The organism is Kluyvera sp. Awk 3 (genome assembly GCF_028069715.1).
GTDB lineage: Bacteria > Pseudomonadota > Gammaproteobacteria > Enterobacterales > Enterobacteriaceae > Kluyvera > Kluyvera georgiana_A.
In genome coordinates this window covers 1-57671 of record NZ_JANEWH010000006.1, presented here as the reverse complement: position 1 = coordinate 57671, position 57671 = coordinate 1, and the positions used below count along the sequence as shown (strand labels likewise).

The window sequence follows — 57671 nt, the reverse complement described above, 5'->3', positions numbered from 1 at the left end:
CACTCAACGTGCCGGGTTTTTATTACAACACCGAAACCTGGAAAAAAGCCGGGCTGGCCTTCCCGAAAAACTGGGATGACCTTTTTGCCGCAGGGAAAGTGTTTAAAGAAAAGCTCGGCGATGAGTATTACCCGCTTATCTTTGGCGATCAGGATACGTTCCTGATGGTGAACTGCTATATGTCACAGAAATACAATACGCCTATGTTTACCCCCGACGGCAATCACTTTGCCTGGAATCAAGAGCAGTGGCGTGAAGCCTTCCGCTTTATTCAGCGGCTGGTAAGCGACCACGTTATCCCCGGCCCAAAATACCTGGCCTCATTCGGCAAATTTGACTTTATCGACACCAAATACTGGCAGGACGGCAAATGGGCAGGCACCTACACCTGGAACGTGGTGATCCAGTACTACGCGCCAAAGCTGACGCCACCGGCGAAGCTGGTGCTGGGCGATTATGTGATGTACCCCGGCGCCACCAACGCCAGCGCCTACTTCAAAGTGTCGCTGACCTATGCCATCAGCAAAGACACAAAGCATCCAAAAGAGGCGGCGAAACTGATGAATTTCCTGCTTAACGATCCGCAGGCGATTGCCGCCATCAAGCTGGAAAACGGCATTCCGCTGAGCAAAATAGCGGTGAAAACGCTGACCGACGACGGCACCCTGACCGATGAAAATCCCTCCGTCGCCGGGTTTAAAACGGCGCAGAAGCTTACCTCGGAATCAACGGCAACCTCGTGGATGGAAGATCAAAAAATGCAGTCCTTCTTCCAGGAGGCGCGGCAGAATATGGACTACGGCAGGATGACGCCGGATCAGGCGGCGGATGACTTTGTCGCCAAGGCTGAGCGATTGATGAAGCGGTCTGCAGCGCGGAGTTAGCGACGTTGGTGTCACCTCAAAGGGAAACGGGGGGGCGTTTGGAGTACGTGCGTTTTGCGCCCCCCTTTTAAGGGGGAAGGCGAATACTCCTCCCCCCATTTTTAAACGCGCTTACGACCGCATCAGTAGCAGCGTTTTAATCTCAAACGGCGTAAACGTCAGCGTCACGCAGCCCTCCGCCACGGCAATCTCCTCTTCTACCACCTCCATCAGGTTGGCAATATAGCAGCGCGAAATACCGTCCGGCAGTTGGACCGTCGTCGTCGCCTGTACACCGTCAAACTCGTAGACGCGCAGCGCCAGCGCGTCCGCGTTCTCCGCGCGCTTCACCGTCTCCAGGCAGATATGCGGCGAGTCACAGGCGATAAACGACGCGCCGCTCGCCTCTGGCTGCCCCTTCTCGCCAGTGCATACTCGCAGCGGATTGTTGAACAGATACGCTTCCCGGTTAACCAGTCCCACCACTTCATCACCGCAGTGCGGGAACAGCGCGTAGGAAAAACGGTGCTCGCCGGCGTCAGCGTTCTCCCCCGGGTAACGCTGCGAGCGCAGCAGGTTCAGATCCAGCACGCCGTCTTTGGCATAATGCCCATACTTGCTGTCGTTGAGCAGCGCCACGCCGTAGTCCGGTTGCGAATAGTCAATCCATTTATGCGCGCAGATTTCAAACTGCGCCGCATCGTAGACGTTGTTAACGCGGGCGCTACGCTGGATTTTGCCAAACTGAATATCGCAGCTGACGCGTTCGCTCAACACCTTAACGGCGAAAGCGGTACGCAACATTTTATCGCTTTCATGCCAGTCGACACGGGTCTCAAAGGTCAGCCGCTTGCTGCCGGGCAACAGGCTGATTTTCTGCGTTAAGGTGGAGTGGCCGTAGCGATAGTGCTGTTCAACCACCGCCGCCGCGCCTTCCTGATAGGCCGTCGTGTCCACCAGTGCAAAGCAGTCCGGTTCACGTTGGCGATAGGTGATATCGATATCCCAGCAGTTGCCGCAGATATCGTCATACACTGCCAGCCGATTGCCGACCGTGTCAGGCTGCAGCAACGAACGCCCGGCCTGTTTATCCACCAGCGCCACAATATGCCCCTGCGTGTTAAAGTCGACTCGCAGCAGGTCGTTCTCCAGACGCTGCGGCTGCGCAATAATATCCGGCAACACCGCAGCTACGGCTTCATCAATGACCCGATAGCCAAATGCCGGAACGGCCACCCGCATCGGCGTATCCGCCAGCATCAGCCACTCCTCGCGATCGAAACCGCTCAGATTATGAATGACAAACGCGCCGCGCTGCGTCAGGTTGGCGCGAATCAGCTGTTCGACCTCTGCCAGCAGCGTTTGATAGCGGTCAACGGATTCGTCATACACCCGCGTAATGGATGAGCCAGGGAGAATATCGTGGAACTGATACAGCAGCATTTCGCGCCAGATCGCGTCAAGCCGTGCAGCAGGATAGTCCCCTTCACCGTGAAACCATCGGCGACTGGCTACCAGCTCAAGCTCACGTAGCGCGTTCTCCAGCTTACGATTGAACCACTTATTTCGCGCCTGCGTCGTCAACGTCCCCTGATGTTTTTCCAGATACAACTCGCCGTGATAGTGAGGATAACGCTCACGGCCCTGCGCGATATGGTGGAAAAAGTCGATGGCATAACCCTGTGTGACCGGCGCAATACCGCTGAGATTTTTCATTCGCCGCAGCCGCTCCAGATGCTCTTCGCCGGGGCCGCCGCCGCCGTCGCCAATACCAAATAACATCAGCGCCTTATCGCATACCCCCGCTTCATGGTAGGACGTTTCAATACGCCGGATGCTGCGTGGCGCCGCTGGGCCATTGTAGGTCTCTTCCGGGAGCATATGCGCCAGCACGCCGCTGCCGTCAATGCCGTGCCAGATAAAGGTATGGTGGGGAAAGGCGTTATGCTCGTTCCACGACAGCTTCTGCGTCATAAAGTAGTCAATACCAGACTTCTGCATAATCTGTGGCAGGTTGGCGTTGTAACCGAAGACGTCCGGCAGCCACAGCATCTGCGTAGCGCGGCCAAATTCGCGCAGAAAGAATTGCCGTCCGTAAAGGAATTGCCGCACCAGTGATTCGCCGGAGGGGACGTTGGTATCGGCCTCAACCCACATATCCCCTTGAATTTCAAAGCGCCCTTCCCGCACCTGACGCTGCACCCGCGCATAGAGCTGTGGGTAATCCTCTTTAACCCACTGGAACAGCTGCGGCTGGCTGGCGCCAAAGTGATAGTCCGGGTAGCGCGCTAACAGATCCAGCGCTGTGGCGAAGGTCCGCCCACCTTTGCGCCTGGTTTCGCGAATCGGCCACAGCCAGGCGAGGTCGATATGCGCATGACCGATGCCGACGACGCTGAGCGTCGGGTCGCCGCCTTGCTTCAGCAGTTCGACCGCCAGCGCCTGCCGACAGGCCGCCACCGCATCGGCGGTGTAGCAAGTCAGCCCGTTGAGCGCTTCGCTCAGGCACACCAGCACTCGCTTAAAACGGGCGGAGGATCGTTCCAGGCACTTCAGCAGATCGGCCAGCACCCAGGCGTCGTAATACAGATCGCGCAGCGGCACGTTGCAGGTTGCGATATGCGCCTGCGCCAGCACGCCGCTACGTAGCGATCCAAAAAGATCGTTGCAGGCCAGTTCCAGCCACAGATCGATCTCGCGCGCGCCATCCAGTTGCAGCACCACTTTCCCCGCCTGTCCAAGGCTGGGTTCAAAGGTGGAATCCACGTTGGTCAACCCCCTGCGCGGCGTGCCGTCGGCTTCGACAACCAGCGCCTCGCCGCCGCAGTCGAACAATATCACCACCTCGTCTTCCGATATCCTTTCCGGTACCACACCTCGTACGTTCACCCACGCGCAGTCCCACAGTTTGCCCCAGCGCTCACCGAGGCGAAACACGTGCGGCTCTCCCTGATGGCGCTGGGTAAAAGGCACCGGTTCTGGCGTGATAAAGCCCTCGACCGTTAATGTGCTTCGCGGCGTGTAGATATTCTCGTTTATTTTTTGCAGCTGATAGTCAATATCACGCAGCAATTTTTCATCAAAGCTGAGCATGCGATAGTCCTTTATATAAGAAGGGAGAGAATCGAATGCAGTAGATAAGTTTGAAATAGTAAAATCTGTGAGCCACGACAGAAATAACGTGATTATTGTCAAAGGTCGTTAACGGTCACATTTCATTTTCGATATAACGACCAATATCACAACTTTCTCTTGCCTCACGCTGAGCGCCATCACAATAAATATTTTAATTTCGTGACCATAAATCCATAAGTAAAACACCCACCGGCTCAGAACATAACTATTTCGTCGCCAACCATTTAATTTTCAACTGACCATTTATGCTAAACGAAAATCTGCAAAATTTATTTTTTCAACAAATACATGAAATCCAATTTAATTACTTTATCAATTTAAATGGAACCCAACAGAATGAAAACAGGACTCTTATATATATGTCTTATATTCGCCGGGCTGGGCACCGTTTTCCCTGTCCATTGCGCAGATAACGTTGTACTGCGCATGTCATGGTGGGGCGGTAAAGCCCGGCAGCAGCAAACCAACGCCGCGCTGGAGGCGTTTGAGAAACGCTACCCGTCAATCACGGTAAAAGCGGAAAATACCGGCTGGGACGGGCACCTGGCGCGAATGTCAGCGCAAATGTCGGGGGGCACTGAACCGGACGTCATGCAGACCAACTGGCCGTGGCTGTCGCTCTTTTCCCGCGACGGGAACGGTTATTACGACCTCAACGCGCTGAAAGAGGTTATCGATCTCAGCCAGTTTTCGGCGCAGGATTTACAGTCCACCACCATTAACGGCAAACTCAACGGCCTGCCCATCTCGCTTAATGCCCCCGTGTTCTATTACAACACCGAAACCTGGCGCAAGGTGGGCCTTCCCTATCCGAAAACCTGGGACGACCTTTTCGCCGCCGGAAAAATCTTCCAGCAGCGGCTCGGTGACCGCTACTACCCGCTGGTGTTGGTCGACCAGGACGTCATGCTAATGATCAACAGCTACATGACACAGAAGTACAATACGCCGATGTTCACCGACGATGGCTACCATTTTGCCTGGAATCAAGAGCAGTGGCGTGAAGCCTTCCGCTTTATTCAGCGGCTGGTCGACGAGCACGTGATTCCGGGGCCGAAATATGTCGCCTCATTTGGCAAAGGCACCTTTCATGAAATGAAACCGTGGATTGCAGGAGAGTGGGCCGGCGCCTACACCTGGAATATTGTGATTCGCGCCTACGTCAGTAACCTGACGCCACCCGCGAAGCTGGCGCTCGGCCCGCATCTGATGCTGCCGGGGGCAAAGGAGGCGGGTATCTACTTTAAAGTGTCGCAAATGTTCACCATCAGCCGTCACACCAGGCACCCGAAAGAGGCGGCGATGCTGCTCAACTACCTGCTTAATGACCCACAGGCCGTTACCACGTTAGCGCTGGAGCGCGGCATTCCACTGAGCAAAATCGCCGTGAAAACGCTGACGGATAACGGCACCATCAATACGCAGGACCCGATTGTCGCCGGGCTAAATCAGGCTGTCGCGCTTGGTAGCCACCAGCGCGCCACGCCAATGATGGAGGATTTTCAGATCCTCGCGCTGTTTGTCGCCGCCCGCGAAAACATGGATTACGGCAGGCAGACACCGGAGCAAGCGGCAGATGAATTTGTCCACCGGGCCGAACGCATTCTCAGGAAATCGGCGCGCTGATCAAGGTCACAAAAATATCGGAGTCAGGTGACCGCTATCACGATTAACAAAGGGGAAAAGATGATGTTGATCACCTTAAATTTTTACCTATCGTGACCAACACCTCATTTTTACCGCCTGTTATCGCGAATCGCCGCTGTGTACCCCGCCGATGCGCGACATTTCAGTCCTCACTTTTTATGCTGAGTGTATTCGGACTCGGTCAGGCTGCGCGCAAAGCGGGCCAGACGTTGAGGGCTTAATAACAGCGGCAGAAACAGCGGGCTCCCGGCAGGCGGTGACGTCAGCCAGCGTTCCAGCGTATCGACATAGCGCAGAAGCTGGCTCTGATGTTGAATCAGCACATCAGCAGGCAGCGAATCATCGCCGTAACGATCGCGCCATAGCAGATCGACCATTGCGCTGGTCACCCGTGAGAACATCTGGCTATAGACTTCCGCGTTGCGCCAGGCGGCGAACAAAAGTTCCAGCGAATCGTCAGGGCAGGTAATACGCGGCATGATTTCGCGCAGCGTTTGTACCGCGTTGGCCGCAAGGAAACAGGCGGCCTCTTTTTCCAGACGGATGAGCTGCCGTTGCTCCTGACCTTGCGCGGGATCGTCCGCCGGTATCAGCGGTTGCCAGGCCTGGAGCCAGTTGGCACTGCGGGTGTCCATATGCAGTACCTGCTGCGCCTGAGAGACACTGTCCGGCACCTGGCTCTGATAATGCAGACGTCGGCCCAGCAGGTTAGGCGTTTTACACAGCCAGTCGTAGCTGGAGTAAAACAGCGACGCGAGCCGTTGCCGGTCCTGGATGGCGCGAAAGCGCAGCTGCCGCTGCTCGGCCCAGCGATCGAAGACCGACAGCGTAGCGCCATCGGTGGTCTGGTTAGCCGCCATCAGGCCCAGCAGATTGATGCTATTCGCTGAATCCATCACCCGGCTGTCTGGCATCCATTGCCAGCTAACGCGGGAAGTAATCGCCTCCACTTCGTTGCCGGTGGCGCTGATGGCCCAGCTCAGGCGGCCGCTGATTTCGTCCGCCAGATAGCAGGGCAGCGCCGTCCAGCCGTAGCCCGTGCCGACAAGGTCGTATTCGATCCACTTTTTATGGCCTGGCAGCGCGACGATGTGAGGATGGTTGGCAAAGCCGGGATGATAGTCGATTTCGGTCGCTTTAACGGCGGCGCGGACATCATCAGGCAAAGATGAGAGTACCGTCGCCAGCTGCTGGCGCGGCCAGCTGTCATCAATGAAATCGCGCAGCACCAGCTTTTTGCCAAAGCTGCGCAGCTGGCTCCATACGCTATACAGCCCCTGCTGCCAGCCTGCCGTTTGAAAGGCGGGCGTCGTTAAGCCAAGCACTACGCCGCTTAAATGCGGCAGTGCGGGAAGCAGCGGCGAAAATATCGCGGCATAGAAATGTTGCCAGAAATCCGGCGCGCTTTTTTCATCAAAAGCCAGCTCGGGGAATTTGCGCTTAATAATGTCGTCAGAGGGAGCCGCTTCTCCCTGCAGCCAGAACGAAAGGTTATTTTCTGCCAGATAACGATCGACGCGTTTTAAATACTGCAACGCGTAATTTTGCTGATGAATAAGGTTCTCGACGTTCAGTTTCAGACTTAACGGCGAGGGCGTCGCAAGAATAGAAAGCAGTTCCTGTTGGTGCAGGATGATGCCAGTGAAACCGTGCTGTTTCGCACTTTTCACTCCCTGAATAAACCAGGGCCAGTGCCAGATAAAGGTGCTATTCAGCTCCATCAATTGATGTGGAATACGTTTCATCGTCTCACCCTGCAAATAAATATGTGCTTATCATAATCGAGGATGTCATGAAAAAATATGCGCTGGTCGGTACTGGTGGTCGTGCCGGTTTATATATTTCCGCTATTGGCGGGCAATGGCGCGAGAATGCGAAGATGGTCGCCTTTTGCGACACTAACCAAACTCGTATGAACTACGCCAATACGCTGCTGCAAAAAGAAGGAGCCGAACCGGTCTCCACCTGGAAAGCGGCGCAGTTTGAAGAGATGATCCGCGAGACTCGCCCGGATATCGTCATCGTCACCACCATGGACCGCACCCACGATGATTACATCGTCCGCGCGCTGCACGCGGGCTGTGACGTGATCACCGAAAAACCGATGACCATCGACGAGAAGCGCGCGCTGCGCATTCTGGACGCCATCGAGGAGAGCGGGCACACGGTGCGCGTGGCCTTTAACTACCGCTACGCGCCGCACCACAGTAAGGTGCGCGAACTGCTGATGCAGGGCACGATCGGCAACGTGACCTCCGTTCACTTCGAGTGGCTGCTCAACACCGAGCACGGCGCGGACTACTTCCGTCGCTGGCACCGTGAAAAACGCAACAGCGGCGGCCTGCTGGTGCACAAATCGACTCACCATTTCGACCTGATGAACTTCTGGCTGGCCAGCTACCCTGAGCGCGTTTACGCCGAGGGCAGTCTGCAGTTCTACGGCAAGGAGAACGCGGAAAAACGCGGCGTGACTCAATTCTACCCCCGCGCCCACGGCTATGCCGAAGCGAAGGACGACCCGTTCGCGCTGAATATGGCGGACAACGCCCAACTGAAGGCGCTGTATCTCGACGCCGAGCATGAAGATAACTACTTCCGTGACCAGAGCGTGTTCAGCGATGGTATTACCATCGAAGACACCATGTCGGTGCTGGTGAAGTATCAGAACCAGGTGCAGCTCACCTACTCGCTGAACGCCTACCTGCCGTGGGAAGGGCTGAACGTGGTGTTTAACGGCACCGAAGGCCGCCTGGAGATGAAAATCGTCGAGAAATCCTACGTTAACGCCGGCGGCAAGCGCGAAAACGAAGGCAGCCTGGAGCAGTGCGATATCACCGTCTTCCCGATGTTCGCCGAACCCTGGAAAGCGGAGTTCAGCCTGGGCGAAGGCGGTCACGGCGGCGGCGACAACGCCATGCTGGCGGACCTGTTCGGCGAACCGGGCAACGACCCGCTACAGCGCGCGGCAGACCATCGCGCGGGGGCGATGTCCATTCTCACCGGTATCGCGGGCAATATCTCCATGCAGCAACAGCGCCCGGTGAACTTTAAGGAGTTCGAACTGGTTTCCCGTCTGGCGAAACGCTAAAGCGCATTCCGGCGCGGCAGACAGCCGCGCCGAAGCGACTGGTCAGTATTTTGCAGTTACTCACCTGTTTCATAACACGATTTCTGCCTCTGTCCCGGAGACAATAATGAATAAAATCGCATCAGGTGTTATCGCGTCACTGTTATTTTCCTGTACCTCTGCCTGGGCACAACAGCCCGTCGAATTGCGCATGTCGTGGTGGGGAGGCAATAGCCGCCACCAGGCGACCCTCAAGGCGCTGGAAGCCTTCGAGAAAAAATATCCCGATATCAAAGTGAAAGCCGAATATACCGGCTGGGACGGGCACCTTTCGCGCCTGACCACCCAGATGGCAAGCGGCACCGAGCCGGACGTGATGCAGACCAACTGGCCGTGGCTGATCATCTTCTCCAAAAACGGTGAAGGCTATTACGACCTCAATAAGCTTAAAGACGAGCTCGATTTCAGCCAGTATCAGGCCAAAGATCTGCAGTCCACCACCGTCAAAGGCAAGCTCAACGGCCTGCCGATTTCTGTCAATGCGCCGGTGTTTTACTATAACGACGTGACCTGGAAAAAGGCCGGGCTGGCGTATCCAAAAACCTGGGATGAGTTTTTTGCCGCCGGAAAGGTGTTCCAGCAGAAGCTCGGCGACAACTACTATCCCTACACCATGGTCGATCAGGATGTGATTCTCCTGCTCAACGCTTACATGATGCAGAAGCATCAGAAACCGATGTTTAACAGCGACGGCAAATTTACCTGGAACGATGCGGAGTGGAGTGAGGCATTCAGCTTCGTCAAGCGCCTGAGCGACGACCACGTGCTGCCTGCGCCAAAAAGACTCTCCTCCTACGGCAAAGGCAATCTGTATGAGATGAAGCCGTGGATAAACGGCGAATGGGGCGGTCTGTTCACGTGGAATATCACCATTCGCATGTTTGCCAACAACATGACGCCGCCGGCGAAGCTGGTGCTGGGCGACTATGTGATGCAGCCAGGGACGGAAGAGTCGGGCGTCTACTTCAAAACGTCGCAGATGTTCTCAGTAGCGAAATCGACGAAGCATCCGAAAGAGGCGGCGATACTGCTAAATTTCCTGGTCAGCGATCCGCAGTCGGTGGAAGCGCTGGGGCTGGAGCGCGGCATTCCGCTGAATAAAGCGGCGGAAATGCTATTAACCGAGAAAGGCGTGATTGACCCGAACGATCCGGTCGTCGCCGGGCTACGCCAGGCGCAGTCGCTCCATACCACCGTCGTCGCTACGCCGTTTATTGAGGATTTGCAGGTGATCGACCAGTTCACGTCAGCGCGTGAAAAACTCGACATGGGCAAGCAAACGCCGGCGCAGGTCGCCGCCGACTTCCGCCAGCAGGTGGAACGGATTGTGCGGCGCGTGACCCGTTAAGCCTTAAAACATAATCCAGCCAACCAACGGGGCCACCAGCACCATCACCACCCCGGAGAGCATCATCACCAGGCTGGCCACCACGCCTTCCTGCGGGCCCAGCTCGTAGGAACGCGCGGTCCCCGCGCCGTGCGACGCTGCGCCAAAGCCCGCACCCTTCGCCATCCCTTCACGAATGGAAAGCCGTAAAAACAGCACGTCGCCAATCGCCATACCGAACACGCCGGTGACCACCACAAACAACGCCACCAGCTCCGGCTGACCGCCAAGCGATTTCGCTGCCGCCAGTGCAAACGGCGTGGTGATGGAACGCACCGCCAGGCTGCGCTGGATTTCATCCGACAGGGTAAACAGCCGCGCCAACCACACCGAACTGGTCACCGCCACGACCGTCGCCGTGATCACCCCAGCAGAGAGCGACATCCAGTGGCGTTTGATAATGGCCAGATTGTCATACACCGGCACAGCAAAGGCGATAGTCGCCGGCCCCAGCAGCCACAGCAGCCAGTGGGCTTCCCCCATATAGTTCTGGTAGGAGATATGGCCAAACACCAGCATTAACACCAGCAGCACCGGGGTGAGCACCAGCGGCATCAGCGGCAGCTTACGAAAGCGGCGGTACAGGCGCTTATTGGCAAAATAGAGTACCAGGGTAATCACCAGGCACAGGACGCTCAGCTGAAAATTATTCATTACGCATCCGCTTCAGTTCGTAGCGATACACTTTGTCGACCACCCACGCCGTTGCTCCCAGCACCATCATGGTACTCAGCGCGATAACGAGGAAAATTCGCCAGCCGTCGACCATCAGCAGTTGAGCGTAATTCACCACCGCGACCACCGCCGGGACAAAGAACAGCAGCATCTCGGCCAGCAGCCAGCGTGAGCCCGCGCGAACCCATTTGAGCGGCACCACGTGGCAAACAATCAGCGCCAGCAGCAGCACCATACCGACCAGATTGGCAGGCAGCGGCAAATGCCACCAGCTCACCAGATATTCAGCGAAAACAAACAGCCCGGCGTACAGTACAACCTGCACCGGCACCTGCAGACGGTTTAACACGGAGGGCACAACACGCCCTAAGGCCTCAGCCATGGAGGAATGTCCAGAAAAAATCACAGGCGCACAGTATAGTGAGGCCGCGATGATGACAGAAATGAATTAAACTCATCGGTAGCATAGTTTAGAGGCATAATCATGGACATAAGAACGCTGCGCTACTTTGTTGAAGTCGTTCGCCAGCAGAGCTTTACCCGGGCGGCGGAGAAACTCTACGTTACGCAACCAACAATCAGTAAGATGCTCAAAAACCTGGAAGATGAGCTGAACTGTACCCTCCTGATTCGCGACGGCCGCAAGCTGTTGATGACCGATACCGGACAAGTGGTATTTGAGCGCGGGCTGGCCATTCTTGATGAATTCCGCCAGCTGGAGGCCGAGCTGAGCGATATTAACCACCTCAACAAGGGCGTGCTGCGCCTTGGTATTCCCCCCATGGTCGGCATGCTCATGGCGGGGCCGATCGGCCTGTTCCGCCAGCGCTACCCGGGCGTCGAACTGAAAATCTCCGAATTTGGCGGCCTGACGGTGCAGCAGGCGGTGATGAACGGCGAGCTGGATCTGGCAATGACCGCGCTGCCGGTTGAAGAGGAAAGCGCGCTGACGACCCTGCCGCTGTTCAGCCACCCGCTGTGCGTGCTGGTGCCCCGCTCCGGCGAATGGCTGGAACAAACGTCGGTATCGCCGACGCAGTTAGCCGCACATCCGTTGCTGATTTATAACGAAGATTTCGCCCTCAGCCGCCAGCTGATGCAGCTGTTTGCTCGCCATGACGTTAAGCCGCGTATTGCAGTACGCAGCGGACAGTGGGACTTTCTGGCGGCGATGGTGCAGGCGGGCGTCGGCGTGGCGATTCTGCCGGAGCCGATTTGCCGCAAGCTGGATGAAAAAACGCTGCGCTGGCTGCCGCTGGAAAGCGAGCTGCGCTGGCAGTTGGGGATGATTTGGCGGGAAGGGGTCTATTTGTCTCACAGCGCCCAGGCATGGCTGAAGTGCTGTGAGGGGTTTAAGCTGCCGGAGTAGAAGTTTAGGCACGGTGCGCACCCTCTCCCCATAGGGGAGAGGGAACTGGTCGGCACACGCTTTATCCGTATTACGCGTCTTCGATTAACAGCGCTTCCAGCAGGTCGAGATCGTGCAGCAGCTTCTGCAAGGTCTCATTACTGATCTGCCGGGTCGCGCGCAGATGGTACAACTCCCCGCGCTCGGAGCGCAGCGCCGCCAGGCGGAAACGCCGTTCAAGCTGCTCTTCCAGCATCGACGTTTCCACATCGTTACGCCCGTCGACGCGACGGCGCAGGTTACCAATGACGCGTGAACTGACCTCGGTCAGCAGCTGGTTATCGATATTCTCGTTGCTATCCGCCGCCAGACGCTCTTCCATTTTCTGGATGGCGACAATCGCCACATCCGCCGTCGCCGCGCGTGCCAGCCGCTCTTCATTACGCTGCTGCACGTGGTCGGTGGATTCGATATGACGCAGTAAAATCGGCAACGCCACCACGCCCACAAATAGCGAGAACAGAATCACCCCTGCGGCGAGAAACACCAGCTCATAACGCGCCGGGAAGGCTTCGCCCGTCGGCAGCAGCAGCGGAATAGACAGCACACCGGCGAGGGTTATCGCACCGCGCACCCCCGCCACCGAGGAAATCAAGAGCTCGCGGGTCGTCCAGGAGCCAAATTCCATCGGTTTCTTTTTCAGGAAGCGCTGGCTGAGCTTGCGCATCGTCCATAACCAGCCGAAGCGTACCAACATCAGCGCCGCGTAAATCAGGATGATATCGGTAAACAGCATCCAGGTTTCGACGTTCGGATCGGCCTCCGCCGCCACCAACGACGTCTCAAGAATCGCGGGCAATTGCAGGCCCAACAGCAAGAAGACCATGCCGTTGAACACAAACTCGAGCATCGCCCAGGTGCTGTTGGCGCGCAGGCGCATGGCCAACGGCGCGGTGCGCATCACGCCGGAACGCGTAATGGTCATCCCCGCCGCCACCGCCGCCAGGATACCGGAAACGCCGATATGTTCAGCAATCAGGTATGAGGCAAACGGCAGCAGGAACAGCAGGACGATCTGCGTAGCCGGTTCATCGCCGCCCCAGCGGCTGAGGAAACGCATTGAGCGGCCGTACAGCCAGCTCACCACGAAGCCCGCAAGGATGCCGCCAATTGCCACCTTCAGGAACTCTACCGTCGCGCCACCAACGGTAAAGACCATTGTGCCCATCGCGACAGCCACGGCAAACTTCAGCGACACCAGGCCGGAGGCGTCGTTCATCAGCGCCTCGCCCTGCAAAATGCCCATGATTTTTTTCGGGATGCGCCCTTCCCCCACAATGCCGGAAAGCGCCACGGCATCGGTTGGCGACAATACCGCCGCCAGCGCAAAAGCGGGGATCAGCGGAATGCCGGGAACAATCCAGTAGATCAGGAAGCCAATCCCGACCACCGTCACCAGCACTAACGCCAGCGCCAGGCCAAGGATCTCCCTGCCGTGCTCGATAAACTCGCGAGTCGGCGTCTTCCAGCCATCGGCAAACAGCAGCGGCGGGATGAACAGCACGAGGAAGAGTTCAGGGTCAAATTCAACGTGCAAACCGAAGGTAGGCCAGGCCAGCAGCGCACCGATGGCGATTTGCATTAAAGGTAGTGGAACCTGGAAGGGCAGTACGCGTGTAACCACCCCGGACAGCGAAACCACGAGGGTCATGATGAGTATGGTAAAGAATATTTCCATGCGTTCCCTGTTTACAGCGTTGTCTTATTATTCAAAACATGAAGCGTCGTGCTTCTTATCATACGCGTACCAGAGTAACGCAAAAGGAAACGAGACGTGGCTGAAAATGGAAAAAAAGTCCGAACCCGTCGCACTGCAGGGCGATAAACAGAAAACCCGCCATCAGGCGGGTTTTCTTATCGGCAAAACGTCAGGCTTAGATAGCCCAGCCGCCCGCATAGAAGACCACCAGCGCAACCGCGATAATAACGGTGCCGATGTTCAGCTTGCGCCATTCGCCCGAAACCACACGGCCCACAACCAGCGTTGCGAAGCCAATCATGATGCCGGTAACGATGTTACAGGTCAGCACGATCATCACCGCGGTAATCAGGCCGGACATCGCGTCAACGAAATCGTTGAAGTCGATACGCGCCACGTTGCTCAGCATCAGCAGACCCACGTACATCAGCGCCGGTGCGGTAGCATAGCCAGGCACCAGGTAAGAAAGCGGAGACAGGAACAGGATCAGCAGGAACAGCACGCCAACGGTGATCGCCGTTAAACCGGTTTTACCGCCTGCCGCCGTACCCGCTGCGGACTCGATGTACACCGCTGCCGGCGCGGCGCCCACCACGGCAGAGAACACGCTGCTCAGGGAGTCAGTCGTCAGCGCTTTACCGCCGTTAATGATCTGCCCATCTTTATCCAGCAGGTTCGCCTGACCCGCAACCGCGCGGATAGTACCGGTCGCATCGAAGACGGCGGTCATCACCAGCGCCAGCACGCTCGGCAGAACAATTGGGTTCAGTGCGCCCATGATATCCAGGCTGCCGATCAGCGAGTTGCCATTGTCATCGCTCAGCGACGGCATGGCGAATACGCCAGAGAAGTGCACGTTCGGGTCGAAAATCAGGCCGACGATAGACACGCCAATGATGGTCAGCAGAATACCGCCCGGGACCTTCAGTTTTTCAAGGCCGATGATCATCGCCAGACCCACCAGCGTCATCACCACCGGGAAGCTGTCGAACTGACCCAGCGCGACCGGCAGACCGTCCAGCGGGTTTTTCACCACCATGCCGACGCCGTTGGCGGCAATCAGCAGCAGGAACAGACCGATACCGATGCCGGTGCCGTGCGCAATACCCTGCGGCAAATTGCGCAAGATCCAGCTACGAATACCGGAAGCGGAGATGATGGTGAAGAGCACGCCCATCAGGAACACCGCGCCCAGAGCAACCGGCACGCTGATGTGCTGGCCCAGCACCAGGCTGAAGGCGGTAAAAGCAGTCAGCGAGATGGCGCAGCCAATGGCTAAAGGCAGGTTCGCCCACAACCCCATCACGATAGAACCCACACCGGCCACCAGACAGGTCGCCACGAACACGGCGGCCGGCGGGAAACCGGCTTTACCCAGCATGCCCGGTACCACGATCACCGAGTACACCATCGCCAGGAAGGTGGTCAAACCGGCGACAATCTCCTGACGAACGGAGCTACCACGAGCAGAAATTTTAAACCAGGCGTCCAATGAACCGCCGGTACGCGCTGAAGGCGTAGACATAGAAAACATCCCCTGAGAGTTTTTATCATTCGTTCGTCTGCGTGGTGGAACATCCACTGCCAGCTAAGCGTCATCTCCATGTGCTACATCGCGGCAAAGGGGAGCCACAAAAAAGCAAACGATTAACTCCGCGCAGACAAAACGAGAATCGGAATACCTCATCTGCGCGGGTGCGTAATGAGGTTGGTCTGCGGATTTCCGGCATAAGAAGCGTCCGAAAATCCGAGGCAAACGATTATCTGGCTTTTATGTCCCCTTTTTCAACAGAAGTTTGCCCTGGTTTATGAAAATTAACGATTACCGATGAAGAATTCACCAACCCATGCGCAAACGTTATCGTTTATGCGCAATCCAGCAACAATTCTATGGCAAAAATGTCGCAATCCCGGGGAGAGGATCGCGGAGGATTATTCGTCTTCCAGCAGACGCGCGCCGGTGCCCTCTTCACCCAGCTTATCGCCCGGGTTACGCAGCGGACAGTCGCGCAACGACATGCAGCCGCAGCCAATACAGCCGTCGAGCTGGTCGCGCAGCGCCTCCATGGCGTGAATGCGCTTATCCAGCTCTTCCCGCCATTGAGTCGTAAGGTGCTTCCAGTCGCGCGGCCCCAGCGTGTGGTTTTCCGGCAGCACGCTAAAGGAATCGCCGATCGTCGCCAGCGGAATACCAAGACGCTGGGCAATTTTAATGATCGCCACGTAACGCAGCACATCACGCTTATAGCGCCGCTGGTTACCGCTGTTGCGCGTGCTGTGGATCAGCCCTTTACTCTCATAAAAATGCAGCGCAGAGACCGCAACCCCCGTTCGTTTCGCTACCTCACCGGGCGTTAGCAGCGATTTTATGCGGGTCGATTTTTTTTCCATAATACGCTTTACCTCAAGTTAACTTGAGGAATTATACTCGCCGCCAGACAAGAAATCGACGCGAAAATAGACAACGGGGAGAGCCTTATGTCCCATCGGGAAATTATTCATACTCTTACTGAATGGATAGATGAACATATCGATCAACCGCTTAATATCGACATCGTGGCCAGAAAATCCGGCTACTCGAAGTGGTATCTGCAAAGAATGTTCCGCACCGTGATGCACCAGACGCTGGGCGAGTACATTCGCCAGCGGCGCCTGTTACTGGCGGCGGAAGCGCTGCGCACCACCCAGCGCCCCATCTTCGATATCGCGATGGATCTGGGTTATGTCTCTCAGCAGACCTTCTCTCGCGTATTCCGCCGCGAGTTTGACCGCACGCCGACGGACTATCGCCATCAGATCTCCGCGTAACATCGCTTCGCCGCGGCCTGTACTGAGCCGCGGCGTTGACAAAAAATCCTGCGTTTACCTCTGGTGAATAAAACAACAAACGTGATATAGTTCACACATCGAGATGAAACAAAAACACTGTTTCATTCAATTTGTGAATGCCTTCAGATAGCCTGAGCGCCTCGCGCCTCAATCAATAAGTGCTGTCAGGGCAACTTGTTGTTTATCTCTGAGGATGAAATCTCATGGTTTCCATTACCGCAGGCGTCGCACTGTTACGCTGGCCGTTAACCAGCGCGGTACTGATGTTTCTCGCCAGTACCCTGAAAATTCAATTTCGTAAATCCGACTACGCCGGTCTCGCGGTCATCAGCGGTATGCTGGGTGTCGCAGCGGCGTGCTGGTTTGCGACCGGGTTACTGGGCATCACGATGGTGGACATCGCCACCATTTTCAACAACATCAAAGATGTGATGGTTGAAGTGATGAGCCAGGCGCCGCCGGAATGGCCGGTTGCCATGTACTGATTGAGAAAAACCCCGACGCGTCGGGTTTTTTTTTGCCTGAATATCGCGGCGGCTGAGCGCATGAAAAAGCCCTGCTCCTGCAGGGTGTTTTAGCGTCGCTCGACTAAAATAAAGGGATGCGCCCTGCGGAGTGCCGCACCATGAACGCCATCCCTTTTCGCCGTTTTCTCACCGCCTGCCTGGGCGCCTTGCTGTTGACCGGCCCCGCTTTTGCCGCCGTACAACCAGAGGACTCACCCGACGCGCTTGAGGTCAATATCGAGAGCATCATGCAGCCCTGGAAGGGCGACCTGCCTGGCATGCTCGACCGCCGGGTCATTCGCGTATTGACCACCTACAGCAAGACCTTCTTTTTTATCGATAAAGGCCAGCAGCGCGGGGCCACCCACGATATCTTCGCCGAATTTGAACGCAGCCTGAATGCCCAGCTCGCCAAAGAGAAAAAGCTCAAGCAACGCCACCTCAAGGTGCGAATTATCTTCGTTCCGGTAACCCGCGATAATCTCTTTACTGCCCTGAACGAAGGTAAGGGCGATATTGCCGCTGCCAATCTTACGATCACCGCAACGCGCCAGCAGCAGGTGGCTTTCACTGACCCAATTTACAGCGATATTCAGGAACTGCTGATCTCCGGCCCCGCGTCACCGCAGGTGAAAAACGTGGACGATCTCGCCGGTAAGACGGTCTTTGTCCGTCGTTCATCCAGCTACTATGAAAGCCTTGAAGCCCTCAATGCGCGCTTTGCCAAAGCCTCTCTCCCGCACATCGTCATCAAGCCCGCCCCCGAAGCGCTGGAAGACGAGGATCTGCTGGAAATGCTCAACGCCGGGCTGATTCCGCTGATCGTGGTCGATCGCCATAAGGCGCTGTTCTGGAAACAGGTGTTCCCGAAGATCCAGGTTCATGAAGATATTGTGCTACGCGATAACGGCAACATCGCCTGGGCGGTGCGCAAAGATAACCCGCAGTTGCTGGCGAAGCTCAACGGTTTTATTAAAGACAACCGCCAGGGCAGCACCCTGGGCAATACCCTGTTGCTGCGCTATCTGAAGAGCGCGAAATACGTCAAAAATGCCGCAGCGGAGAAAGAACGGCGCAAGTTTTTGAAGATGGTCGAGATTTTTCGCAAATACGGCGACCGTTATGACGTCGACTGGCTGCTGATGGCGGCACAGGGTTATCAGGAGTCGCGACTGAACCAGTCAGTGCGCAGTCACGTTGGCGCAATTGGCGTCATGCAGGTGATGCCGAGCACCGGCAAAGAATTGAAGGTGGGCGATATTAAGCAACTGGATCCGAATATCCACGCCGGGGTGAAGTATATGCGCTGGATGATCGACCGCTACTACGGTGACGAACCGATGACGCAGCTGGATAAGGCACTGTTTTCTTTCGCCTCTTATAATGCTGGCCCGGCACGGATTGCGCGTCTGCGTACGGAAACGAAAAAGCGCGGTTTTGACCCCAACATCTGGTTTGGTAACGTGGAAAACCTCGCCGCCGAGAAGATTGGAGCCGAAACGGTCACCTACGTGAGCAACATCTATAAGTATTACATCGCCTATCGGCTGATTCTCGATGAGATGAACCGGAAGCGGGCAGCGACGGGGAAACCGCCAATTTTGCCCGCCACCGATAAAAACAACGGCTAGCCCCGGTTACGGTATTTGTCTGACCCGTACCCCCTGCAGACGTCGCAGGGTAATAGTGCTGGCCCCCTGATAAGCGTCCTGAATATGCGCCGTGATCAGCGCGACCGCGCGCGCTTCATCACGCTGTTCAATGGCTTCCAGCAGCTCCGCGTGCTCTTTGTAGGTCTGGTTAACACGGGTTTCATATTCAAAATCGAGCCGCCGCATAATGCGAATGCGGTTGGTGATATTGGTCAGAATCGCCGTCAACTCCCGATTACCCGCCGCCTCGGTTAGCGCAAGGTGAAACTGTTCGTCCTGCGCAGCAATATCATCGCAAGCCAGCCTCTCCTGCGGCGCAACCCGCCAGACAGCGTTCAGCCCAGTCAGTACCTCCCGGTTCACCTTCGCTGACGTCGAACTGCACAGACTGCGCACCGAATTCACTTCAATCAGCGAGCGCGTCTCGTACAGGTCTTCATAGACATCGAAATCAATGGGAAAAACTTCCCACCCGTTACGCAGGCAGCGTCTGACCAGCCCCTCGTTTTGCAGCAATAGCAGCGCTTCGCGAACCGGCGTGCGGGAGCACCCAAGGCGGCGGGCAATGTCCACCTCCGTGAAACGATCGCCTGGCAGCAGGACGAACTGATAAATCTCCTGCCGCAGCTGCAGAAATACCCGTTCCGAATGCGCAAGAAGCGGCGTGGGTTCCGATGTCGTGAACGTCATAAAGAGCTCCGCGATTAACTGTGCTGACGAATAAAGCGCGCACGCCAGGGTTTCAGCACCCACAGTGCCAGCCCCGCCGTGATGAAATCAAGGGTAATCGCGCAACCAAAGACCACGTGCCACCCTTGAGTGTGCTGATACAGCAGCGCTGCCAGCGGCCCGCCGAAAATCGAGCCAATCCCCTGCGAGATATACAGCCAGCCGTAGTTCGAGGCGGCATGCTCGCTGCCGAACGTGTCGGTCAGCGTGGAGGGGAACAGCGAGAAAATTTCGCCCCAGCCGAAGAACACCACCCCGGAGAGCAGCACAAACAGCAGCGGATCTTCCCGGCAGGCCAGCCATAGCGTCATCGCCACCCCTTCGAGGGCAAAGGCGATAAACATGGTCTTTTCACGACCATAGCGGTCGGAAATAAAACCGAACAGCGGGCGGGTCAGACCGTTGGTAAAGCGGTCGATGGTTAATGCCAGCGGCAGCGCGGCCATACCGAATACCACCGCTTTACTGATGCCGAAATCCTCAGCAAAGATAGCCATTTGCGAGGTCACCATGAGCCCGGAAGTGGACATCATCGCCATCATGGCGAACATCAGCCAGAACAGCGGCTGGCGCAGCATTTCACGCGAGGTAAATTGACGCGTCCCCTGAACGATGTTTCGGCTGATGGGCTGCGCGGTAGAGTTGGGCGGCAGGCTCAGCCCCTGACTGGCCAGCAGACCGACAATCGCGAAAACGATGCCGAACACGGTCATGGTCTGCTCCAGGCCATAGTTGCCCAGCGAAATCGAGATCGGGAAGGTGGTCAAAATCGCCCCCATGCCGTAGCCTGCCGCCACCGCGCCGGCGGCAAAGCCCCGGTTTTGCGGGAACCACTTCACCATCAGCCCCACCACACCGATATACACAATCCCGGTGCCCAAACCACCGATACAGCCGTAGACCAGATACAGCGCCATCAGGCCGTTAATGTGCGCGGAGAGCACCCAGCTCATCCCGGCCATTACCGTGCCAATCGAGATCAGCAATCGGGGGCCAAACCGTTCAACCAGACGTCCCTGGAAAGGAGAAAAGAAGGTTTGCAGAATAATCAGCAGCGAAAAGGTCACCTGCAGTTCCGGCAGGCCAACGCCCAGCTTTTCGGTCAGCGGTTTAGTCAGCAGCGTCCACACATACTGCGGGCTGGAGATAGAGGCCATACAGATAAGCCCCAACACCAGCTGCGCCCATTTGCCAAATTTTGGTGCCACCAAAGGTTCTCTGAGAACGGTCATTTTACGCTCCAATAGACGAAAAAATGTCGCCAGAAAGCGGGCGCGTTTTACGCGCCGCGTCATTCCAGGAATGTTTCAGTTGGAAAATGCTGGGTTACCAGCGGGCGACGCCACCGTCGCTACGCGGGTCGCTTCCGCCTTCCAGCATGCCGTTGCCATGCCGGAGGATTGCCCCGGCATGGCCCATGAGGTCGTCGTAAGGGGGGTAAATCTCGACGTCATGGCCGTACTGTTTGAGGGTGTCGGTAGTCGCCGCTCTCAGGCGGCTTTCAATCTTCAGCGTGTCGCTGCTCTCGCCCCAGGTGCGCCCTAAGAGCCAGCGCGGAGCGGCGATAGCCGCCTGAGGCGTCATGTTCTGATGGAGAATGCGGTCAAAAACGGTCGCCAGGGTTTGCGGCTGGCCGTCGCCGCCCATGCTGCCGTACACCAGCGCATCGCCGTTGGCCAGCCTCGCTAAACCAGGGTTGAGGGTATGGAACGGCAGGCGCCCCGGTTGAAGCGGGTTGGTGGCACTCGGGTCCAGCGAAAAACTGCTGCCGCGGTTTTGCCAGATGATGCCGCTATCGGCGAGGATCACCGCGCTGCCGAACTCGTGATAGATGCTCTGAATAAAGCTGACCGCGGTGCCGGAGCCGTCGATAACGCCCATCCAGATGGTATCCGCCGGCCCGCGCCCTTTGCCCCAGACCTGAGCCCGGTCGGGCACAATCTGCGCGCTAAGCTGAGCAATATTGTCTGCCGTCAGCAGCGACTGTGGGTCAAGCGTCATGTGGGCCGGGTCAGTGATATGGCGATCGCGCAGAGTGAACGCCAGCTTGGTTGCTTCGACACAGTGGTGAACAAAATCGGTTTCGTCGGCAATTGCGCCTTTTTTACGCTGCTGCTCAATCATGCCGGTAATCAGCAACGAAACCAGCCCCTGCGACGGCGGCGGGAGGTTGTAAACCGTTCCAATCTCCGTTTCCAGCGCCAGCGGCTTCACCCGCGCCGCGCGATAAGCATCAAGATCGCTAAACCGCAGCAAGCTCCCGGCGGCTTCCAGTTCGCTGGCGATCAGGCGGGCGGTCTCACCATGATAAAAATCCCCAAGCCCATGGGTTGCCAGGCGTTCCAGCGTATTGGCAAGCGCGGGCTGAAACAGTAAATCGTCAGGGGTGAGCGCCTGACCTTCCGGCGCAAACAAGCCGCAAAATCCGGGATACTGACCGAGCTGCGGCAACCGCGCGGTAATTTGTTTGTGCAGCCCGGAGGTGACAGGCACTCCCTCGCGCGCATAGTGAATAGCATCGTGCAGCAGACGCGTTAACGGCAGCGGCGCATTGTCCGTACGCTCTCCCACCCACTCCAGCGCGCGCTCCCAGCCTCCAACCGTGCCCGCGACGGTATTGGCCGCCAGCGGGCCGCGCACCGGAACCTGCGTGTAGCCCGCCTGGCGATAAAAATCGATATTTGCTTTTTCCGCCGCAAAGCCACAGGCCTGAATCGCCACCGGCTCCTCGCCAGGCCGGGAAATTAACCAGAATCCATCGCCGCCGATGCCGTTCATATGTGGGTAAACCACCGCGATGGTCGCCGCCGCAGCAACCATCGCCTCAACCGCATTGCCGCCGTCACGCAAAACAGCGACCGCGCTTTCGGCGGCCAGCGAATGCGGCGCAACGGCCATGCCCTGCATACATTTAGCTGATTGGATTTGAGTCATCGTCTGCACCTTGCCTACATGTGTGTATACACGGATGTAGGCACAAAGCGTGCCAATTGTTATTTTTGTTAATTATCTTATGGTTATGTGAATGACGTTCAAAAAATGGCGATTAACGCGGGGCAATTCGCGCACCGAAGCGGTGCTGATGTGGGCTGTTGGTGCGCATTAAAAAAGCAAAAACCCCGCCGAGGCAGGGTTTTGAGAGTGCTGATGAGCGCCGTCGAAACGGCGGCAAATCAGAACGGGATATCGTCGTCGAAATCCATCGGCGGTTCGTTAGACGGTGCCGGAGCGGACTGCTGCTGCGGGCGAGACTGCGCGCCGCCGCTGAACTGGTTGCCACCCTGCGGCTGCTGAGGTTGACCCCAACCGCCCTGCTGCTGGCCGCCGCCCATGTTGCCACCGGCCGGTGCGCCGCCGCCCTGACGGCCACCCAGCATCTGCATGGTGCCGCCCACGTTCACAACCACTTCCGTGGTGTATTTTTCAACGCCGGACTGATCGGTCCATTTACGGGTACGCAGCTGACCTTCGATATAAACCTGAGAGCCTTTACGCAGGTATTCACCCGCCACTTCCGCCAGTTTGCCAAACAGCACAACGCGGTGCCATTCGGTCTGCTCTTTCATTTCACCGGTCGCTTTATCACGCCAGGATTCGGAAGTAGCCAGCGTAATGTTGGCGACTGCGCCACCATTCGGCATGTAGCGCACTTCCGGGTCCTGGCCCAGATTACCGACGAGAATCACCTTGTTGACGCCTCTGCTGGCCATGATTGTCTCTCCTGAATACGATTCTTGATTAAGTGTAAACGCGCGAGTGTACCATTTCCAGACGGTATTTTGGTAGCTGCGAGGCGTATTCCAGTAAACATCTTACCGCTATGCAAATTTTCATCGGCATCCTGAATCGGCGTCCCTATACTGTATATTCATTCAGGTTAAGTTGTGTCATAATTAGCCGTTTCTGCCGTTTGTCCTTCAAACAAACCAGGCAAGCCGTGTATCTTCTACCGGGAAAGGTGAATGGATAAGATCGAAGTTCGGGGCGCCCGCACCCATAATCTCAAAAACATCAACCTCGTCATCCCTCGCGACAAACTGATCGTCGTGACCGGGCTGTCCGGGTCTGGCAAATCCTCACTGGCATTCGACACCCTCTACGCCGAGGGACAGCGCCGCTACGTAGAATCACTTTCTGCCTACGCGCGCCAGTTCCTGTCGTTGATGGAAAAGCCGGACGTCGATCATATTGAAGGGCTGTCGCCGGCGATTTCTATTGAGCAGAAGTCGACCTCGCACAACCCGCGTTCAACGGTAGGCACCATCACCGAAATTCACGACTACCTGCGCCTGCTGTATGCGCGCGTCGGCGAGCCGCGCTGCCCGGATCACGACGTGCCGCTGGCAGCGCAAACCGTCAGCCAGATGGTGGATAACGTGCTGTCGCAGCCGGAAGGCAAACGCCTGATGCTGCTGGCCCCGATCATTAAAGAGCGTAAGGGCGAGCACACCAAAACCCTGGAGAACCTGGCAAGCCAGGGCTATATCCGCGCGCGCATCGACGGCGAGGTTTGCGACCTCTCCGATCCGCCGAAGCTCGAGCTGCAAAAGAAACACACCATTGAAGTGGTGATTGACCGCTTCAAGGTACGCGACGATCTCGCCCAGCGCCTGGCGGAGTCTTTTGAAACCGCGCTGGAGCTTTCCGGCGGTACGGCGGTGGTCGCCGATATGGATGACCCGAAAGCGGAAGAGCTGCTGTTCTCCGCCAACTTCGCCTGCCCGATTTGCGGCTACAGCATGCGCGAGTTGGAACCACGCCTGTTCTCCTTCAACAACCCGGCGGGCGCCTGCCCAACCTGTGACGGTCTGGGCGTACAGCAGTACTTCGACCCGGACCGCGTCATCCAGAACCCGGAGCTGTCGCTGGCCGGCGGCGCGATTCGCGGCTGGGATCGTCGTAACTTCTACTACTTCCAGATGCTGAAATCGCTGGCCGACCACTACGAATTCGACGTGGAAGCGCCGTGGCAAAGCCTGAGCGCCACCGCGCAGAAAGCCATTCTCTACGGTTCCGGCAAAGAGTCGATTGAATTCAAATACATCAACGATCGCGGCGATACTTCCGTGCGCCGCCATCCGTTCGAAGGCGTGCTGCACAACATGGAGCGCCGCTATAAAGAGACAGAATCCAGCGCGGTGCGCGAAGAGCTGGCAAAATTCATCAGCAACCGTCCGTGCGCCAGCTGTAACGGGACCCGTCTGCGTCGCGAAGCGCGCCACGTCTATGTAGAAAACACGCCGCTGCCGACCATCTCCGACATGAGCATCGGCCATGCGATGGACTTCTTCAATAACCTGAAGCTCTCCGGCCAGCGGGCAAAAATCGCTGAAAAAGTGCTGAAAGAGATTGGCGATCGCCTGAAGTTCCTCGTGAACGTTGGCCTTAACTACCTGACGCTCTCCCGTTCCGCAGAAACCCTCTCCGGCGGTGAAGCCCAGCGTATCCGTCTGGCGAGCCAGATTGGCGCGGGGCTGGTGGGCGTGATGTACGTGCTTGATGAGCCGTCCATCGGCCTGCACCAGCGCGATAACGAACGCCTGCTTGGCACTCTGATTCACCTGCGTAACCTCGGTAACACGGTGATCGTGGTCGAACACGATGAAGACGCGATTCGCGCCGCCGACCACGTCATCGACATTGGCCCAGGCGCCGGTGTCCACGGCGGTCAGGTGGTGGCCGAAGGCACGCTTGACGACATTATGGCGGTGCCAGAGTCGTTGACCGGCCAATTCATGAGCGGCAAACGCAAAATCGAAGTGCCGAAACAACGCGTTCCGGCTAATCCGGAAAAAGTGCTGAAGCTGACGGGGGCATCAGGCAACAACCTGAAAGACGTGACCCTGACGCTGCCGGTGGGTCTGTTTACCTGCATCACCGGCGTCTCCGGTTCCGGTAAATCAACGCTGATTAACGATACGCTGTTCCCGATTGCCCAGACGCAGCTGAATGGCGCGACTATCGCTGAACCGGCACCGTACCGCGACGTCCAGGGGCTTGAGCATTTCGATAAGGTCATCGACATCGACCAGAGCCCGATTGGCCGCACGCCGCGTTCCAACCCGGCCACCTACACCGGCGTGTTTACGCCGGTACGTGAACTGTTTGCCGGCGTGCCGGAATCCCGCTCGCGCGGCTATACGCCGGGCCGTTTCAGCTTTAACGTCCGTGGCGGGCGCTGCGAAGCCTGTCAGGGCGATGGCGTGATCAAAGTGGAAATGCACTTCCTGCCGGATATCTACGTGCCGTGCGACCAGTGCAAAGGCAAACGCTATAACCGCGAAACGCTGGAGATTAAGTACAAGGGCAAGACCATCCACGAAGTGCTGGATATGACCATTGAAGAGGCGCGTGAGTTCTTCGATGCCGTGCCGGCGCTGGCGCGTAAGCTGCAAACCCTGATGGACGTGGGCCTGACCTACATTCGTCTCGGCCAGTCGGCAACCACCCTCTCCGGCGGTGAGGCCCAGCGCGTGAAGCTGGCGCGCGAGCTATCAAAACGTGGTACCGGTCAGACGCTCTATATTCTCGACGAGCCGACCACCGGCCTGCACTTTGCCGACATCCAGCAGCTGCTGGAAGTGCTGCATCAGCTGCGCGACCAGGGCAACACCATCGTGGTGATTGAACACAACCTGGACGTCATTAAGACCGCGGACTGGATTGTCGATCTCGGTCCGGAAGGCGGCAGCGGCGGCGGTGAAATCCTCGTTTCCGGTACGCCGGAGACGGTGGCGAACTGCGAAGCCTCACATACTGCGCGCTTCCTGAAACCGCTGTTGCAGTAATTACGAGTACATCTGCTGCCGGACGGCTTCCGGCAGCAGATCCACCGCCAGCTGATAGGACGCGTCCACCAGATAGTAAATTTGCGAATTCGGCAACGAGCCGTCGAGATAAACGGTGCTCCAGTGCGCTTTGTTGAGATGACGACTTGGGCGCACGTCTTTATGCTGCTGGCGCAGCAGTTCTGCCAGTTCGGGGCTGGTTTTCAGCGCCACCGCCGGGCGGTCTTCCACATCCTTTACCATTGCAAAAAGCACATCAGCGACTTTAATCTGCGTCGCTTTCCAGTCACTGTGCACGCTCTGTTCCGCGCCACGTTTAGCCATGCAGTACAGCAGAAGATCCGAACTGGTCATTGTTATACCCCTTAGTCTCGCGAGCCACCTTGTGCAGAAAAGCATCATCTCAGTGTGCAACAAGACGCCGAAAGGATAAACCTCTCAGCGCCTGATTTTGACTAAAAAAGCATCATTTATTGGTGCGAATGGTAGGCCGGATAAGCGAAGCGCCATCCGGCAGCATAGAGCAGATTGCCGGATGGCGGCGTAAACGCTTTATCTGGCCTATAACGGTTTGCCGTTAGTACTCGGAGTTAACGATCACTTCTTCGTTAAACGCACCGGCCTGCGGTAGCGGGCGGTATGTCGAGTTAGACGCGCGCAGGACGCGGATACCACGGGCGCCTACTTCACGCGCGGCGGTGATGTCGTTATCGGAATCACCGTAGAACACCCTGATATTCTTCTCTTTTAGCCATTGGGTCTTGGTGTTCTGGCCCGGTTGGTCGCCAGCAAAAATCACCGGATTCATGTTAACGCCCGGGATCAGGAAATCATCCTGCAGCGTTTTCGACACGGTTTCGGTTTTAGTCTGGCTGCGACCGGTCACGAAGTAAATGCTGTCGCCGCGCTTAACGTGCATGGCAATCAGCGAACGAGCGACCTCTTTCGGGATGCTGAATGCGTCCCAGCCGTTGTTCATTTTTTCCCAGAACTCTGGGTTTTTCAGGTAATCCTGGCTGTCCGGGGAGTAGGTTCTTTGCCCACGCCAGAAGCCAGGGCTTGAGAACAGCACGGTGTCATCGATATCAAAACCGACCGCCATTGGCGGATGCCCCATCAGGCTATTTTCAATCTGCGCCACGGAGACCCAGTGAATCGGCGCCTGTTCGGCCAGCTTCGCAACATCGGTTCCGGGGTAAAGTGGAGAAGGCGACGACGCATGGGCCGTCACCGTAGAATTCAGTGCAAATAACAAGCAGACGGCACTGAGAGCTTGCGTGATCTTGCGCATATTTTCCCTTAATTCGTCGAGTCGTTATTGTAATAAAGTGGGCGGTACTTCAAAGAAAGCCACTGGCGACCTTACCGTCTGAGGGGTACGAATGAAAGGGATTTCTAAGATTAATCCTGAAAAAACCAGGGGGATCACACTTTGCGTTGAAGAGTGACTCTGGCCCGGAATCGGCCTCCAGACCAGAGTGAGTGCTCGCTTACATTACAGCAGCAAAGGCTTTTGCCACGCGCTGAACATTGCGACTGTTCAGCCCTGCCGCACACATACGACCGCTGGCTATCAGGTAAACGCCAAACTCGTCGCGCAGGCGATCAACCTGTGCAGCGCTCAGGCCGGTGTAGCTAAACATCCCGCGCTGTTTGAGCAGATAATCGAAATTGCCGTCTGGCATCTCTTCTTTCAGCACATTCACCAGCGCATGACGCATCTCCAGAATACGCATACGCATCCCTTCGACTTCCGCCAGCCACATCGCCTTCAGCTCAGCATCGCCGAGGACTGCCGCCACAATCTGCGCGCCAAAGTTTGGCGGGCTGGAGTAGTTACGACGTACCGTCGCCTTCAACTGACCCAGCACGCGCAGCGCGGTTTCATTATCTTCACAGATAATCGACAGACCGCCGACACGTTCGCCGTACAGAGAGAAGATTTTGGAGAATGAGTTGCTGACCAGCGCGGGCAGGCCTGCGTCGGCAATCGCGCGGATCGCATAGGCGTCTTCTTCCATGCCTGCGCCAAAGCCCTGGTAGGCAATGTCGAGGAACGGAATCAGGTCGCGCGCTTTCAGCACCTCAACCACGCCGTCCCACTGGGCATTCGTCAGATCGGCACCCGTTGGGTTATGGCAGCACGGGTGCAACAGCACGATGCTGCGCGCCGGCAGCGTGTTCAGTTTCTCCAGCAGCGCTGCGTAACGCACGCCGTTGGTTTCGCTATCGAACCATGGATAGGTGTCGACGGTGAAACCTGCGCCTTCAAAGATCGCAATATGGTTTTCCCAGGTCGGGTCGCTGACCCAGACGCCGGAATCCGGGAAGTAGCGCTTGAGGAAATCCGCGCCCACTTTCAGCGCGCCGGAGCCGCCAAGCGTTTGAATGGTGGCCACGCGCTGCTGCTGGAGAACCGGGTGGTCCGCGCCAAACAGCAGCGGCGCCACGGTATGACGGTAGCTGTTCAGCCCTTCCATCGGCAGGTACAACGACGCGCCGTGCGGCTGCGCATTAAAGCGCGCTTCCGCTTCAGCGACCGATTTCAGCTGTGGAACAATGCCGTTTTCGTCATAGAACAGGCCGATGCTGAGGTTTACTTTGTCGCTGCGCGGATCTTCTTTGAAACGTTCCATTAATGAAAGAATGGGGTCGCCCGCATAGGCGTCAACTTTTTGAAACACGCGATGGTTCTCCGGGTTTACAGAAGGCAGGAAATAACACAATAAACCGGATGGGAAGGAAGGTCGAGCGGTTGTTGCGGTTGGTGAAAAGATTGCCGGATGGCGGGGTAAACACCTTATCCGGCACGCTACAGGCTTAATCGATATACTTCATCGCCACCCGCGAGGTCAGGCGCGTAATAAGTTCGTAAGCACTTACTTTCGTAATTTCCGCGATGCGTTCCACCGGCAGACCTTCGCCCCACAGAATGACCGTATCACCGGTTTTGTCCTGTGCCTGCGGGCCTAAATCGACGCAGATCATGTCCATCGCCACGCGGCCAACAATCGGCACTTCGCGGCCATTCACCAACACCGGCGTACCGGACGGCGCGGCTCGCGGGTAGCCGTCACCGTAGCCCATCGCCACCACGCCCAGACGGGTATCGCGTTCGCTGACCCAGGTGCCGCCATAGCCAACCGGCTCACCCGCTTTGTGTTCGCGCACGGCAATCAGGCTGGAAGTGAGCGACATAACCGGCTGCATGCCGAAATCCGGCCCCCACGGTTTCTGCTCCAGCGGCGATACGCCGTAGAGGATAATGCCGGGGCGCGCCCAGTCGAAATGCGACTGCGGCCACAGCAGAATGCCGCCCGACGCTGCGATAGAGCGCAACCCCGGCTTGCCTTCGGTAAAGGTGGTAAAAATATCCAGCTGTCGCTCGGTGGCGCCACAGTCCGGCTCATCGGCGCGGGCAAAGTGGCTGACAATGTTCACCGGCTGGCGGACGTTTTTGCAGGCGCTCAGGCGCTGATAGAAGGCTTCCGCCTGTTCCGGGCGCACGCCCAGGCGGTGCATGCCGGTATCGAGCTTCATCCAGACGGTCACCGGCTCGCTCAACACGGCGGTTTCCAGCGCTTCAAGCTGTTCGATGTTATGCACGGCAGTGTGCAGGTGCTGCCCGGCAATCGTCGGTAGGTCAGTCGCGTTGAAGAAGCCTTCCAGTAGCAGGATCGGCTGAGTAATGCCGCCCTCACGCAGGCGCAGCGCCTCTTCAAGACGGGCAACGCCAAAAGCATCGGCGTCGGGGAGCGTTCGCGCGGTCTCGAGGAGGCCGTGTCCGTAAGCGTTCGCTTTCACCACCGCAACCAGCTTGCTGGCAGGCGCCAGTTCACGCAGACGTTGCAGGTTGTGTCGCAGAGCGCGGCGGTTAATGACTACAGTTGCCGCTTGCATTTGTGTTCCTTGATAAGTGTTTGCTTAATCGATGTTGTTATTCGTCGTCGTACTGCGGGCCCGCGTAATTATCGAAGCGCGACCATTGACCGTTAAACGTCAGGCGCACCGTGCCGATTGGGCCGTTACGCTGTTTACCGATAATGATCTCGGCGATGCCTTTTAAGTCACTGTTCTCGTGATAAACCTCATCACGGTAGATGAACATGATTAAGTCGGCATCCTGCTCGATGGAGCCGGATTCACGCAGGTCGGAGTTGACCGGACGTTTATCCGCACGCTGTTCCAGAGAGCGGTTAAGCTGCGAGAGCGCCACCACCGGCACGTGCAGCTCTTTGGCTAATGCTTTGAGAGAGCGGGAAATTTCGGCAATTTCCAGCGTACGGTTATCAGAGAGCGACGGCACGCGCATCAGTTGGAGGTAGTCGATCATGATAAGGCCAATGCCGCCGTGTTCACGGGCAATACGGCGCGCGCGGGAGCGCACTTCCGTCGGCGTCAGGCCGGAGGAGTCATCAATGTAGATGTTTCGTTTTTCCAGCAGAATTCCCATGGTGCCGGAGATGCGCGCCCAGTCTTCGTCGTCGAGCTGGCCGGTACGGATGCGGGTCTGGTCCACGCGCGACAGCGACGCCAGGGAACGCATCATAATCTGTTCGGATGGCATCTCGAGACTGAAGATCAGAACCGGTTTATCCTGCAACATCGCCGCGTTTTCGACGAGGTTCATCGCAAATGTCGTTTTACCCATCGACGGACGCGCAGCGACGATAATCAGATCCGACGGCTGGAGACCGGCGGTTTTCTTGTTGAGATCGTCATAGCCGGTATTCACACCGGTCACACCGTCGTGCGGCTGCTGGAACAATTGCTCGATACGCGCGACGGTGGCGTCGAGCACTTCAGTAATGTTTTTCGGGCCTTCGTCTTTATTCGCGCGGCTTTCGGCGATTTTAAAGACGCGGGACTCCGCGAGATCCAGCAGGTCTTCGCTGGTACGCCCCTGCGGATCGAAACCCGCTTCGGCGATTTCGTTGGCCACGGCGATCATTTCGCGGACAACGGCACGTTCGCGCACGATATCGGCATAGGCGCTGATATTCGCCGCACTTGGCGTGTTTTTTGACAGTTCTGCCAGATAGGCGAATCCGCCCACGCTGTCCAGTTGCCCCTGCCGCTCCAGCGATTCCGCGAGCGTAATCAGGTCAATTGGGCTGCCGCCCTCCTGCAAACGCCCCATCTCCGTAAAGATATGGCGGTGCGGGCGGGTATAAAAATCTTCTGCGACAACGCGCTCGGCGACATCGTCCCAGCGCTCGTTATCCAGCATCAAACCGCCCAACACCGATTGTTCCGCTTCAATCGAGTGCGGCGGTACTTTCAGCCCGTCTACCTGAAAATCGCGGACGCGAGGTTCGGCTTGCGGTTTGTTGAAGGGTTTATTTGCTGCCATAGTGAATGGTATTACCGAGATAAAGAGTGGGTCGAAAGATTACCACATAATTGTTCAGGAGGAAGCATGGCAACCCGTATTGAGTTTAGCAAACATGGCGGCCCGGAAGTGCTGAACGCCGTCGAATTCACCCCCAATGCACCTGCCGAGAACGAAGTGCAGGTGGAAAACAAAGCGATTGGCATCAACTACATCGATACCTACATCCGCAGCGGACTCTACCCGCCGCCGTCGCTGCCAAGCGGCCTGGGCACCGAAGCCGCGGGCGTGGTCAGGCAGGTAGGCAGCAACGTTAAACACGTTAAAGCGGGCGATCGCGTGGTGTATGCGCAGTCCGGCCTTGGCGCTTACAGCTCGGTGCACAACGTCGCGGCGGATAAAGTGGCCCTGCTCCCGGCGGCTATCTCCTTTGAGCAGGCCGCCGCCTCCTTCCTCAAGGGGTTAACCGTCTACTATCTGCTGCGCAAAACCTACGAAATCAAACCCGGCGAACCGTTCCTGTTCCACGCGGCAGCGGGCGGCGTAGGGCTGATTGCCTGCCAGTGGGCCAAGGCGCTGGGAGCCAAACTTATTGGCACCGTCGGCAGCGCGGAAAAAGCGCAGCGCGCGTTACAGGCGGGCGCATGGCAGGTGATTAACTACCGCGAAGAGAACATCGCCGAACGGGTGAAAGAGATAACCGGCGGGAAAAAGCTGCCGGTGGTGTACGATTCGGTAGGCAAAGATACCTGGGAAGCGTCGCTGGACTGCCTGCAACGTCGTGGGCTGATGGTGAGCTTCGGCAACTCGTCCGGGCCGGTGACCGGCGTCAATCTGGGGATCCTCAACCAGAAAGGCTCCCTGTTTGTTACGCGCCCTTCCCTCTACGGCTATATCACTACCTACGACGAGCTGAAAGAGGCCAGCCACGAGCTGTTCTCGCTGATCGCCAGCGGCATTATCAAGGTGGACGTCGCGGAGAGTCAGAAGTATCCGCTGAAGGAGGCGCGTCGCGCGCATGAGATTCTGGAGAGCCGGGCTACGCAGGGTTCAAGCCTGCTGATTCCATAACGTTCCGGTCGCACAAAAGACTAGGGCTTCCCGTAGGAAGCCCTTTCTTTTTTTAGTTCGGCTGTATGTAGGGTACAGCTCGATGAATTCGTTATCGGCGGCAATAGTGACAGATTTATTACGCGAATCCTACGGAGATTTATGCAAAATTATTGAGGTTGTGACACACCCCTCAATACCTCCGGTAATTGCCGCGGTACGGCGGATTTTTTGGCGCATTAATCGCCCGGATGATCCACACCGCCGCCACCGCCAGGATAAGCCAGGGCAGTAGTTTAAGCATAATAGCAAACAGGCCACCGACGAACATCAATACCGTCGCCACCACCAGCGCGGCGATAATGCCGAGCAGGGAAATCCCCGTCACCAACAGCATCACGAAAAATCCAATCACAAATAACAGTTCCAGCATGGTTGCTCTCTCCCGGAAATCACTTTTTCTCTGAGCAGACTATTACAAGAAACGTGCCAAAGTTAACTTATTGATTATCAATAAAAACGCCCCGCTACAATGAGCGAGGCGTGGTGAATTTGACCAGGTTTTAGCGAAATAATTAGCGCTTATCGGCCACCAGCTTGAGCGCGTGCTCCAGCACGTTGATATCAGCACCCGCCTTATGGGCGTTTTCACTCAGGTAGCGACGCCACTGGCGCGCTCCTGGAATGCCCTGAAACAGCCCCAGCATATGGCGGGTGATATGGCCCAGATAAGTGCCGTTGCTCAGCTCGCGCTCGATGTACGGGTACATTGCCCGCACCACCGCCACCGGGTCGGCATCCACGTCGGTAGCGCCAAAGATCTCGCGATCCACGGAGGCCAGAATGCCCGGGTTCTGATAGGCTTCACGGCCCACCATCACGCCATCCATATGTTGCAAATGCCCTTTCGCTTCTTCCAGTGATTTAATGCCGCCGTTGATGGACATCGTCAGATGCGGGAAGTCTTTTTTCAGTTGATAAACGCGCGGATAGTCCAGCGGTGGGATTTCGCGGTTCTCTTTCGGGCTCAGGCCAGAGAGCCAGGCTTTGCGGGCGTGGATAATAAACATCTCGCACTCGCCGCGGCCGGACACCGTATTGATGAAATCGCAGAGGAATTCGTAGCTGTCCTGGTCGTCAATACCGATACGGGTTTTGACCGTGACCGGGATAGAGACCACGTCACGCATCGCCTTTACGCAATCAGCCACCAGCTGGGCATTGCCCATCAGGCAGGCGCCAAACATGCCGTTCTGTACGCGATCCGACGGACAACCGACGTTAAGGTTGATTTCATCGTAGCCGCGCTCCTGCGCCAGCTTCGCGCAGTGCGCCAGCGCCGCCGGGTCGCTGCCACCCAGCTGCAATGCCACCGGATGCTCTTCTTCGCTATACGCCAGGTAGTCGCCCTTGCCGTGAATAATCGCCCCGGTCGTGACCATTTCGGTATACAGCAGCGTGTGCTGAGACAGCAGTCGCAGGAAGTAGCGACAGTGCCTGTCGGTCCAGTCGAGCATCGGCGCGATGGAGAAACGGTGAGCGGCAAAAGCGGGAGTCGAAGATTCTGACAGCATGGCGATTATTTAAGCATCCGAAAAAAGGGCGGCCACTATAGCACAGACAAAGAGGGGATACGATCCACCTTGCCGTGATATCAAAAAATGATATCATCACCTTGTCCGGTGGCCAACATGACAAAGGATTAATTGGCAGGAAATCACTTAATGCCAGGCACCAAAAAACGTTACGGATGATCTTCTCAATGCCCACACCAGCCACGCTGGAGTGGCGAAAAATTGAAGCATTATTTATTGCTTTAGGTGCAAAAGTTTCAGAAGGACAGGGATCCCGGGTACGATTCGAAATCAATCAGGTGGTGGCCTCGTTCCATCGCCCTCATCCTGACAAGGAAGCCAAGGTTTATCAGGTTCGCGATGCAATGGCATTTCTTATCGCAGTAGGAGTGACTCCATGATGAATACCATGACGTATAAAGGCTATGCCGCAAAAATCGATTACAGTGACGAAGACATGTGCTTTATCGGTCGCGTTGCGGGGATCAGAGATGTCATTGGTTTCCACGCCGATAACGTAGCAGATCTGCGTAAAGCCTTCGAAGAAGCGGTGGATGATTATATTGCTTACTGCAAAGAGCAAGGGCGTGAACCCTTACGTCCGGCCAGTGGCAAAATCAGCCTGCGCATCTCTCCCGAAGTGCATTCGGCCATCAATATCGCCGCAGAAGTTTCTGGCAAGAGCGTCAATCAGTGGATTAACGATACGCTTTCCAGAGCAGCCCACGGTTAGCCGATGTAGGCCTGATACGCGCAGCGCCATCAGGCCTACAAGGTCGTTGGTTAGAACATGACGCTCAACTGCGCCCCTGCGCCCCAGGTTTGGTCTTCGCCGTACAGCCCCATCAGGTCGACGTGCACCCGGTTAAAGGGCGCAAAGCCGACGCCGCCGGTAAAGACGTTGCTGTCGTTGTTTTTTACATCAGCGCGGTAACCCGCGCGCACCGCCAGCCAGTCCAGCGGACGTACTTCCGCGCCAACGCCGACGTACTGCGACGTATCTTCACTTTTAAAGCCCTTGGTTTCCGTCAAATCACCATCGGCGCTTAAGGTCACAAGATCGGTATGCCAGGCTACGCCTGCGGTCACCAGCGGGCGAATCTGATACGTATCACGAACGCCAGCCACCTCTTTGGTGTCGATATCGCGCGAGAAGAGGTTTTGTCCGCTTAAGCCCACCGTCCAGTTATCACCAAAATCAGCGGCCACCCCGGCGTCAACGTTAAAGCCGGTATCATCGTTGCGATAGCGGCTGCTGTTGATGTCGTCGCTGCTGAAGTTGTAGATCGACACGGTGTAGTTATAGAGCCAGGTTTGCTGCAGTTTTGGCGTCACGCCCAGCGAAACCGGCACACCGCCGAGGTCGAACTGACGGGCAATCGCCACACCATAGTCGGACACGATAGCCGCACGGCCATAGCCCTGAGACTTTAAATCCTGCGGATTGACGCCAATCGCACTTAACGGCACCGCTTCAACGCCACGCAGCAGGTTGATATCCCCCTGATCGATATAGGAGCTGACCCGCGCTCTGGCGCTGGCTTTGGTGACGAAAGCAACGTCCAGCACATCGTTTGGAATGCTGATCGCCAACCCCGCACCGGCTTTAGCGTTCGCCGTCTTGCCCTTTAACGAGGAGAGCTGATCCGCCAAATCCCCCGCCGCGACCGAAACTTGCCGGGATGCCGCGCTATTGGGATTGAGAAGATCGACGGGATTCATCGTGCGCAGCACCCGCCGATAGTTGTTAACATCATCGCTGATATCGTCGATTTTGTTGCGCAGGTCGTCCTTATCGGAGATCTGCGCGCCAATTGACGGCACAATCAGCGTGATATCGTCATCCGGTTTTGCCTTTGCCAGTAGCGCCGGGTTAATTAACACGCCGCTGCCATAGTTCGCAGAGGCCACGCCCGTGCCGCCCATCGCGTCGTTACGGGCTTCCGACCAACCATTTGCCGCCCCTGCCTGTCCCGCAACAAAAAAGGAGACAGCCACCCCCATCAGCGAAAATTTGTCTTTTTTATTCACAGTATGCTCGTCTTATTGTCTGTAATGAAACAACCCTCCACCCGTTATCACCTGGATGGAGACGAACTGTTGCTGTGAATAGCGAGGGAAAAAGCGTCTTGTTCCCTTAACTGAAATTTTCTTCGGTTATCGTTATTTTTAATAAGCGCTCTAATCTTTATAGAAGAAGAGGCTAATTTCGCCCAGGTTTTCCATCGTGCGGGCCAAAAAACTGCGGCGGATGGTCCACCCAGCGATCGTCGCGCGTGACGGCATACGAGGCATTTAGCGGGTAGTAAATCCGGTTGTGTTTCTTATTGGCTTCCCCCACCACCAGCAGCCGGACCTCTTCTGACGTATTGTTGATAAAGGTATGGCAAACGCCGGTTCCTGCCGGAAAGCCCACGCTGTCGCCGGGTTCCAGCTTCCACAGATAGCCGTTAATCCACGCCTGCGGATAACCTTCCAGCACGTAGATAAACTCCTCTTCGTCGCTCTCGGCATGCGGATAGGAAGTGCGTCGGCCTGGCGGCAAGCGCTCGTGGTGAATACCAAGATGTCTCAGCCCCAGCGCACGAGCCAGCGGCGCGCCGATGGAGAAGCGCTCATCGCTGTCGGGATAGGTAGAGTCATCGGGTCCTTCAACATCGTGCCAATGGCGAATACAGTCGGGTCTTTTCATCATTTTTCATCCTGAGTGTGAAGTGCACCTGCTATAACACAGCTATAGCACACCTGTGGAAACTCGGCGTTTCCGGCATAACATGGTAAAGTAGGGGTTTATTTCCCCGTAACCTGAGGACGCCAATGGATAAGACCACCACGCAAGAACTGTTAGCGCAAGCTGAAAAGCTGTGCGCGCAACGCGGCGTGCGCCTGACTCCGCAACGTCTCGAAGTGTTGCGCCTGATGAGTCTGCAGGAAGGGGCAATCAGCGCCTATGACCTGCTGGATCTGCTGCGCGAGAAAGAGCCGCAGGCCAAGCCGCCGACCGTCTACCGCGCGCTGGAGTTTCTGCTTGAGCAGGGCTTCGTGCACAAGGTCGAGTCCGCTAACAGCTACGTGCTGTGCCACCTGTTCGATCAGCCGACCCACACCTCCGCAATGTTTATCTGCGATCGCTGCGGCGTGGTGAAAGAAGAGTGTGCGGAAGGCGTTGAGGACATCATGCATACGCTGGCAGCAAAGATGGGCTTTGCGCTGCGCCACAACGTCATTGAAGCGCACGGGCTGTGTTCCGCCTGCGTGGAAGTTGAAGCCTGTCGCGCGCATGAACATTGCCATCACGACCATACGATTCATATTAAAAAGAAATCCCGCTAACGCGGGATTGATGGGGAGCGTACCTCCTTGTACGCATGGGCAGGAGGAGTGCGTTACCAGCGGTGATTGTGCCGTTTATCCCAGCTATCCACCTCTTTTTCCGCCTGATCTTTTGCGTATCCATAACGTTCCTGGATTTTACCGACCAGCTGATCGCGTTTACCTTCGATCACCGTGATGTCATCATCGGTCAGTTTGCCCCATTGCTCTTTCACTTTACCTTTAAGCTGCTTCCAGTTACCGCCGACTTCGTCTTTATTCATCATTGAATCCTCGATCGTCAGTGAATGAATAGCGAGAGAGTGTGAACTCTTTTTCGCTAAGCGTGAGGTTAATTGTAGTCAGTCATTCTGAGCATGATTCACTATTCGGAATCTTTAACCATCACATCAGGAAAACCAGCTGTCATTTCGCCAGTGGCGACGCCAGATATACGCCAGCGACAGGCCGCGCAGCGCGAGGAAAACGGCCAACGCCAGCCACAGCCCATGGTTGCCAAGCACCGGCAGTGCCAGCAGCGTCAGCGCAAAACCGGCGGCGGCGACCGCCATGCTGTTGCGCATCTCGGCGCCTCGCGTGGCGCCGATAAACATGCCGTCCAGCAGATAACACCAGACGCCAATCACCGGCAGCACCACCTGCCACAGCACGTAACGGTCGGCCAGTTGCTGCAGTTCGGGCAGCGAGGTAAGCAAGGCGACGATATTTTCGCCAAACACGGCGTATACCAGCGCAAAAGCCAGCGCCACCACGCCCGCCTGACGGCACGCGGCGCGCCAGATCTCAAGCAGTTTGCTGCCATCACGCGCGCCATACGCCTGGCCGGAGTGCGCCTCCACCGCATAAGCGAAGCCATCCAGCGCGTAGGCGGTGAAAGTGAGCATCGTCATCAGCACCGCGTTCACCGCCACCACTTCAGCACCGAGCCGCGCGCCAAAGACGGTGACCGCGCCGAAGCACAGCTGTAACAGCAGGGAACGCAGCATAATGTCGCGGTTGAGCGCCAGCAGGCGGCGGATGTTGCCGCGCCAGGCGGTTTTCAGCATCGACCAGGAGATACCGCGCATCGCCATCACCTTGTGTACCATCCCCAACCCGACCAGCAGGGTGGCATATTCGGCAATGGCGGTGGCGAGCGCCGCGCCCTGCACGTTCATGTGCAGACCCATCACCAGCCACAGGTCGAGAACGATGTTCAGCACATTCCCTACCACGAGCAGCACCACCGGCGCGCGGGCGTACTGCACGCCCAGTAGCCAACCCAGCAGGACCAGGTTCGCCAGCGAAGCGGGGGCGCTGAGCCAGCGGATGGCGAGGAAGCGCCGCGCCTGCTCCAGCACCTCGCCGCTGCCGCCGACGATAGACAGCGCCAGGTTAATCAGCGGCGTTTTGAACAGGATGATGAGCAACCCGGCGCCCAGCGCCAGCATCAACGGTTGCACCAGCGCGCGAGCCAGCGCCTGCGGGTTTTTCGCGCCAAAGGCCTGCGCCGTCAGGCCGGTTGTGCTCATGCGTAGAAACAGCAGCAGCATAAACAGGAAGCTGGTCGCCGTTGCCCCGATAGCGACACCGCCCAGATAGACGGGGCTGTCCAGGTGACCGATCACGGCGGTATCGACCAGACCCAGCAGAGGCACGGTAATGTTGGAGAAGATCATCGGTAGCGCAAGGCGCCACAGCGCTTTATCAGCGGAAGTGAGTAGCGACATGGGTATCAACCAGAACGAAAAAAAGCTGCGATAGCGGATGTATCGCAGCCATTAGAGAGGGGGAGTTTTTACAGCCATTCGCCGTTGCGGATAACGCCAACGGCCAGCCCTTCAATGGAGAAATTCTGCTGACGCAGATCCACCACGATCGGCTTAAATTCGCTGTTTTCTGGCAGCAGTTCGACGACGTTACCCTGTTTTTTCAGGCGTTTGACCGTCACTTCTTCGTCGATGCGCGCGACAACGACCTGGCCATTGCGTACGTCCTGAGTCTTATGCACCGCAAGCAGGTCGCCGTCCATAATCCCGATATCTTTCATCGACATGCCGCTAACGCGCAGCAGGAAGTCGGCGCTCGGTTTGAACAGCGACGGGTCAACCTGGTAATGGCCTTCGATGTGCTGCTGCGCCAGCAACGGTTCGCCCGCCGCGACGCGGCCTACCAGCGGCAGACCTTCTTCTTCTTCCACCAACAGGCGGATACCGCGAGAAGCGCCGGAGACAATCTCGATGACACCTTTACGCGCCAGCGCTTTCAGGTGCTCTTCAGCCGCGTTCGGGGAACGGAACCCCAAGCGCTGAGCAATTTCCGCACGCGTCGGCGGCATGCCCGTCTGGCTGATGTGATCCCGGATGAGATCAAACACCTCTTGCTGCCTGGTCGTTAACGCTTTCATTCCGCCCCCTGGGTGTATATACAGTTATGCTGTGAGTATATACAGCTAGTGTTTATTTTGAAACCATAAAACGCACGAAATCAGGCAGTTTTCACAGCTTTAGTGGAAATGCGCCCACAGCAGCGTGCCCCAGGTGATGAGCGCGACGAAAATCGCCAGCAGCACCGCCGCCGATCCCATGTCTTTTGCCCGCCCGGACAGCTCGTGGTATTCGGAGCCGATGCGGTCCACCACCGCTTCCAGTGCACTATTGAGAATTTCCACTATCATCACCAACAGGACGGAGCCGATGAGCAGCACGCGCGTAATCGCGTCGACATCCAGCCAGCAGGCGATAATAATCGCCAACACCGAGGCGACCCCCTCCTGGCGGAACGCGGCTTCGTTGATCCACGCCGCGCGAAATCCTTTCCAGGAATAGCCCGCTGCTTTGATGATTCGGGTGAGCCCGGTGGTATTATTGGCCATCTCAAGAACCTTTTTTGTTATTACGTCAATGACAATGCGTGTTATGAAGCGGTAGAACAGAAATTCTGCTGACTTTCTGATATTCTTGCCGCGCATTTGCATGATTAACCAGAGGCTTTACATCGTTTATGTCCGGCTGGCCACGAATTTACTACAAATTACTGAATTTACCATTAAGCGTACTGGTAAAAAGCAAGTCTATTCCCGCAGAGCCTGCACAGGAATTAGGGCTTGATACCTCGCGTCCGATTATGTACGTCCTGCCTTATAATTCTAAGGCCGACCTGCTGACGCTGCGCGCCCAATGTCTGGCGCACGATTTACCCGATCCGCTTGAACCGCTGGAAATCGACGGCACCCTGCTGCCGCGCTACGTGTTTATCCACGGCGGCCCGCGCGTGTTCACCTACTACACGCCGAAAGAAGAGTCGATCAAGCTGTTCCACGACTACCTCGATCTGCACCGCAGCAATCCGGATCTGGATGTACAAATGGTGCCGGTCTCCGTGATGTTCGGGCGTTCGCCTGGCCGCGAAAAAGGCGAGGAAAACCCGCCGCTGCGGATGCTCAACGGCTTCCAGAAATTCTTCGCTGTCTCCTGGCTGGGCCGCGATAGCTTCGTGCGTTTCTCGCCGTCCGTGTCGCTGCGCCGCATGGCCGACGAACACGGCACCGACAAAATCATTGCGCAGAAGCTGGCGCGCGTCGCGCGTATGCACTTTGCCCGTCAGCGCCTGGCGGCGGTTGGCCCGCGTCTGCCGGCGCGTCATGACCTGTTCAAAAAGCTGCTGGCGTCGAAAGCCATCGCCAAAGCGGTAGAAGACGAAGCGCGCAGCAAGAAAATCTCGCACGAGAAGGCGCAGCAAAACGCCATTGCGCTGATGGAAGAGATTGCGGCGAACTTCTCCTACGAGATGATTCGCCTCACCGACCGTATCCTCAGCTTTACCTGGAACCGTCTGTATCAGGGGATTAACGTCCATAACGCCGAGCGCGTACGCCAGCTGGCGCACGACGGCCATGAAATCGTCTACGTGCCCTGCCACCGTAGCCATATGGACTATCTGCTGCTCTCTTACGTGCTCTATCACCAGGGGCTGGTGCCGCCGCACATTGCCGCCGGTATCAACCTGAACTTCTGGCCAGCCGGCCCGATTTTCCGTCGCCTGGGCGCATTCTTTATTCGCCGCACCTTCAAGGGCAACAAGCTTTACTCCACGGTGTTCCGCGAATACCTCGGCGAGCTGTTTAGCCGCGGCTATTCCGTTGAATACTTCGTGGAAGGCGGGCGTTCGCGTACCGGCCGTCTGCTGGATCCGAAAACCGGCACCCTGTCGATGACCATTCAGGCGATGCTGCGCGGCGGGACTCGTCCAATTACGTTAGTGCCGATTTACATCGGCTACGAGCACGTGATGGAAGTGGGTACCTATGCCAAAGAGCTGCGCGGCGCGACCAAAGAGAAAGAGAGCCTGCCGCAGATGCTGCGCGGGCTGAGCAAGCTGCGTAATCTCGGCCAGGGCTACGTCAACTTCGGCGAACCCATGCCGCTGATGACCTACCTGAACCACCACGTGCCGGAGTGGCGCGAGTCGATCGACCCGATCGAAGCCGTACGCCCGGCGTGGCTGACGCCGACCGTCAACAAACTGGCGGGCGAGCTGATGGTGCGCATTAACAACGCCGGTGCCGCCAACGCCATGAACCTGTGCTGCACCGCGCTGCTGGCCTCTCGCCAGCGTTCGCTGACCCGCGAACAGCTGACGCAGCAGCTGGAATGCTACCTGGCGTTAATGCGTAATGCGCCGTACGCGCCGGATGCTACCGCGCCAAAAGCCTCCGCCAGCGAGCTTATCGACCACGCGCTGCAGATGAACAAGTTCGAAGTCGAGAAAGACACCATCGGCGACATTATCATTCTGCCGCGCGAGCAGGCGGTGCTGATGACGTACTACCGTAACAACATCGCGCACATGCTGATTATGCCGTCGCTGCTGGCCACCATCATGACTCAACATCGCCAGATCTCCCGCGATCAGGTGTTGAGTATGATCGAAACGCTGTATCCGATGCTGAAAGCCGAGCTGTTCCTGCGCTGGACGCGTGAAGAGCTGCCGGCAGTCATTGATACGCTGATCGCCGAAATGGCGCGTCAGGCGCTGATTACCGAGCAGAACGGCGAGCTGCGCATCAACGCGTCACACTCCCGCACGCTTCAACTGCTGGCGGCCGGGGCGCGCGAGACGCTGCAACGCTACGCGATCACCTTCTGGCTGCTGAGCGGCAACCCGTCGATGAACCGCAGTACGCTGGAGAAAGAGAGCCGTACGCTGGCGCAGCGTCTGTCGGTGCTGCACGGCATCAACTCGCCGGAGTTCTTTGATAAAGCGGTGTTCTCGTCGCTGGTGCTGACGCTCCGCGATGAGGGCTATATCAGCGACAGCGGCGACGCCGAGCCGGAAGAGACGATGAAGGTTTACCAGATGATGGCGGGCCTGATTACCTCGGACGTGCGCTTGACGATAGAGAGCGTGACGCAGGAAGAGGCGGCACAGTAAAAACAAAAATCCCCGGTCTGTACCGGGGATTTTTTTATTCGCTTATTGGGTGCCGGCCAGGCGACAGCTTTATGCCAAACTCAGAACTGCCAGTAGCTCATCGCCAGCCCAATAAACAGCACCAGACCCACGTAGTTATTGTTCATAAACGCCTGGAAGCACGGCCCACGCTCGCGGTGGCGGATCAGCTTCTGCTGGTAGACGAACAGCGCGCCGGCGATCAGGATTGACCAGTAAAACTCCCAGTGCAGGCCGTTCAACCAGCCGATAAGCGCCATCAGCCCCAGCACGCACGCCTGCAGGATACCGATAATCAGACGGTCGTTATCGCCGAACAGAATCGCCGTGGATTTGATGCCAATCTTCACGTCATCATCGCGGTCAACCATCGCATACTGGGTATCGTAGGCCACCGCCCACAAAATATTCGCCAGCAGCATCAGCCAGCAGCTCAGCGGCAGTGACTCGCTGACCGCCGCGAAGGCCATCGGAATTGACCAGCCAAACGCCGCCCCCAGCACCACCTGCGGCAGGTGGGTATAACGCTTCATAAACGGGTAAACCCAGGCCAGCGCCAGCGCCGCCACCGACAGCAGAATGGTCATCGTGTTGAGCGTCAGCACCAGCAGGAAAGAGAGCGCCACCAGCACGATAAACAGCGTACGGGCCTCTTTCTCCGTGACCGCGCCGCTCGGCAGCGGACGGTTGGCCGTGCGTTTCACGTGGCCGTCGAATTTACGATCCGCATAATCGTTGACCACGCAGCCAGCGGCGCGCATCAGCCAGACGCCCGCCACAAACACCGCCAGGATCCACAGCGGCGGTACGCCCGGTGAGGCCACCCACAGTGCCCACAGCGTCGGCCACAGCAGCAGCAGCGCGCCGATCGGTTTATCCGTACGCATCAGTCGATGGTAAGCCAGTAGCTTGTTCTGCTTCAGACTCCACTCCATTCTTCTTCTTCCTCTTAGTACAGCGGCGATGCCGGTAAAAACAGCTCGGTTAACAGCAGCGGTTTACCGCTCAGGCGGAGACGGGAACGACGCCCCCACAGCGCATCATGACGGCCTATCTCAATAAAGTCTCGCGTCAGCGTCGACGACGTAAACAGATAACGACCCAGCGGCGTCTGCCCCAGGTTTTGTAGCGCCAGCTCCGGCCCACAGAGGGTCGACTCTGGCACCACGGTGCGCCCGGCAAGCCACGGCTCACCGCCGACGCACAATAATATTTCTCGCAACCAATAGCGAGACTCTTCTGGCAACAGGTGTTGTTCTTCTACCAGCGCATCGCGGCTGACAAACGCCTCGTTTAAAAGCGTTACGCTAACCGGTTTCCCAAACTGCTCAAACCGTTTGGTCATCGAATCTTCCAGCATCAGCCAGTCGCGCTGAGTGGGTTCAAGCGGGGGAATGACGTCAAAATAGCGCAGCGCGCGCAGTTGCGTCAGTGCAGGGTGCGACATGCCTGTCTCTCCAATACAAAGCGTTGCGCCATTGTATCGCAGAAAGCCGCGGGAGGGGGTGCAGTAATGGTCAAATACGATCATTAGCGCAACAGCAGTGCAACAGTTTGCTTTGCGCTATATGCCGTTCATCATCGCAGCCTGAAGGATGAAGCGTATAAAAAAGGTGTGCCCGACAGGGCACACCGAAAGGCTTCGCCTAAACATCGGCGCTGCGGGGAGAACTTACCCCTTGCCTTTTACAGCGCCGATAAAGGTGGAACGAGCAGATTTAGATCCCAGGCGTTCGGCTTCATTCATCAGTTTCAGGGCTTTGTCGATATCCCCTTTCGCCACGGCCTGTTTAATCCCGTTGTTGAAGTAGCTTTCCGTATCGTCGAGCATCGGTTCAGTTTTCGCTGCCGGAGCCGCAACTGGCGCCACGACCGGAGCCGCTGCGGGTGCGCTGGCAACCGGTGCCGCCGTGTTGCCGACAGTGACCGGAGCCGGACCGGAAGAGCCAAACAGCGGGCCAACCAGAACGCTGGAGCTGCTGTTGGTTTTCACCTTCAGCTTCACCAGACCATCGGTGGTGTGTTTAGCGATCGGGTCAGGAATATCCGGCACCGCGTTACCGGTGCCTTTGGCATAGGCTTTTGCCGGATCCAGCAGCGTTGTGGTTTGCTGGAGATCTTTCTCGGTGGTAAAGACCAGAACATAGAGTTTTTGCTGGCCCAGCGCCGGCGTCAGGCGCATCACCCCTTCCAGACGGTCGGCGCTCATTACGCCAGGCTCCTGGTAGGTGAAGTAGCTGCTCGGGAAGAACGCAGAAGGCGTCATATTCTGGTCAAGAATCAGCACGTTCGGCGCAAAAACGCTGGTTTGTTTGTTCACTTCGCTGGTCAGGGTCAGCGTCAGCTCGCCAATATTGGCGGGAACGCTGTAGGCCACAACGTTGCCGGTGATTCCCGGAACGTTCAGGCTTTGACCACCGGTGGAAATTTGGGTGGATTGAACTTTAGATTGATCGACCGGCGTCCAGGTCAGCTGCTGGAGGGCAGCGGTCGGGATGGTCGGCGCGGCGCTGGTGTTTTGCGGCACGTAGTTGACGTCAGCGAGGCTAATGCCCGGGACGCTCGCCATTAATCCAGCGGATAAGCAGAGAGCAACGAGACTTTTTTTCATTTTCATTATGATGACCTCAGAAAGCGTGGTTCTAGCGGTAGCCAGGCAATAGCGCGCTAAACCTCAAGGAACAGAGGGGCTTGCGCCCCTCGTCGGTTGTTACGTCAGGTTAATGCTGAATTACCACCAGATTTCCATCTGTGCACCGAAGGACCACTCATCGTTGTCGCCGCGGCTGTAGGTTTTCGCGCTGGTATCTTTGTAAGCGATACCGTTGTCGTAACCCCATTTCTCATCCCACTTCGCATAGGTTGCGAATACGCGGATGGCCGGACGGGACCAGATGCTGTCGCCAGCCTGCCATTGTTGCGCCAGGGTGATTTTGTACTGGTTGTTGGTGTCGCCGGTTTTCTGCGACTTAACGTTGTCGTAGCCCACTTCCATCAGGGTGCTCATGATTGGCGTCCATTTGTACATAGGACGCACACCGACGGTCCACCACTTGGTGCCGTTGCCATCATCACGGTCGATATTCTGGTACATACCGACGTACATCAGGTCAACTTTCTCACCGAGGGAGATTGCGCCGTGATCAAGTACACGCCACATGTCGCCGTTGTTATTGATCTTGTTATCTACCGCACCGATTTCTGCGTCTTTGTCATAGTCGTTGCCGGTGAAAGAGCCCTGAGACAGACCTTTACCCTGCGTGGTCATGGCGTCAGTGGCGTACTGAACAACAAACTTGTTGTAGCCTTTCAACATGCTCTGGGTATGTTCAGCGGTGAACATCCAGCCGTCTTTGGTTGCGCCGTCAGCAAAGCTGTAACCGTCGGTTTTGTTAGCACGACCGTAGTCAACACCCAGCTCCAGCACGCCGTCCGGGTTGGTTTCCAGACCGGCTAAACGGACGTCGAATACGTCGTTCGCTGTGTCTTTGTATTTGCTGTAAATATCATTGCTGGTGAAGATGTAAGAACCACCCGCTTCCTGAGAACGGGTTGCTGCCAGAGACAGTTTACCGAAGCCCAGGTCGATGTTTTCGATACCGGCACCAGGACCCGAGATATCCCAGTAGTAGAAGTCGATCATGTGAACGTCATGACGCTGATAGAAGCGCTTACCGGCCCAGATAGTGGAACCTGGCAGCCATTCGATCAGGTTTTTACCCTGGACGTTCGCTTCACGGAACGCCGGGTCGGTTGCTTCCCAGTCGTTCTGCTGTGCAACCGAGTAAGCCACGTTGGTGTCGAAGTAGAAGCTCTTATCGCCCTCTTTCCACACTTCCTGACCTAATTTAATTTCAGCATAGGTTTCACATTCGTTACCAAGACGGTATTTACTTTGTGCACCGGTTGCCTGGAAACACTGTTGTTCGCCACCGCTACCCGTCCAGCCAATGCCGGAACGCGCGTAGCCATGAAAATCTACGGCCATTGCCTGAGCAGACATAATGCCTGCTGCGACGGCAATCGCCACGGGGAGTTTGCGCAGAGTAATCATCATTCTATCTCCTGAGATCATTGCTTTTCTTTTCAACATTTCGCCCCTGTATCGCCTTATCGCTGGCGGCGTGGGGGCTGCCTGTTTGCTTTGTTATGGGACGTTTAAACGCCGAGCTCTTTATGCAGCCGACGACATGCGGTGCCATCTTCACGGAACAGATGGCAGCGCTCTGGCGGCAAGCCGATGGCGAATGTGGCTCCCTCTTCGACCAACACCACGTCGTTCTGGCGGTAAACCAGGTTTTGACGGATGGCAGGGATCTGGATATGAATTTGTGTTTCGTTGCCCAGCTGCTCGACAACATGCACCACGCCTTCCAGTGTCACATCGGCGATGTGGCTCGGCATCAGGTGCTCCGGGCGAATGCCCAGCGACATGTTGGCGCCAACCTGCACGTTGTTACTCTCGACCGGCAGCCAAATCTGCTGATGGTTCGGCAGCTCGACCTGCACCTGATCGATGGCGGTGGCAGTAACTTTCACCGGCAGGAAGTTCATCTTCGGCGAGCCGATAAAGCCCGCGACGAAACGGTCAGCCGGGTAGTGGTACAGCTCGAGAGGTTTACCGACCTGCGCCACGCGGCCGGCATCCAGCACCACAATTTTGTCGGCCAGCGTCATCGCTTCGACCTGATCGTGGGTGACGTAAATCATCGTGCGGCCCAGACGTTTGTGCAGGCGGGAAATTTCAATACGCATCTGTACGCGCAGCGCAGCGTCGAGGTTAGAAAGGGGTTCATCGAGCAGGAATACGCGCGGTTCGGCAACCAGCGTACGACCAATCGCCACGCGCTGACGCTGGCCGCCGGACAGCGCCTTCGGTTTACGTTCCAACAGGTGGGCTAACTGCAGTACTTCAGAAACCTGGGTCACGCGCTGGTTAATCACGTCTTTTTTCGCGCCAGCCAGCTTCAGACCAAAGGACATATTCTCAGCAACGGACAGATGGGGATATAACGCGTAGGACTGGAACACCATCCCCACGCCGCGCTCGGCTGGCGGTACGTCGTTCATGCGGGTATCGCCGATCATCAGATCGCCGCTGGTGATGGTTTCGAGGCCTGCGATCATACGCAGCAGCGTAGATTTACCGCAGCCTGATGGCCCGACAAACACCACGAACTCCCCTTCCTGGATATCAAGGTTGATATCTTTTGATACCACCACGTCGCCCCAGGCTTTCGTTACATTGCGTAGCTGTACGTTCGCCATGCCCTTCTCCCTCGTTACAACTTGTCACCAACAGACACATTCAAGATGGGCTGACTATGCCTTACACATCATTGAGGGGAATCCTCCACCCCCCTTGTTTTTTATGGGGGAGGAGACGGGAGGATGAGAAGGCGCGCTCTGCCCCCGATGACTTCGGGTCAGGACTAAAATCGTGATGGGGGCGACAAAAAACGGCGCTTTTTTTTGTGCGCCAGGACGCATAACTGGGATTTATGTTATGGCGATCACACTAATAGCCCCGAGGGCGTAGAGGTCAGGAGGATGGAAAGGGGTTGCTAAAAAAGGAAACTCATCGATGTTAAACCACCTCTGTGTATCCACAAGTACATCACCTGGAAAGGACGGGATATATGAAAATCAAAACTGGCGCTCGCATCCTCGCGCTGTCCGCATTGACTACGATGATGTTTTCCGCCTCGGCTTTGGCAAAAATCGAAGAGGGAAAACTGGTTATCTGGATTAACGGCGACAAGGGCTATAACGGCCTGGCCGAGGTCGGTAAGAAATTTGAAAAAGATACGGGCATTAAAGTGACCGTAGAACACCCGGATAAGCTGGAAGAAAAATTCCCGCAGGTTGCGGCAACCGGCGACGGCCCGGACATCATCTTCTGGGCGCATGACCGTTTCGGCGGCTACGCGCAGTCTGGCCTGCTGGCGGAAGTGACGCCGGACAAAGCGTTCCAGGACAAACTCTACCCGTTCACCTGGGATGCCGTGCGCTACAACGGCAAGCTGATTGCTTACCCAATCGCGGTCGAAGCGCTGTCTCTGATTTACAACAAAGACCTCGTACCGAACCCGCCGAAAACCTGGGAAGAAATCCCGGCGCTGGATAAAGAGCTGAAGGCGAAAGGTAAATCCGCGCTGATGTTCAACCTGCAAGAACCGTACTTCACCTGGCCGCTGATTGCTGCCGACGGCGGCTACGCGTTCAAGTTTGAAAACGGCAAGTACGACGTGAAAGATGTCGGCGTTGATAGCGCTGGCGCGAAAGCGGGCCTGACCTTCCTGGTTGACCTAATCAAAAACAAACACATGAACGCGGATACCGACTACTCCATCGCTGAAGCAGCCTTCAACAAAGGCGACACTGCGATGACCATCAACGGTCCGTGGGCGTGGTCCAACATCGATAAGAGCAAGGTGAACTACGGCGTAACGCTGCTGCCAACCTTCAAAGGCAAGCCGTCTAAACCGTTCGTTGGCGTTCTGAGCGCCGGCATCAACGCCGCGAGCCCGAACAAAGAGCTGGCGAAAGAGTTCCTCGAAAACTACCTGCTGACCGACCAGGGTCTGGATGCAGTGAACAAGGACAAACCGCTGGGCGCTGTGGCGCTGAAATCCTTCCAGGATCAGTTAGCGAAAGACCCGCGTATCGCGGCCACCATGGATAACGCCCAGAAAGGCGAAATCATGCCGAACATCCCGCAGATGTCTGCATTCTGGTATGCCGTTCGTACCGCAGTGATCAACGCCGCCAGCGGTCGTCAGACCGTCGATGCTGCGCTGAAAGATGCACAGGGTCGTATCACCAAGTAATGCCTGTCGTTCCCTCTCCCGGTGAGAGGGAAACACTCCCCCTCTCCCTCAGGGAGAGGGACGGGGTGAGGGTTGTTTAAATCGCTGTAGAGGAAGATCCCCATGGATGTCATTAAAAAGAATCATTGGTGGCAAAGCGACACGCTGAAATGGTCAGTGATTGGTCTGCTGGGCCTGCTGGTGGGTTACCTTGTAGTTTTAATGTACGCACAAGGGGAGTACCTGTTTGCCATCATGACGCTGATCTTAAGCTCAGCGGGCCTGTATATTTTCGCCAACCGTAAGACCTACGCCTGGCGCTACGTTTACCCTGGCATGGCCGGGATGGGGCTGTTCGTCCTGTTCCCGCTGATTTGTACCATCGCCATTGCCTTTACCAACTACAGCAGCACTAACCAGCTTACCTTTGAGCGCGCCCAGCAGGTCCTGATGGACCGTAGCTATCAGGCGGGCAAATCCTATAATTTCAGCCTCTTCCCGGCGGGCGACGAGTGGCAGTTGGCCCTCACCGACGGTGAAAGCGGGAAAAACTACCTCTCCGACGCCTTTAAAATTGGCGGCGAGCAGAAACTGCAGTTAAAAGAAACCGAAGCGCTGCCGGGCAGTGAACGTGCGCAGCTGCGCGTGATTACCCAGAACCGCCAGGCGCTGAACCAGCTGACCGCCGTTCTGCCGGATGAAAGCAAAGTCACCATGAGCTCGCTGCGCCAGTTCTCCGGCACTCAGCCGCTCTACACGCTGGCCGACGACGGCCTGCTGACCAATAACCAGACTGGTGTGAAATACCGCGCCAACAACGACATTGGTTTCTACCAAACCGTTAACGCCGACGGCAGCTGGGGCACCGAGAAGTTAAGCCCAGGCTACACCGTCGGTATCGGCTGGGATAACTTCACCCGCGTCTTTACCGACGAGGGCATCCAGAAGCCGTTCGTCGCCATCTTCGTCTGGACGGTGGTCTTCTCGGTGCTGACCGTGATCCTGACCGTCGCCGTCGGCATGGTGCTGGCCTGCCTGGTACAGTGGGAAGCGCTGAAGGGCAAAGCCATCTACCGCGTCCTGCTGATTCTGCCGTACGCTGTGCCGTCGTTTATCTCGATTCTGATTTTCAAAGGGCTGTTTAACCAGAGCTTCGGTGAAATCAACATGATGCTGAGCGCCCTGTTCGGTATCAAACCGGCCTGGTTCAGCGACCCGACCACCGCGCGTTCGATGATTGTTATCGTCAACACCTGGCTGGGCTACCCGTACATGATGATTCTGTGCATGGGCCTGCTGAAGGCGATTCCGGACGACCTGTATGAAGCCTCGGCAATGGATGGCGCCGGTCCGTTCCAGAACTTCTTTAAGATTACGTTCCCGCTGCTGATTAAGCCGCTGACGCCGCTGATGATCGCCAGCTTCGCCTTTAACTTTAACAACTTCGTGCTGATTCAGCTGTTGACCAACGGTGGCCCGGACCGTCTCGGCACCACCACGCCAGCCGGTTATACCGACCTGCTTGTGAGCTACACCTACCGCATCGCCTTTGAAGGCGGCGGCGGCCAGGACTTCGGTCTGGCGGCGGCGATTGCCACGCTGATCTTCCTGCTGGTAGGCGCACTGGCCATCGTGAACCTGAAAGCCACGCGTATGAAGTTTGATTAAGGGAGACAACGAACATGGCTATGGTACAACCCAAATCTCAGAAACTGCGTCTCTTTACCACGCATCTGCTGCTGCTGATTTTTATCGCGGCGATCATGTTCCCGCTGCTGATGGTTATCGCTATCTCGCTGCGTGAAGGGAACTTCGCCACTGGCAGTCTTATCCCGGAACAGATCTCCTGGGAGCACTGGAAACTGGCGCTGGGCTTCAGCGTTGAACACGCCGATGGCCGCGTCACTCCGCCGCCGTTCCCGGTGCTGCTGTGGCTGTGGAACTCGGTGAAAATCGCCGGTATCACCGCGATTGGCATCGTGGCGCTGTCCACCACCTGCGCCTACGCCTTTGCTCGTATGCGCTTCCCGGGCAAGGCCACGCTGCTCAAAGGGATGCTGATTTTCCAGATGTTCCCGGCGGTGCTGTCACTGGTTGCTCTGTACGCGTTGTTTGACCGTCTGGGCCAGTACATTCCGTTTATCGGCCTGAACACCCACGGCGGCGTGATCTTCGCCTACCTTGGCGGCATTGCGCTGCACGTGTGGACGATTAAAGGCTATTTCGAAACGATTGACGGCTCGCTGGAAGAAGCGGCCGCGCTGGACGGCGCGACCCCGTGGCAGGCCTTCCGCCTGGTACTGCTGCCACTCTCCGTACCGATTCTGGCGGTGGTGTTTATCCTGTCGTTTATCGCCGCCATTACCGAAGTACCGGTTGCATCGCTCCTGCTGCGCGATGTGAACAGCTACACCCTCGCCGTAGGTATGCAGCAATACCTCAACCCACAAAACTATCTGTGGGGCGACTTTGCCGCTGCGGCAGTCCTTTCCGCCATCCCTATTACCGTGGTCTTCCTGCTCGCGCAGCGTTGGCTGGTAAACGGCCTCACGGCCGGCGGCGTGAAGGGCTAAGTTTCATCAGCAATGCCACTGCTATTATCCTCAACTTGAACGAACCCTAACTTGTGACTGTTTGGCGCTCTACGGAGCGCCCTTTTTTTTGCCTACCGTATGACCTGATAAGGCCTACTCTCGCTTCAGACGTTTGGAGTTACACAGCCATAGCGTAATCACCAGCAGCAAAATCGCTGCAGAATAAATCAGCACATCCAACGGCGACTTATGGTCGACGATAATCAGCCGCACAATCGCAGTAATGCCGATATAGACAAAGTAACGCAGGGGAAAATGGAAGCCTGACTGAAAGTACTTCACAATCAGAGCGATAAATTCGAAATAGAGGAAGTAAACCACCAGACCCTCCACCAACTCATACTTGCTGGTGCGTTCCGGCGCGAATAGCACATCGGCCAGATGAACCGTCTCTTTACCGAGAAAAACGATCAGAATCAGACCAAGGCTGAGCAGACCCAAATTCAACACGGTCTGCAAAATGGTGGAGATAAACTCTACGCGTGGGCGAGTCAGTGACGTCATAGCTAGCACCTCTTTCGCTGGGCCGAGATTCCTGTATAGCGCAAAAACGTGATCTAGTTCTAGTTTTTATCGCCACCTTTTCGCTGTTTTCCCTAGCAACAGATAAAAATGAGTCTGATAAAGAGGGGAAATTTTTCGACTCTATGCTTATCAGTAGCGCTTCTTCCTGCCGCGCTACACTTAAGGAGAACGTTTTTTATCAGAGGGATACTATGCAATCACTCCGCCAGGTCGCCATCCGCAATGTGGTACGCGGCGACAACGTCGTCATTTATGAACCTGCCAATCTTTACGACTGCACGCTGGGTAACAACGTGTTCGTCGGTCCGTTTGTCGAAATCCAGGGCAACAGCTGGATTGGCGACGAGACTAAAATCCAGTCGCACACCTTCATCTGCGAATATGTCACCATCGGGCGAGGCTGCTTTATCGGCCATGGGGTTATGTTTGCCAACGATATGTTTCGCGAGGGAAAACCAAACGCAGACCGTGAAAGCTGGGGACGGATCGCTATCGGCGACAATGTCTCCATCGGCAGTGGCGCAACGATTCTCTCGGTGTCGATCTGCGATGGCGTGGTCATTGGCGCAGGCAGCGTGGTGACGCGTTCAATCAGTGAGAAAGGCGTGTACGCCGGGAACCCCGCGCGGTTACTGCGGAGGTTATAAGCGTAGCCCGGACAAGTGGCTTATCCGGGCTACGGAAGCGTTAGCGGAAGTTCAGGCTCTTATCGCCGGTCATGTTATACAGCTCGAACTTGCGCCCCAGCATCTGCCCGCCGTCGCGGGTCAGCGGCGTCCAGCCGACGGCTGCACGACTGCGGGTTGGGCCGGAGGTGAAGAGATCCATCGGTATGTTCACGTACACTCCTTTGGTGAATTCCCCCTCGCCGTACTCATCCGCCGACACGTTAGTAATGGTGGCATAAGCGCCCACCACAATGCCGCTGTCGAAGTGTTTGGAGATATCCAGCGTGCCGCCCTTGTCTCCCGCCAGATACTGCCCCACGCTGGCTTTCACCAGCACGTCCTGGGCGAACGACGGCGTCCAGTAGGCGGTCAGGTGGCCGGTCTTCACGCTGTAGTCGGTGAACTTCATCATGTCCTGCGCGCTGCGCCAGTCACGCTGCTTCACGTAGTTGGCGTTCAGGCCGAAGGCCCAGTTGCTATCAACCGGGCGATACAGCACTTCCGCCCCCGCGCCGCCGTACATGGTTTCCAGATAGCCGCCGTACACCTGGCCATAGAAATCGTTGCCAAGGTACTGGAAGTAGTTAGCTTGCAAGTTGTTAACATAGACATCGTTTTCTACATAGTCACGAATATGAGTTCGTACACGCGGCAGCGCCGAATCCTTTGGCGGGTTGGTGTAGTTAAACTTGTCATAGTTGTTGGCGATGTTGGCGAACAGGCTGCCGCTGGTCAGCAGATGATCGGTTACCCACCAGTCCGCCGTGCCCATCACCCCAACCTGGTACATGTAGAAGCTTTCCGGGCCGCCAATAGACTGGCTCAACACCGGATCGAAATGGAAATCAAAACGCGATTTGTCGATATACCAGCCCTGCTCGGTTTTCTCCGGCACGATCGGCGCGACGCGTTTTTGCGCCAGCGGCGTCTCCTGCCCGAGCGGCTCCCCTTCCAGATGACGCTTCAGGCTGGCGACATCGGTTTCCGTGGTCACCTCAGGCAGATTGAGGCGCGTTTCGGTAATGCGGATCGTGCGGATCCCTTCCGGAAGATCGTTCATGACGATCCGATTGGCGCGCTCGATCCCTTCCCGCGAATCACGGTATTTCACCTGTTCGCCGGTGACGTAGAGGGTATCGCCTTTTACCTGCATATTCGGCGCGGCGAACCCGGCATTGTACTTCAGCTGTGTCAGCTGATTGGCCACCACCGAGTGCTGAAGAATGGCATCCTGCGGCTGTGGCCGGTAGGCCGGACGCGCGTTGTCGTTATACGACGGACGCAGATCGTTGAAGTTGGTGCGCAGGGTAAAGCCGAACATCACGGTATTGCCGCGTTCATAGCTAAGGTTGACGTCGGCCCAATCGGTAACGCGATAAATGGCGCCGACGTTAACCTTGCTCTTTTGCTCAATTTTACCGGCGAAATCCTGCTGGTAGTTGTTGCCTTCATACTCCAGTTTTAAACGCAACGGCTGCCACGGTGTCTGATATTCAATCCCGCCAAACCAGGCCGCCGGGCCGTGGAACATCTGACTGCCGTCAATCGAACCTGCTTTGCGATAGCTGTTATCGCGATAGCAATATTTATCGCTGTACGAGCAGAACGGGTTAGTGGCGTTGCCGCTGGTGCCCAGGTAACCCCAGCCTAAACCCAGCGTGAAATCAAACGGCCCCCAGGCTTTGCTGGCCACAACATATTCCGAATCGAACAACCCGGTACCGCCGATATCCCGCGCGCCGACGGCGACCTGCGGCAACCAGTAGCTCTCTTCCCACAGGCGCAGCTTCACGTCAAAGGCTTTATCTTTGTATGTTTGCGAACCGGAAAACGCTTCAACGTCGCTGTATTTTTTGGTGCGCACGTCGGTGTAGCGCAGGGTCGTTTCCAGCCACGGGAACAGCTGCGCTGAAGCGGAGTAGTAGCGATACTGGTCGTTATCGCGATAGTTAAGACTGAATTCACCCTCACGCGCCATGCGCGCCGTGGGCGTTTGCAACAGCCCTACGCCGCCAAAATCTGACTGCGATGGGCCAATCGGCGCGGGGTAGGTTTCAGCATGACAGGCCGCGCTGACCGCCAGAGCCAGCAGGCTATATAGACATTTTTTAGGCATTATTCAGGTCTCCGCTGCGACAGGGAGCGAAGAATGTCGGCGTTGAGCGCCTCATACTTGTTCGTCCACAACGCGTCGGCAAAACCGACAAAAATAAGACTACCGGGCATGGGTTCGATATGGCGTTTATTCCAGTACGCTACCGGCGCTTTCTGTGTACGTCCGTCCGGATAAATCACCCAGGCGTAGCTACGGTCCGCGCCGCTCAGCAGGCTGATATCCTCGAGGTAGCTGGCCACATCGCGCCCCGGCGTAAAGGTCATCGTTCCGGGTTTATCCACCAGTCCTACCAGGGTGATGGTCGACGGCTCGTGCCTTAGCCACAGGGTATAGTTCCCCTGCAGCGGTGGATTCTTTTCGCTGTGTACGCGAACCGTATCCGGGTCCAGCGGCACCAGCAGGCGGCCTGTTACCGGCATAGCCTGGAGTTGATTTCGCAGGGCGTTGATCGCACCAGCGGAACTTCCCCCTTCATCTGCCGCCAGCGCTGCAAGCTGCGCCAGCAGTGCCTGGCGTTCACGTTCCGCTTTGGCGGTTGCCTGCGGCGTGGCAATGACCGCGCCGGGCCACCAACTTCCGGCCAGCCGCGGTTGGCCCACCAGGTCTACCAGGCGCTCGGCGTTGATTAATGTCAGCGGTTTTGCCACCCCTTCCTGATGGACTTCAATGGTGCCCGCCGCCTGCGCGGCGGAGATAACGCTCAGTAACACGGCGGCAATTAACGTTTTTTTCATGATTTTGCCGCCTTGATAAGCGTGGTTTTCACCGGGAAAGTGCCTGCGCCAAGGTACTGCTCCGACTGGCGAATCTGCCCGTCGCTGTCCACCCAATAGCGGTTACGCCAATGAGCTTCGGAGGTGGTTACCTCTTCTTCCAGCACGCGCACCGCCGTGCTCTCGCTGCCCATCGTCAGCGTGTCGCTGCCGTCCCAGCGGAAAGTGGACGTCGCGATGGCATAGCGTACCTGTTGGTGTTCCGTCCAGCCCATCGTGTGGGTCCAACGCGTGCCATCGGTTATTTGATTGGGATGCGCCAGCGGATCGTTATCGAGGTTATTCATCGTCAACAGGTTATCGCCCGCGAGCTGCGTTTTCACCAGACGCCCACGCTGAGTCACCAGCATCGCCTGATCCTGCGTGAGCCATTTCTGCTGGCCGTTCTCCGAGAAGGCCAGCACGACAAAAATCTGCGGGCCGCCGTTCAATTGCATGTACTGGCTGGCGTAGGGCATATTCTGGATGTCATCGTCGGTCAGCTGCACGCCCGACGTACCAAACATACTGCTCCATAACGATTGCCCCAGCCCCTTGGTGCTGGGTGAACACGCCTGAAGCAGCAGGCAAAAAAGAGGAATCATAAGTCGCTTCACGGCGCTTCTTCTCCAGGGGCAAAATAACCACACCGAAGTGTGGTTAGCATTAAAGTACCGTGTGTTACTGGGTACTGGTGGTCGTGCTGGTTGTGGTCGTGGTTCCGGTATTGGAACCGTCACCGCCAGCCGCTGCCAGCGCCATACCGACCGCAGAACCTACGGTGCTGGCGCTGGTGGCGGTTGAACTCCCGGCAGACACAGACGTTGCCGCTACGCCAGCCGCTTCGCCGGTTTCTACCGGCGCCGCGCTGACGCTTGCCGCAGCAAACGCCGAAATGGCAAAAATGCCATAGAGGATTTTCTTCATACGTATTCCCTTCATTAGATGAATGGAGATATACCTGAAATAATTCAGGCGTCATCGAGTATACACAACCAAATGAACGGAATTCGCACACCGAAAATAAGAGAAAGGTTTTTCAG

General features: G+C 56.8%; 52 protein-coding genes (1 of these 52 running past the window's edge). 18 read left to right on the top strand and 34 right to left on the bottom strand.

Annotated features, from left to right (window positions below; all coding sequences use genetic code 11):
• Positions 1–884: the 3' portion of an ABC transporter substrate-binding protein gene (locus tag NNN71_RS02905; protein WP_271457834.1), read on the top strand. The gene continues 412 nt to the left of window position 1, outside the view; the window shows 884 of its 1296 coding nt (coding positions 413–1296); its start codon lies beyond the left edge, outside the window; its stop codon occupies positions 882–884.
• A gap of 111 nt (positions 885–995) precedes the next feature.
• On the opposite strand, the gene NNN71_RS02900 is transcribed toward NNN71_RS02905, so the two are convergent.
• Positions 996–3956 (bottom strand): alpha-mannosidase, encoded by a 2961-nt coding sequence (locus NNN71_RS02900; protein WP_271457833.1) that lies wholly within the window; start codon positions 3954–3956, stop codon positions 996–998.
• A 378-nt stretch (positions 3957–4334) separates the two neighbouring features.
• On the opposite strand from NNN71_RS02900, the gene NNN71_RS02895 reads away from it, so the two are divergent.
• The gene (locus tag NNN71_RS02895; protein WP_163447526.1) at positions 4335–5624 is read left to right on the top strand and encodes an ABC transporter substrate-binding protein; all 1290 of its coding nucleotides are present in this window, start codon (positions 4335–4337) and stop codon (positions 5622–5624) included.
• Positions 5625–5794: 170 nt separating this feature from the next.
• On the opposite strand, the gene NNN71_RS02890 is transcribed toward NNN71_RS02895, so the two are convergent.
• On the bottom strand, positions 5795–7390 hold the full coding sequence (locus NNN71_RS02890; RefSeq protein WP_271457832.1) for a hypothetical protein: 1596 nt from the start codon (positions 7388–7390) through the stop codon (positions 5795–5797).
• A 47-nt stretch (positions 7391–7437) separates the two neighbouring features.
• On the opposite strand from NNN71_RS02890, the gene NNN71_RS02885 reads away from it, so the two are divergent.
• The gene (locus NNN71_RS02885; protein ID WP_167577107.1) at positions 7438–8733 is read left to right on the top strand and encodes a Gfo/Idh/MocA family protein; all 1296 of its coding nucleotides are present in this window, start codon (positions 7438–7440) and stop codon (positions 8731–8733) included.
• Between the two features lie 103 nt (positions 8734–8836).
• Positions 8837–10120, top strand: a complete 1284-nt coding sequence (locus NNN71_RS02880) for an ABC transporter substrate-binding protein (RefSeq protein WP_442910501.1) — start codon at positions 8837–8839, stop codon at positions 10118–10120.
• A gap of 3 nt (positions 10121–10123) precedes the next feature.
• Here the strand turns inward: NNN71_RS02880 and NNN71_RS02875 are convergent, their stop codons facing one another.
• Both NNN71_RS02875 and NNN71_RS02870 read right to left on the bottom strand, forming a co-directional pair.
• Positions 10124–10813: an LrgB family protein gene (locus tag NNN71_RS02875; RefSeq protein ID WP_065356578.1), complete on the bottom strand. Its 690-nt coding sequence runs from the start codon at positions 10811–10813 to the stop codon at positions 10124–10126.
• Positions 10806–11216, bottom strand: coding sequence for a CidA/LrgA family protein (locus NNN71_RS02870; protein ID WP_163447530.1), 411 nt, complete (start codon positions 11214–11216; stop codon positions 10806–10808). The genes NNN71_RS02875 and NNN71_RS02870 overlap by 8 nt, the downstream gene beginning before the upstream one ends.
• 102 nt (positions 11217–11318) lie before the next feature.
• Here NNN71_RS02870 and NNN71_RS02865 point away from each other — a divergent pair, with 102 nt between their 5' ends.
• Complete coding sequence (locus tag NNN71_RS02865) at positions 11319–12203, top strand: LysR family transcriptional regulator (protein ID WP_064546692.1); 885 nt, start codon at positions 11319–11321, stop codon at positions 12201–12203.
• 70 nt (positions 12204–12273) lie between these two features.
• On the opposite strand, the gene NNN71_RS02860 is transcribed toward NNN71_RS02865, so the two are convergent.
• The 3 genes from NNN71_RS02860 to soxR form a co-directional block, all read right to left on the bottom strand.
• Positions 12274–13920, bottom strand: a complete 1647-nt coding sequence (locus NNN71_RS02860) for a Na+/H+ antiporter (RefSeq protein WP_064546690.1) — start codon at positions 13918–13920, stop codon at positions 12274–12276.
• Positions 13921–14116: 196 nt separating this feature from the next.
• On the bottom strand, positions 14117–15466 hold the full coding sequence (locus NNN71_RS02855) for an NCS2 family permease (RefSeq protein ID WP_065357798.1): 1350 nt from the start codon (positions 15464–15466) through the stop codon (positions 14117–14119).
• 407 nt (positions 15467–15873) lie between these two features.
• On the bottom strand, positions 15874–16332 hold the full coding sequence (gene soxR, locus NNN71_RS02850; RefSeq protein ID WP_064546686.1) for a redox-sensitive transcriptional activator SoxR: 459 nt from the start codon (positions 16330–16332) through the stop codon (positions 15874–15876).
• An 87-nt stretch (positions 16333–16419) separates the two neighbouring features.
• Here soxR and soxS point away from each other — a divergent pair, with 87 nt between their 5' ends.
• From soxS to NNN71_RS02835, 3 genes are all read left to right on the top strand, one after another.
• Positions 16420–16749 carry a superoxide response transcriptional regulator SoxS gene (gene soxS / locus NNN71_RS02845; protein WP_064546684.1) on the top strand — a complete coding sequence of 110 codons (330 nt, stop codon included), beginning with the start codon at positions 16420–16422 and terminating at the stop codon, positions 16747–16749.
• Between the two features lie 224 nt (positions 16750–16973).
• Positions 16974–17255, top strand: coding sequence for a YjcB family protein (locus NNN71_RS02840; RefSeq protein WP_064546682.1), 282 nt, complete (start codon positions 16974–16976; stop codon positions 17253–17255).
• 140 nt (positions 17256–17395) lie between these two features.
• Positions 17396–18907 carry a lytic transglycosylase F gene (locus tag NNN71_RS02835; protein WP_271457830.1) on the top strand — a complete coding sequence of 504 codons (1512 nt, stop codon included), beginning with the start codon at positions 17396–17398 and terminating at the stop codon, positions 18905–18907.
• 6 nt (positions 18908–18913) lie between these two features.
• Here the strand turns inward: NNN71_RS02835 and NNN71_RS02830 are convergent, their stop codons facing one another.
• The 4 genes from NNN71_RS02830 to ssb1 all read right to left on the bottom strand — a co-directional run bounded on the left by NNN71_RS02830 (position 18914) and on the right by ssb1 (position 23367).
• Entirely contained in the window at positions 18914–19618 is a 705-nt protein-coding gene (locus NNN71_RS02830) for a GntR family transcriptional regulator (protein WP_271457829.1), read from the bottom strand.
• Positions 19619–19632: 14 nt separating this feature from the next.
• Complete coding sequence (gene oxlT, locus NNN71_RS02825) at positions 19633–20952, bottom strand: oxalate/formate MFS antiporter (protein WP_419057145.1); 1320 nt, start codon at positions 20950–20952, stop codon at positions 19633–19635.
• Between the two features lie 31 nt (positions 20953–20983).
• Entirely contained in the window at positions 20984–22591 is a 1608-nt protein-coding gene (locus tag NNN71_RS02820) for a gamma-glutamyltransferase family protein (RefSeq protein WP_271457828.1), read from the bottom strand.
• A 239-nt stretch (positions 22592–22830) separates the two neighbouring features.
• Complete coding sequence (gene ssb1, locus NNN71_RS02815; RefSeq protein ID WP_064546676.1) at positions 22831–23367, bottom strand: single-stranded DNA-binding protein SSB1; 537 nt, start codon at positions 23365–23367, stop codon at positions 22831–22833.
• Between the two features lie 252 nt (positions 23368–23619).
• On the opposite strand from ssb1, the gene uvrA reads away from it, so the two are divergent.
• Positions 23620–26445: an excinuclease ABC subunit UvrA gene (gene uvrA / locus NNN71_RS02810; protein ID WP_163447534.1), complete on the top strand. Its 2826-nt coding sequence runs from the start codon at positions 23620–23622 to the stop codon at positions 26443–26445.
• Here the strand turns inward: uvrA and NNN71_RS02805 are convergent, their stop codons facing one another.
• The 5 genes from NNN71_RS02805 to dnaB all read right to left on the bottom strand — a co-directional run bounded on the left by NNN71_RS02805 (position 26446) and on the right by dnaB (position 31798).
• A complete protein-coding gene (locus NNN71_RS02805; protein WP_065357794.1) occupies positions 26446–26799 on the bottom strand; it encodes an MmcQ/YjbR family DNA-binding protein in 354 nt (117 codons plus the stop codon).
• Positions 26800–27022: 223 nt separating this feature from the next.
• Positions 27023–27736 (bottom strand): acid phosphatase AphA, encoded by a 714-nt coding sequence (gene aphA / locus NNN71_RS02800; protein WP_064546671.1) that lies wholly within the window; start codon positions 27734–27736, stop codon positions 27023–27025.
• Positions 27737–27935: 199 nt separating this feature from the next.
• Complete coding sequence (tyrB, locus tag NNN71_RS02795; protein ID WP_163447535.1) at positions 27936–29129, bottom strand: aromatic amino acid transaminase; 1194 nt, start codon at positions 29127–29129, stop codon at positions 27936–27938.
• 136 nt (positions 29130–29265) lie between these two features.
• Positions 29266–30345 (bottom strand): alanine racemase, encoded by a 1080-nt coding sequence (alr, locus tag NNN71_RS02790; RefSeq protein WP_223803483.1) that lies wholly within the window; start codon positions 30343–30345, stop codon positions 29266–29268.
• A 37-nt stretch (positions 30346–30382) separates the two neighbouring features.
• Positions 30383–31798, bottom strand: coding sequence for a replicative DNA helicase (gene dnaB, locus NNN71_RS02785; RefSeq protein WP_064546665.1), 1416 nt, complete (start codon positions 31796–31798; stop codon positions 30383–30385).
• Positions 31799–31864: 66 nt separating this feature from the next.
• On the opposite strand from dnaB, the gene NNN71_RS02780 reads away from it, so the two are divergent.
• Complete coding sequence (locus tag NNN71_RS02780; protein WP_271457827.1) at positions 31865–32848, top strand: quinone oxidoreductase; 984 nt, start codon at positions 31865–31867, stop codon at positions 32846–32848.
• Positions 32849–33020: 172 nt separating this feature from the next.
• Here the strand turns inward: NNN71_RS02780 and pspG are convergent, their stop codons facing one another.
• Complete coding sequence (pspG, locus tag NNN71_RS02775) at positions 33021–33260, bottom strand: envelope stress response protein PspG (protein ID WP_163447538.1); 240 nt, start codon at positions 33258–33260, stop codon at positions 33021–33023.
• Between the two features lie 142 nt (positions 33261–33402).
• Positions 33403–34401 carry a tRNA dihydrouridine(20/20a) synthase DusA gene (dusA, locus tag NNN71_RS02770; protein WP_249022467.1) on the bottom strand — a complete coding sequence of 333 codons (999 nt, stop codon included), beginning with the start codon at positions 34399–34401 and terminating at the stop codon, positions 33403–33405.
• Between the two features lie 101 nt (positions 34402–34502).
• Between dusA and NNN71_RS02765 the strand changes: the two genes are divergently transcribed.
• Complete coding sequence (locus tag NNN71_RS02765) at positions 34503–34802, top strand: type II toxin-antitoxin system HicA family toxin (protein ID WP_271457826.1); 300 nt, start codon at positions 34503–34505, stop codon at positions 34800–34802.
• A complete protein-coding gene (locus NNN71_RS02760; RefSeq protein WP_223803487.1) occupies positions 34799–35134 on the top strand; it encodes a type II toxin-antitoxin system HicB family antitoxin in 336 nt (111 codons plus the stop codon). Before NNN71_RS02765 ends, NNN71_RS02760 begins: the two co-directional genes overlap by 4 nt.
• Before the next feature lie 50 nt (positions 35135–35184).
• Here the strand turns inward: NNN71_RS02760 and NNN71_RS02755 are convergent, their stop codons facing one another.
• Together NNN71_RS02755 and NNN71_RS02750 are read right to left on the bottom strand one after the other, a co-directional pair.
• Positions 35185–36432: a conjugal transfer protein TraF gene (locus NNN71_RS02755; RefSeq protein WP_271457825.1), complete on the bottom strand. Its 1248-nt coding sequence runs from the start codon at positions 36430–36432 to the stop codon at positions 35185–35187.
• A gap of 172 nt (positions 36433–36604) precedes the next feature.
• Positions 36605–37093: a cupin domain-containing protein gene (locus tag NNN71_RS02750; protein ID WP_064546654.1), complete on the bottom strand. Its 489-nt coding sequence runs from the start codon at positions 37091–37093 to the stop codon at positions 36605–36607.
• Positions 37094–37218: 125 nt separating this feature from the next.
• On the opposite strand from NNN71_RS02750, the gene zur reads away from it, so the two are divergent.
• Positions 37219–37734 carry a zinc uptake transcriptional repressor Zur gene (gene zur, locus NNN71_RS02745; protein ID WP_163447542.1) on the top strand — a complete coding sequence of 172 codons (516 nt, stop codon included), beginning with the start codon at positions 37219–37221 and terminating at the stop codon, positions 37732–37734.
• Positions 37735–37787: 53 nt separating this feature from the next.
• On the opposite strand, the gene NNN71_RS02740 is transcribed toward zur, so the two are convergent.
• The 4 genes from NNN71_RS02740 to NNN71_RS02725 all read right to left on the bottom strand — a co-directional run bounded on the left by NNN71_RS02740 (position 37788) and on the right by NNN71_RS02725 (position 40588).
• Positions 37788–37997 carry a CsbD family protein gene (locus tag NNN71_RS02740; protein ID WP_064546650.1) on the bottom strand — a complete coding sequence of 70 codons (210 nt, stop codon included), beginning with the start codon at positions 37995–37997 and terminating at the stop codon, positions 37788–37790.
• A gap of 126 nt (positions 37998–38123) precedes the next feature.
• Positions 38124–39443, bottom strand: a complete 1320-nt coding sequence (dinF, locus tag NNN71_RS02735; protein WP_271457824.1) for an MATE family efflux transporter DinF — start codon at positions 39441–39443, stop codon at positions 38124–38126.
• A gap of 68 nt (positions 39444–39511) precedes the next feature.
• Positions 39512–40120 carry a transcriptional repressor LexA gene (gene lexA, locus NNN71_RS02730; RefSeq protein WP_064546646.1) on the bottom strand — a complete coding sequence of 203 codons (609 nt, stop codon included), beginning with the start codon at positions 40118–40120 and terminating at the stop codon, positions 39512–39514.
• Positions 40121–40219: 99 nt separating this feature from the next.
• Positions 40220–40588, bottom strand: coding sequence for a diacylglycerol kinase (locus tag NNN71_RS02725; protein WP_064546644.1), 369 nt, complete (start codon positions 40586–40588; stop codon positions 40220–40222).
• Between the two features lie 128 nt (positions 40589–40716).
• Here NNN71_RS02725 and plsB point away from each other — a divergent pair, with 128 nt between their 5' ends.
• The gene (gene plsB, locus NNN71_RS02720) at positions 40717–43146 is read left to right on the top strand and encodes a glycerol-3-phosphate 1-O-acyltransferase PlsB (protein WP_167577118.1); all 2430 of its coding nucleotides are present in this window, start codon (positions 40717–40719) and stop codon (positions 43144–43146) included.
• Between the two features lie 80 nt (positions 43147–43226).
• Here plsB and ubiA read toward each other — a convergent pair whose 3' ends face one another.
• The 5 genes from ubiA to malK form a co-directional block, all read right to left on the bottom strand.
• Positions 43227–44099, bottom strand: coding sequence for a 4-hydroxybenzoate octaprenyltransferase (gene ubiA / locus NNN71_RS02715; protein WP_271457823.1), 873 nt, complete (start codon positions 44097–44099; stop codon positions 43227–43229).
• Positions 44100–44113: 14 nt separating this feature from the next.
• Positions 44114–44611 (bottom strand): chorismate lyase, encoded by a 498-nt coding sequence (gene ubiC / locus NNN71_RS02710; RefSeq protein ID WP_223803489.1) that lies wholly within the window; start codon positions 44609–44611, stop codon positions 44114–44116.
• A 225-nt stretch (positions 44612–44836) separates the two neighbouring features.
• Complete coding sequence (gene malM / locus NNN71_RS02705) at positions 44837–45781, bottom strand: maltose operon protein MalM (protein ID WP_167577121.1); 945 nt, start codon at positions 45779–45781, stop codon at positions 44837–44839.
• A gap of 114 nt (positions 45782–45895) precedes the next feature.
• A complete protein-coding gene (locus NNN71_RS02700; protein WP_271457822.1) occupies positions 45896–47221 on the bottom strand; it encodes a maltoporin in 1326 nt (441 codons plus the stop codon).
• A gap of 101 nt (positions 47222–47322) precedes the next feature.
• The gene (malK, locus tag NNN71_RS02695) at positions 47323–48432 is read right to left on the bottom strand and encodes a maltose/maltodextrin ABC transporter ATP-binding protein MalK (RefSeq protein WP_064546630.1); all 1110 of its coding nucleotides are present in this window, start codon (positions 48430–48432) and stop codon (positions 47323–47325) included.
• Positions 48433–48803: 371 nt separating this feature from the next.
• On the opposite strand from malK, the gene malE reads away from it, so the two are divergent.
• From malE to malG, 3 genes are all read left to right on the top strand, one after another.
• The gene (gene malE, locus NNN71_RS02690) at positions 48804–49994 is read left to right on the top strand and encodes a maltose/maltodextrin ABC transporter substrate-binding protein MalE (RefSeq protein WP_163447549.1); all 1191 of its coding nucleotides are present in this window, start codon (positions 48804–48806) and stop codon (positions 49992–49994) included.
• Between the two features lie 102 nt (positions 49995–50096).
• Complete coding sequence (gene malF / locus NNN71_RS02685) at positions 50097–51641, top strand: maltose ABC transporter permease MalF (RefSeq protein ID WP_167577123.1); 1545 nt, start codon at positions 50097–50099, stop codon at positions 51639–51641.
• 14 nt (positions 51642–51655) lie between these two features.
• Positions 51656–52546, top strand: coding sequence for a maltose ABC transporter permease MalG (malG, locus tag NNN71_RS02680; RefSeq protein ID WP_064546624.1), 891 nt, complete (start codon positions 51656–51658; stop codon positions 52544–52546).
• 114 nt (positions 52547–52660) lie between these two features.
• Here malG and psiE read toward each other — a convergent pair whose 3' ends face one another.
• Positions 52661–53071: a phosphate-starvation-inducible protein PsiE gene (gene psiE / locus NNN71_RS02675; RefSeq protein ID WP_064546622.1), complete on the bottom strand. Its 411-nt coding sequence runs from the start codon at positions 53069–53071 to the stop codon at positions 52661–52663.
• 212 nt (positions 53072–53283) lie between these two features.
• Between psiE and NNN71_RS02670 the strand changes: the two genes are divergently transcribed.
• Positions 53284–53739, top strand: coding sequence for an acyltransferase (locus NNN71_RS02670; protein ID WP_163447551.1), 456 nt, complete (start codon positions 53284–53286; stop codon positions 53737–53739).
• Positions 53740–53779: 40 nt separating this feature from the next.
• Here the strand turns inward: NNN71_RS02670 and NNN71_RS02665 are convergent, their stop codons facing one another.
• The 4 genes from NNN71_RS02665 to yjbE form a co-directional block, all read right to left on the bottom strand.
• The gene (locus NNN71_RS02665; RefSeq protein WP_271457821.1) at positions 53780–55876 is read right to left on the bottom strand and encodes a YjbH domain-containing protein; all 2097 of its coding nucleotides are present in this window, start codon (positions 55874–55876) and stop codon (positions 53780–53782) included.
• Entirely contained in the window at positions 55876–56613 is a 738-nt protein-coding gene (locus NNN71_RS02660) for a capsule biosynthesis GfcC family protein (RefSeq protein WP_271457839.1), read from the bottom strand. The genes NNN71_RS02665 and NNN71_RS02660 overlap by 1 nt, the downstream gene beginning before the upstream one ends.
• A complete protein-coding gene (locus tag NNN71_RS02655; RefSeq protein ID WP_442910500.1) occupies positions 56607–57233 on the bottom strand; it encodes a YjbF family lipoprotein in 627 nt (208 codons plus the stop codon). Before NNN71_RS02655 ends, NNN71_RS02660 begins: the two co-directional genes overlap by 7 nt.
• Before the next feature lie 76 nt (positions 57234–57309).
• Positions 57310–57555 carry an exopolysaccharide production protein YjbE gene (gene yjbE / locus NNN71_RS02650; protein WP_163447554.1) on the bottom strand — a complete coding sequence of 82 codons (246 nt, stop codon included), beginning with the start codon at positions 57553–57555 and terminating at the stop codon, positions 57310–57312.
• Positions 57556–57671: the final 116 nt, after the last annotated feature.

Excerpts from the sequence above, each read along its gene's own strand:
- ssb1 (WP_064546676.1), bottom strand. The coding sequence starts at position 23,367 with ATGGCCAGCAGAGGCGTCAACAAGGTGATTCTCGTCGGTAATCTGGGC.
- malE (WP_163447549.1), top strand. The coding sequence starts at position 48,804 with ATGAAAATCAAAACTGGCGCTCGCATCCTCGCGCTGTCCGCATTGACT.
- NNN71_RS02900 (WP_271457833.1), bottom strand. The coding sequence starts at position 3,956 with ATGCTCAGCTTTGATGAAAAATTGCTGCGTGATATTGACTATCAGCTG.
- NNN71_RS02760 (WP_223803487.1), top strand. The coding sequence starts at position 34,799 with ATGATGAATACCATGACGTATAAAGGCTATGCCGCAAAAATCGATTAC.
- dusA (WP_249022467.1), bottom strand. The coding sequence starts at position 34,401 with ATGCTGTCAGAATCTTCGACTCCCGCTTTTGCCGCTCACCGTTTCTCC.
- malM (WP_167577121.1), bottom strand. The coding sequence starts at position 45,781 with ATGAAAATGAAAAAAAGTCTCGTTGCTCTCTGCTTATCCGCTGGATTA.
- oxlT (WP_419057145.1), bottom strand. The coding sequence starts at position 20,952 with ATGACGCGGCGCGTAAAACGCGCCCGCTTTCTGGCGACATTTTTTCGT.
- NNN71_RS02875 (WP_065356578.1), bottom strand. The coding sequence starts at position 10,813 with ATGAATAATTTTCAGCTGAGCGTCCTGTGCCTGGTGATTACCCTGGTA.
- soxS (WP_064546684.1), top strand. The coding sequence starts at position 16,420 with ATGTCCCATCGGGAAATTATTCATACTCTTACTGAATGGATAGATGAA.
- lexA (WP_064546646.1), bottom strand. The coding sequence starts at position 40,120 with ATGAAAGCGTTAACGACCAGGCAGCAAGAGGTGTTTGATCTCATCCGG.
- NNN71_RS02865 (WP_064546692.1), top strand. The coding sequence starts at position 11,319 with ATGGACATAAGAACGCTGCGCTACTTTGTTGAAGTCGTTCGCCAGCAG.
- malF (WP_167577123.1), top strand. The coding sequence starts at position 50,097 with ATGGATGTCATTAAAAAGAATCATTGGTGGCAAAGCGACACGCTGAAA.
- dinF (WP_271457824.1), bottom strand. The coding sequence starts at position 39,443 with ATGTCGCTACTCACTTCCGCTGATAAAGCGCTGTGGCGCCTTGCGCTA.
- NNN71_RS02855 (WP_065357798.1), bottom strand. The coding sequence starts at position 15,466 with ATGTCTACGCCTTCAGCGCGTACCGGCGGTTCATTGGACGCCTGGTTT.
- NNN71_RS02885 (WP_167577107.1), top strand. The coding sequence starts at position 7,438 with ATGAAAAAATATGCGCTGGTCGGTACTGGTGGTCGTGCCGGTTTATAT.
- yjbE (WP_163447554.1), bottom strand. The coding sequence starts at position 57,555 with ATGAAGAAAATCCTCTATGGCATTTTTGCCATTTCGGCGTTTGCTGCG.
- NNN71_RS02780 (WP_271457827.1), top strand. The coding sequence starts at position 31,865 with ATGGCAACCCGTATTGAGTTTAGCAAACATGGCGGCCCGGAAGTGCTG.
- NNN71_RS02860 (WP_064546690.1), bottom strand. The coding sequence starts at position 13,920 with ATGGAAATATTCTTTACCATACTCATCATGACCCTCGTGGTTTCGCTG.
- NNN71_RS02655 (WP_442910500.1), bottom strand. The coding sequence starts at position 57,233 with ATGATTCCTCTTTTTTGCCTGCTGCTTCAGGCGTGTTCACCCAGCACC.
- NNN71_RS02805 (WP_065357794.1), bottom strand. The coding sequence starts at position 26,799 with ATGACCAGTTCGGATCTTCTGCTGTACTGCATGGCTAAACGTGGCGCG.
- NNN71_RS02665 (WP_271457821.1), bottom strand. The coding sequence starts at position 55,876 with ATGCCTAAAAAATGTCTATATAGCCTGCTGGCTCTGGCGGTCAGCGCG.
- zur (WP_163447542.1), top strand. The coding sequence starts at position 37,219 with ATGGATAAGACCACCACGCAAGAACTGTTAGCGCAAGCTGAAAAGCTG.
- psiE (WP_064546622.1), bottom strand. The coding sequence starts at position 53,071 with ATGACGTCACTGACTCGCCCACGCGTAGAGTTTATCTCCACCATTTTG.
- malK (WP_064546630.1), bottom strand. The coding sequence starts at position 48,432 with ATGGCGAACGTACAGCTACGCAATGTAACGAAAGCCTGGGGCGACGTG.
- uvrA (WP_163447534.1), top strand. The coding sequence starts at position 23,620 with ATGGATAAGATCGAAGTTCGGGGCGCCCGCACCCATAATCTCAAAAAC.
- NNN71_RS02870 (WP_163447530.1), bottom strand. The coding sequence starts at position 11,216 with ATGGCTGAGGCCTTAGGGCGTGTTGTGCCCTCCGTGTTAAACCGTCTG.
- aphA (WP_064546671.1), bottom strand. The coding sequence starts at position 27,736 with ATGCGCAAGATCACGCAAGCTCTCAGTGCCGTCTGCTTGTTATTTGCA.
- NNN71_RS02725 (WP_064546644.1), bottom strand. The coding sequence starts at position 40,588 with ATGGCCAATAATACCACCGGGCTCACCCGAATCATCAAAGCAGCGGGC.
- NNN71_RS02830 (WP_271457829.1), bottom strand. The coding sequence starts at position 19,618 with ATGACGTTCACGACATCGGAACCCACGCCGCTTCTTGCGCATTCGGAA.
- NNN71_RS02890 (WP_271457832.1), bottom strand. The coding sequence starts at position 7,390 with ATGAAACGTATTCCACATCAATTGATGGAGCTGAATAGCACCTTTATC.
- pspG (WP_163447538.1), bottom strand. The coding sequence starts at position 33,260 with ATGCTGGAACTGTTATTTGTGATTGGATTTTTCGTGATGCTGTTGGTG.
- NNN71_RS02740 (WP_064546650.1), bottom strand. The coding sequence starts at position 37,997 with ATGAATAAAGACGAAGTCGGCGGTAACTGGAAGCAGCTTAAAGGTAAA.
- NNN71_RS02895 (WP_163447526.1), top strand. The coding sequence starts at position 4,335 with ATGAAAACAGGACTCTTATATATATGTCTTATATTCGCCGGGCTGGGC.
- NNN71_RS02750 (WP_064546654.1), bottom strand. The coding sequence starts at position 37,093 with ATGAAAAGACCCGACTGTATTCGCCATTGGCACGATGTTGAAGGACCC.
- ubiA (WP_271457823.1), bottom strand. The coding sequence starts at position 44,099 with ATGGAGTGGAGTCTGAAGCAGAACAAGCTACTGGCTTACCATCGACTG.
- soxR (WP_064546686.1), bottom strand. The coding sequence starts at position 16,332 with ATGGAAAAAAAATCGACCCGCATAAAATCGCTGCTAACGCCCGGTGAG.
- NNN71_RS02670 (WP_163447551.1), top strand. The coding sequence starts at position 53,284 with ATGCAATCACTCCGCCAGGTCGCCATCCGCAATGTGGTACGCGGCGAC.
- NNN71_RS02820 (WP_271457828.1), bottom strand. The coding sequence starts at position 22,591 with ATGACTCAAATCCAATCAGCTAAATGTATGCAGGGCATGGCCGTTGCG.
- dnaB (WP_064546665.1), bottom strand. The coding sequence starts at position 31,798 with ATGGCAGCAAATAAACCCTTCAACAAACCGCAAGCCGAACCTCGCGTC.
- alr (WP_223803483.1), bottom strand. The coding sequence starts at position 30,345 with ATGCAAGCGGCAACTGTAGTCATTAACCGCCGCGCTCTGCGACACAAC.
- NNN71_RS02700 (WP_271457822.1), bottom strand. The coding sequence starts at position 47,221 with ATGATGATTACTCTGCGCAAACTCCCCGTGGCGATTGCCGTCGCAGCA.
- plsB (WP_167577118.1), top strand. The coding sequence starts at position 40,717 with ATGTCCGGCTGGCCACGAATTTACTACAAATTACTGAATTTACCATTA.
- NNN71_RS02840 (WP_064546682.1), top strand. The coding sequence starts at position 16,974 with ATGGTTTCCATTACCGCAGGCGTCGCACTGTTACGCTGGCCGTTAACC.
- NNN71_RS02835 (WP_271457830.1), top strand. The coding sequence starts at position 17,396 with ATGAACGCCATCCCTTTTCGCCGTTTTCTCACCGCCTGCCTGGGCGCC.
- ubiC (WP_223803489.1), bottom strand. The coding sequence starts at position 44,611 with ATGTCGCACCCTGCACTGACGCAACTGCGCGCGCTGCGCTATTTTGAC.
- malG (WP_064546624.1), top strand. The coding sequence starts at position 51,656 with ATGGCTATGGTACAACCCAAATCTCAGAAACTGCGTCTCTTTACCACG.